Source organism: Streptomyces sp. NPDC054765, assembly GCF_053612065.1.
This window is the reverse complement of sequence record NZ_JBSHBP010000064.1, coordinates 1-44,770: the sequence shown is the minus strand read 5'-3', so window position 1 is coordinate 44,770 and position 44,770 is coordinate 1. Positions and strand designations below refer to the sequence as shown.

Here is a 44,770-nt window from a genome sequence, read left to right as displayed (position 1 = left end):
AGCTACCTCGCCGGCCTCCACCTCCGCGCCTCGATGATCTGGGTCAATGACCTCCTGCAGGCAACTGATTGATCACAACCACACACAGGCCCTAGTAGGGCTTGGTCAGGTTGGTAACAACAGGTGAGTTTGAGGCGACCTGGGCTTTCCTCGACGTCGGTCGTCGCTGGCTTGTTCTTGCTGGCCCTGGCCTCGGGGCGGCTCGTCGGCGCTGGTGTCGAGTCGCATCCCGCGTTTGAGCCGGGTGACCGAGGCCGGAAATAGCGGTTACGCAGCTCAGTGCCGCGTCGGCCGATGCCACAAGTGAAGGATCATCCCCGTCTGCCGCTGTAGTCGGACAGTCGGTCCAGGAGTTGCGGCAGGGCGCTGAGCTGGGTCTGTTCATCTGGGCTCAGGAGTGTGTCGATGGCCTGGGCGACCCAGTCGCGTCTGGCCCTGCGGTCTTTGTCCAGTGCGGTGCGGCCCTGCTGGGTGAGGGTGACCAGGAATCCGCGGCGGTCTTGCGGGTCCTCTCGTCGGGCGATGAAGCCCAGGTTCTCCAAGTCCTTCACGGTGCGGCTCTGGCTCTGGTGGCGCACGCCGCGCCGCTGGGCCAGGGAGGCGGTCGAGGCGTCGCCTTCGCGGTCGAGGAGGCCCATGGTTGTGGCCAGGGGTGGCGGGAGGGTGTCGGCGTGCGCGCGTGTCGTACGCACGAACCTGCCGGTGGAGGTCCGCAACCGCTCCGCCAGATGATCTTGGTCAACCATGGGTTGACTATACAGTCCGGCTGTAGTTGCACCGCTGCGCCAAGGAGCGGCGGCAGCGCTGCCGAGACCGCTGCCGAGACCGCTGCCGTACCGGGAGCTCGGGCTCCGCTTCTGGGGCGGCTCGATGCCGGGACCCTCGGACGTCCCTGTGGTGGCAGCGCATCGCGTCATCGCCGCAGCGCGAGAAATACATCAAGGCTGTACACTTTTGCTGTGTAATCGAGCCCCGACCGCGAACGGAACCACCATGAAGCTGACGAAGTACGCCCACGCCTGCGTCGCACTGGAGAAGGACGGATCCAGAATCGTGCTGGACCCCGGCACATTCACCCCCGACGCGAAGGACGCCGTCACCGGCGCCGCAGCCGTGCTGATCACGCACGAGCATTTCGACCACTTCGACGACGTCCTGCTGGCAGCCGCCTTGGACGCCGACCCCGAAATGCGCGTCTTCGGACCGCGAGCGGTGCTCGACAAGCTCGGCGGCCACGACGGGCGGGTACGGACCCTCGCGGCCGGGGACACCCTCAACGTCGACGGATTCAGCGTCACCGTCCACGGCGAACGCCACGCCACGATCCACGCCGACATCCCCTGCGTCGACAACCTCGGCTACTTGATCGAGGAGACGCTGTTCCACCCCGGCGACGCCTACTTCGTGCCCGAGGTGCCCGTCGAGACCCTGCTGCTGCCTACCAGCGGACCCTGGACCAAGCTGGGCGAGGCCGCCGAGTACCTGCGCGCGGTCAAGGCCCACCGGGTGATCCAGATTCACGAACTCATGCTCAGCGACCTGGGCCAGGCCTCCACCCGAACCATCCTGGCCGGCCTCACCGGCATTGAGGTCACCCTGCCGGCCCCCGGCCAGAGCATCGACCTGTGAGCACCGGCGACCGGCACCAGGAGGTGAGTTGAGCATGCGTTTCGCCACGATCAGGCACGGTGACACCCTCACCGGGGCACGCGTCGAGGACGACCGGGTCGTCCTGGTCGACGCCGACAACGCGGTCGACGCGTTTCTGCGGCAGGACCGCCTGCGCGACATCGGCGAAGCCGACGCGGCCACCGCCCACTACGCCCGTGTCTCCCCCGACCCCGCGCACATCCTGTGCATCGGGCTGAACTACCGCAGCCACATCGAGCAACTGGGCCGGCCCACACCGCGGTACCCGACGTTCTTCGCCAAGTTCCCCTCGACCCTGACCGGCCCCCGCGACTGCATCGTGCTGCCCGCCGTCAGCGACCGCGTCGAAGGCGAGGTGGAACTCGCCGTGATCATCGGCCGGCCGCTGCACCGCGCCACACCCGCCGAGGCCGTGGCCGCCATCGCCGGCTACACCCTGGCCAACGATCTGTCCCTGCGCGACTGGCAGCACCGTACGACCGAAGCCCTGCAAAGCAAGGTCTTCGACCGCTCCACCCCCCTGGGACCGGTGCTGGTGACCCCCGACGAAGTCGACGACGCGCACGACCTGACGCTCTCGTTCACCGTCGACGGGGTCCCCTGGCAGCAGGGCTCGACCAGCGACCTGCTGTTCTCCCCGGCCGAACTGGTCGCCTACTGCAGCACCTTCCTGACCCTGCAGCCCGGCGACGTCATCCTCACCGGCACCCCCGGAACCACCCCCGACGCCGCAAGCCTGGTCCCAGGACAGACCATGACCACCTCCATCGAGGGCATCGGCAGCGCGATCAACCCCACCATCTGCGACCCGTCCCCCGACACCCGCCCCGCCTGGGAACAGGACAGGCCCCGATGAGCCTGGACACCACCGCCCCGACCTCGCCACCCGGCCACCCGGCCGCCCACCACCCTCGGCACGGCGGGTAGCCAGCCCCGACGCCCTGGGTCTGTGAGCCTTCGCACTGGGCACGTTCCTGGGCACCCTCTTCGCGCGCCCCGAGGCACCGTCAGGCGCCGCTACTCGGGCCCTCCGTTTTTCCGGACCCCCGTGCGGCCAAACCGAAGACGAGACCACCGACCAGGAACCAGGGATTCCACAACAGCAGTGTCCACAGCCGCTGTTCCGGGCTTACGTCTATTTCCTGGCCCGCAGTGTCGGTCAGCAGCAGCACCTCGACGGAGATGCCGCGCACCAGCAGCACAGCGCAGGCACACCAGCCCAGGGCCTTGACCATCCGTCCTGCCAGGCCACGTGGCCGCGGCCAGGCGAGAAACCATCCCAGCACACCGCCGACAAGGCATAGCAACCCCACACCCCACAGGCCCACCGTCACGAACCACCTGGGGCGTTCCTCGGCCAGGGGCCCCGCCGAGACACTGAGCCCCCAGCTGCCGCCCAGCGCCCAGAAAAAATGAAGCGCGGCGAAAGCGACCGCCCAGGCGCACGCCATACGCCCCCACAACCCGGGCGTTGTCTTGTCCTGCGGATCCTCATTCATGGCAAGGAGCATGCCACTGCCGTGACACGCCGCCGCCGGCATGCTGAGAAACCAGCACACCCACCCTCCGGTGAGCCACCACATGGGACCGGTCGCATCGGACTCATTCGTCCAGGGGCTGACGGTGGGGTGACGGCAGGCGAGGCGAGGCGAGGCCGAGGGGCGGGCCGGGGAGCGGGCGTGCGCCTGCCCCCTGGAGCGCTCAGCGCGGGACCGATACGGCCGGGCCTGCCCCGGCCTCCTCCGCGTCCGGGTGATCGGGCCCCGGCGCGGCGGCCGGACCCTTTCTGCGGCGCAGTTCGTAAGCGGCCAGCACCACGGCCACCGTCAGCACACTCAGCCAGAACTGCGACCGGCTGTCCGGCAAGAACGCCATCGCCCCGGTCACCACCGCCATCAGCGCAATGGTCACCCGGCTCAGCCAGGGGAACAGCCACATCTTCAGCGTCAGTCGCTCCGGCTCCGTGCGCTCCAGCGTGCGCCGCATCCGTACCTGCGCGACCGCGATCGCCAGATAGACGAACAGGGCAATGGCACCATAGGAGTTGATCAGGAACGGAAAGACCACATCGGGCGAGATCCAGGCCGCGAGCACCGACAGATAGCCCACCGAGGTCCCGGCCAGCAGCGCCCGGCGCGGTACCCCGCTGTCGCTCAGCACGGTGAATCCGCGGGGGGCGTCCCCGTTACGGGTGAGCGCGAACAGCATCCGCGAGGAGGTGTAGAGCGCGGAGTTCAGGCAGGACAGTACGGCGATCAGGACCAGGGCGTTCATGACCGTGCCGGCCGCGGGCACCGCAAGCCGGTCCAGCACCGCCGCGTACGGGCTCACCTCGATCGCCTTCGACGTCCAGGGCACCACCGTGACGACGAGGAACACCGACAGCACATAGAACGCCACCACCCGCAGCACGATCGAACGGATCGCGTCCGCCACCGCCCGCTCCGGTTCGACCGACTCGGCGGCCGCGATCGTCACGATCTCCGCGCCCGTGAAGAACCCGATGCAGGGCACGACGGCAGCGAGCACCGCTCCGACGCCCTCGGGCGCGAACCCGCCGTGCGCGGTCAGATTGCCCAGCCCGCCGGGTGCATGCGGCCACAGGCCCAGCACGAACAGCGCGCCGAGAAAGAGAAACACCACGATCGCCAGGACCTTCACCGACGAGAACCAGTACTCGAACTCGCCGTAGGAGCGCGCCGAGACCATATTGGTCGCGGTCAGGAGCGCCATCAGCGCCAGGCTGACCCCCCACAACGGGACGCCGGGAAACCACAGTTGCACGATCCGGCCGCCGGCCACCGCCTCGACGGCGACCACGATCACAAAGAAGTACCAGTACAGCCAGCCGACCGTGAACCCCGCACGCAGCCCCAGGGTCTCGCGGACATGGGCGTAGAAGGACCCCAGCGCGGGGCGGGCGACGGTCATCTCGGCGAGCATCCGCATGATCAGTACGGTGAGCACGCCGGCCGCCAGGAACGACAGCACCGCGGCCGGACCGGTGGACCGTATGACCACCCCGCTGCCGACGAACAGCCCGGCCCCGATGACCCCGCCCAGCGCGATCAGCTGCATATGGCGGCGTTTGAGTCCCTGCTGCAGTCCGCCCGGCGCCGTCGGCGCCCCGGCCGTAGCCGTGCTGTCGTCCTGTGCCGTTCCCGTGCTCATGGGAGACGACGCTAATCGGCCAACCATGCGGCGCTGTTGCCGCAGTGTTTCAGCAGCCGGGATGCCGCGGCGGTCTGCCCTGCGCCGCGCTCACCGCGGCAGGACGCATACCGGCACCGGAGCCGCGAACGGCTTGCCCGCACTGTGGAGCACCCCGGTCCGGGCGTCCACCGAGAACACCGTCACCGACCCCGACTTCTGGTTCGCCGCGAACAGCAGGCGCTGATCCGGCGAGAAGGCGATCTGCCGGGGGAAGTCCCCGCCCACCGGCACGGTGTCCAGCAGCCGCAGCCGTGCCCCCGCCGCCTCCACCACATAGCGGGTGAGGCTGTTGTGACCGCGATTGGCGAGATAGGCGAACCGGCCGTTCCTGGTGACCAGGATCTGCGCCGGATAGCTGGTCCCCGGACCGGTGCCGGTGGACTGCGGCGCACCGGGCGTCAGCCGCCCGCTGTCACGGTCGTAGCGGCAGACCACGACCGTGTTGTCGACCTCGTTCGCCAGATACGCGAAGGCACCCGAGGGGTGGAACGTCAGATGCCGGGGTCCGGCGCCGGGCCGCAGCGCCGCATACGACACCTGGGTGAGTGTCCCGGCCGTCTCGTCCAGACGGTAGGTGTAGACGGTGTCGGTGCCCAGGTCGACCGCCAGCACATGCCGGCCGTCCGGGCCGGTGAGGATCTGGTGGGCATGCGGCCCGTCCTGGCCGGGGCCGGGCGGCGGGCAGGAGTGGGTGACCAGGTCCGTGCGCGCGCCCAGGGCGCCGGTGGCGCGGTCGACCGGATGCACCACCACGCTGCCGGAGAGGTAGTTGGCGCTGAACAGCCAGTGCCCGCCGGGGTGTACCGACAGATGGCAGGGGCCGGCGCCGCCGGTGGAACGGGTGCCCAGCACCCTGGGCGGGCCGTCCGGTGTCAGCGCCATCGCGGTCACCCCGCCCTGCCGCTGCTCGTCGACCGTGTAGAGGGTGTGGCCGGACGGGGCCAGTGCCAGGTAGGAGGGGTCGGCGACGCCTTCGACGACTCCGGTGGCGGTGATCCGGCCGGTCGCGGTGTCGTACGTACCGAGTCCGACGCCCCTTCCGCCGCCCGCGGCGGAGGTGTACGTCCCGAGAAAGAGCGGCCGGGTGCCGCGCGGGCGGTGCCCGGGGCGCCGGGTGGCGTGCGCGGGCGGCGGATCCTCCGTCGTCAGCAGCCCCGCCGCCCCGCCCGTCGTGGTCAGCGCCGCCGCGACGGTGCCGAGGAACCGCCTGCGGCCGGTCCCGGTCCCGGTCCCGGCCTGCGTACCCGTACCTGCTGCCCTCATGCCACACCTCGGTGCTCGGCGATCGGTGCTCGGCGATCGGTGCTCGGCGATCGGTGGTCCGTGATCGGGTGGTCGTGGCAGCAGGGTGGCCCGTCCCGCCCGCTCGGGCAAGAGACGCCACACGAATTGCGCGGTGTGCAACGCACCGGCGGTCCCGGAAGCGGCGGGGTGACCCTGACGTCCCCCTAATTCCTCATGATGACCACCACCCCTTTCCGTAGCACTCGAGTCGTACAACACAACCCATACGCGGACTGATTCGCCGTACCCCCCCTCGCTCGTAGTTTGTTGATCAAAGAACTGAGATGACCGAGAGGCCACGGATATATGTACGGCAAGGCATTCGCCCCGGAATATCAGGGCGAGTTGGGCACGGCCCTGGGCGTGAACTCCTCCTACGAGGAGGTGCTGGCCACGGCGAGCCGGGCGCACGCCGCCGCGGGCACGGCACTGGAGCGGTCCCGGGCCGCGCTCGCGGTCGCCGAGGCCAACCGGCGGCTCGGCCGGGTGGCGCAGGCGGGCGACGCCTGGCGGGAGAGCTATCGCAGCGCCCGCACCGCCGGTGACCCGGGTGCCATGGCCTGGGCGTTGTGGAGTGGCGGCACCCTGGCCCGCCAGTGCGGGACCCTGCCGCTCGCCCGCCGGCTGCTCACCCACGCCGTCGCCTTGGCCGCCGGCAGCGGCAACCGCCTCGCCCATGGTTACTCCCTCGCCGGCCTCGCCGAGACCGGCCGCATCCAGGGCGACTACGCCGCGGTCGCCGAGCTCCATGAGCAACTGCTCGCACAGGGCCGGGAGCACGGTGAGGCCCGGCACATGGTCTGGGCGATGTCCGGCATAGCCCAGATGCACCGCAACACCGGCGGCTATGACAAGGCCCTGGAACTGTTCGAGGAATCCGCCCGGATCGCCGCCGAGGCCGACGACGCCCGCGGGCGCGCCTGGTCGCTGCGCGGGGTCGCCGATGTCCTGTCCGTACAGGGCGAGACGGACCGGGCGCTGACGCTGCTGTCCGAGGCGGAGGCCATCTGCCGCACCATGGATCTGGCGAGCGCACTCGCCTACAACCACAAGATGCGCGCCAACGTCCTCTACCGGGCGGGCCGTTACGAGTCGGCACAGGAGACCTACAGCCTCTCGCTGCGGGAGTTCCGTGAGATGCAGGAGCCCCGCGGGGCGGCGCTCTCCCGGCTCGGGCTCGTCAAGTCCCGCGCCCGCCTCGGCTGCGACCGGGACGAGGCCCTGGCCGAACTCGACTCCCTGGAAGGGGACTTCACGCGCATCGGACTGCGGCACGCCCGCGACACGGTCATCGCCTTCCGTGCAGAGCTGACCGGCCGACCGGCGCCAGAAACTCCCGCTCCTCGGTGCGATGCCACCACGCTCGGGTCTCCCGCAGTTCCTGCCAGGTCGTGAAGCGGTAGCGGAAGACCCGGGCCCTGATCCGGGCCGGCGGCAGATCGGGGAACGGATTTCGGCGCAGCAGCCGCAGCGTGTCCCGGTCGTTCTCCAGCAGCCGCGCCACGAACGGCACGAACCACGCCTGCGCATAGGCCGGTGACAGTGCGGCGAACCACATCAGCCAGTCCAGCCGCAGATGATAGGGCGCGTACTGGCGCGGCAGCCGCCGCACGTCCCCCGGCTTGCCACGGAACTCGTACGCAAGCCAGACCGTGTCCGGACCGGTCACCGCATCGGCCGTCCCCTCCACGACGATCTCCCGGCGCACTCGCGTGATACTGCCGAAGGCGCCGTAGGAATTGACCAGATGCAGCGACTCATAGGACGTGTTCATCAACTGCTGCCGGGCCAGGAGATTGCGCGCCGGGCGGTAGCTGAGCACGATGACCCCGGCCGTGGCGAGGAGGACCAGAACCTCGAACCACACCGGAGGGGCGGGCAGCGGTGCGGGCGGTCTTCCCCATAGCGGGGCGGCGGCGGACAGACCGAGTGCGATGGTCACCCAGTTCAGCCAGGCGAAGTTGCCGGACAGCACCAGCCACAGCTGAGTGACGACCATCGCGGCCGCGGCCCACCCGGCGATCGGCTGCGGGGTGAACAGCAGTACGGGGACGGCGAGTTGGGCGACATGGTTCGCGGCGACCTCGACCCGGTGGAGGGGCTTGGGCAGATGGTGGAAGAACCAGCTCAACGGGCCGGGCATCGGCTGGGTCTCATGGTGGTAGTACAGACAGGTCAGATCCCGCCAGCAGCGATCGCCGCGCATCTTGATCATTCCGGCCCCGAACTCCACCCGGAACAGCAGCCAGCGCAGCAGCCACAGGACCGGCACCGGGGGAGCCGTCGCGGCGTTGCCGAGGAAGACCGCGAGGGAGCCCGCCTCCAGCAGCAGCGACTCCCAGCCGAAGCTGTACCAGGTCTGCCCGACGTTCACGATGGACAGATACATCGCCCACAGCACGGCCCACAGCGCCATCGCCGCCCACAGCGGCACCACGTCCGCGGCCCCCGCCGCCACCGCCGCGGCCAGCAGTGCCCCGCACCACGACCAGACCGCGAAGAAGCGGTCCGAGTAGTGCCGGTGAAAGACCGAGGGCGCCGCGCGGAAGGGCACCCGCGCCAGGAATTCGGGCACCGGCAGCATGCCGCGCGCCCCGATGAGCGCCCGGAACTGCCGGGCCGCCGCGAGGAATGCGACCCCATAGAGAACGGCCAGCAGGCGCTGGAAAACCAGCCGCCCGAGCCAGTAACCGGAATCCGAGAACCATGCCACCCGCCCATGGGTAGCACTGCCGCCGCGTGCCCTGCAGCATGGCGCGCGGCGACGGAGACCCGATCCCTCGCTCACTCTCCAGCGTAGGGATCGGGGCGAATGCAGCAACCGCAGGGCCATTGGAGTGAGTGATATGCATCACATATCCCGCCCCGTTTCCCTGCCGCTTATGGGGACCGTATCCGCATCTTCCGATGACGTGCCGTTGTCGACGGAAAACGTCGAGCGCGCGGAGTGCGGCGTCGCTACTCTGAGGGGCGACGGACGACCTTTCTGGGAGACGCCAACACCATTGGCCCGTCGCGGGAACGCCACAAACCTTGGCCGACCTCCCGGTTTGTGAACAAGGCGCCACCGCGTCGGACCAATACCTCAGAAGAAGGAGTGCGTGGTGGCATTGCACAAGACTCAACACAAGCAGCCCCGTTTGAAGCAGGGCGAGCGGCCCGGTCGGATCAAGGAAGTCCGCAACCTGGAAGCCTGGGACCGCTGCGCCCCCGTGCGCCTCGCCGGCTGCGATGACGATCCCGCCGAACCGAATATCTTCCGCGGGATCGACTGAATCACTGATCGCTCGGGCGCCGGCCCTGACCCGTGGGCCTCATCCTTTTGGGGTCAGGCCCGGCGCCCGAGCAGACCCAGCAGCCGGGTGAGGTCGTCGGCGTCCGCTGCCGTCGGCCCCTGGCTCGGCGCGGCCCGGAGGGCCCAACCGGTGGGCGGGACTTTCCCGCCCGTCGGCCGGCGCCGTGCACAGGCCGCGGACGGCCCGTACGTCCCGGGTCAGTCGGCGTAGAGCTGACGTTGCGGCACGATCTGCTGGGGCCGGCTCGGGCTGGACCACAGGAGCTTCATATAGGCCTCACCGGTCTGTTCCGTGTAGTCGATCCGGATGCTGTGCCGGTGACTGGCCTTCAGGGTGACGGTCCCCTTGTCGGTCTTCGGGCCGTGCGGAGTGCTGTTGTCGATCACCGGTCTGCCGTCGATCCACAGCCGCACGGTGTCGTCGGAGACGGTGGTGAAGGTGTATGTCTCGTCGAAGCGCGGCTGGATGCTGCCGGTCCAGCGGGTGCTGAAGTGACCGGCGGGGATCGAGGGGTCGGGCGATCCGTCGAAGCGGTAGGACTTGTTCACCGTCGGATCGACAGTGGTCACCGCGGGCGGGCCGGAGAAGGAGCTGTTCGTCCAGCTCTGCGCGGTCAGGCCGGTGCCGGTGCCGGCGGGGGCCGCGGCCGGCGGCCTGATGGTGAGCCGGATAACGCTCGCGAGCGGACCGGTGGCCGCACCGGACGGGGTGAGGTCGAAGCCGTCAACGGCCGGGGTGACCTTCACCCGCTGGGAACTGCCCAGCACCCGGGCCGTGGTGATCTCGAACCGGCCCCTGGCCGTGAGATGGAGGGACGCGCCGGCGGCCGGCCAGGAGGTGACGGAGGCGTACAGCGCGTCGCCCCGGCGGGAGACCGCGCCCCAGGACGGGTCGGCCACCAGCCCGGTGTACCCGGCTCCGTGGACCGCGTCGCCCTGGCCGTGCGCATCCAGCCACCGGCCGGTCTCGCGCAGCCGGTCGACGGAGGGCTGCGGGATGCGCCCGAGCTTGTCCGGGCCCACGTTGAGCAGATAGTTGCCACCGCGGCTCGCCACGTCCAGCAGATTGCGCACCACGGTCGCCGCCGGCTTCCAGTTGGTGTCGTACGCGGCGAAGCCCCAGTGGTCGTTGAGCGTCATACAGCTCTCCCACAGCTGCCCGTCGACCGGCTCCGTGGGGATCTCCTGCTCGGGTGTGCCGAAGTCGCCGTCGACCACGTCGCGTTTGCCGACCCGGTTGTTGACGATCAGCCGGGGGTCGAGACCGTGCAGATACGCCTGGAGATCGGCGCCGTCCCGACGTGACCAGTGGTTGGCGGGGTTGTCGGCGTCCCACTCGCCGTCGAACCACAACAGCGCCGGGTCGTAGTGCTCGACCAGCTCCTTGAGCTGGCCGTACATCCGCTTCTTGTAGCGCGGGAAGGTCGCCGGGTCGGCGAAGTCCGGATCGTGCCAGTCCCAGATCGAGTAGTAGAAGCCGAGTCTGATGCCGGCGGCATCGGCGGCCCGCTTCAGCTCGGCGAGGATGTCGCGGTGCGGGTCGAAGGAGGAGTGGTCGCGCAGATTCCAGGTGTTCTGCTTCGTCGGCCACATCGCATAGCCGTCGTGGTGCTTGGACGTGATGACGATATAGCGCTGGCCGGCGTCCTTGGCGGCCTGCACGATCGCCTTGGCGTCGAAGGCGGACGGGTTGAAGGTGGCGGCCTGTTTCTCGTACTCCGCCCTGGGGATCCGGCACTCCCGCTCGATCCACTCCGCGTTACGGCACACCGTGCCGTCGGGCCGGGTGTACTCGCCCTCCAGATTTGAGTACGCGCCGAAGTGGATGAACATCCCGAACCGGTCCTGACGCCACCACGAGGTGCGCGACGAGGTGAAGGGATCGTCGGTCGCGTGGTTGGTGCCGGGGCCGGTGGCGGGCCGCGGCGGGGGCTTTGCGGCGGCCGCGGGGCTGCCGACGGCCAGCAACAGGGCGCCCAGCACCCCCATGAGTCCCAGCAGCCGGAACGGTCTTGTGCGGCTGTGCATCGCTCGCTCCTCGGGTCAGTTGGTCACGTACGTGCCTCCTGTGCCAACCCGCATGGTGCAGCCCCGGCACCCGGACCGGAAGACCCCCGGCGCGACAGACATCGGATCATCTCGCCGAAAAATGACCGAAGTGGGAGGTGAAGGCGAGTGAAGAGCCGTAAGACCTCGGACCTCAGCGGGATGGTGCGGGTGAGTGGCCGAGATACGCACGGCCGAGAGCCACCCGCGCGCCGTCCTGAAGGCGGCACCCTGGAAAACCACCGGACTTGCCGGTTCAATGAGCGCCCCGGTCGCACTCACTGGAGGCACCATGGAAGCCGTCGCCCCGCCCGTCGCCGGTGCCCCGGCCATCCGCTGCGCGGGCCATGAACGCGACTATCCGTCCTTCCTCGACCGTGCGGCGCGGATCGCCACCGGACTGCGGGAGACGGGAGTCGAGCCCGGCGACCGGATCGCCGTGGTGATGCGCAACGAGCCCGCCCATCTGGAAATCACCGCCGGTGCCGCCCTGCTGGGAGCCTCGGCGGTACCCGTCAACTGGCACTTCCGGCATGACGACCTGCGCCATGTGCTCACCGACAGCGCCAGCAAGGTCGTCTTTGCGCACACCGACATGCTGGACGCGGTGACCGCCGTGCTCCCCGAAGGCGTACGGATCATCGAGGCCGCCGTTCCCGCCGGGGTCGCGGCCGCCTGCGGGCTCGGCGCACCGCCACCCACCGGGCGGCACCCGCTGCTCGACCGCTGGCTGGAACGTCACGAACCGCTCGGGGATGCCGCCGGGGAGCGTCCGCCCACCGTCATCTACAGCTCCGGAACCACCGGTCGCCCCAAAGGAGTTCTGCGCGAACCCGTCACCCCCGACCAGCTCGACGAAGGGGTGCGGCTGTTCCTGGAGCACTTCGCCGTTGCCCCCGGAGGCCGTACGCTCATTCCCGCCCCGCTCTACCACGCCTCTCCCGGCCAGCACGCCGTCCTCGCCCTCGCGGCCGGGCTGGACATCACCCTCATGCCGCGCTTCGACCCCGAGGAATTCCTGCGGCTGATCGCCCACCACCGCATCGAGCAGGTGCAGGTCGTGCCCACGATGTTCGTCCGGCTGCTGCGACTGCCCAAGGACATCCGCGAGCGCTACGACCTGTCCTCGCTCACCTCCGTCGTGCATGCCGCGGCGCCCTGCCCGCCGCACATCAAACACGCCATGATCGACTGGCTGGGACCGGTACTGCGGGAGTACTACGGCGGCAGCGAGACCGGCGCCGTGACATGGTGTGACAGTGCGGAGTGGCTGGCCCACCCCGGCACCGTCGGACGGGCCACCGGAACCTGCGGGGTCGCGGTCACCGGCCCCGACGGGAAGCCACTGCCGGCCGGCGCCACCGGAGACATCTATCTGAAACCCGGCGACGGCTGGCCCCGGTTCACCTACCTGGGAGACCCGGACCGGCGCGCCGCCATGGAGGCGCCGGGCCTGCCCGGGTACGTCACCATCGGAGACATCGGGCATCTCGACGCGGACGGCTACCTCTACCTCAGCGACCGCCGGAACGACATGGTCATCTCCGGCGGCGTCAACATCTACCCCGCGGAGATCGAGGGCTGTCTGCTCGCCCTCGACGGCATCCGCGATGCCGCGGTCTTCGGCATCCCCGACGAGGAGTTCGGCGAGGTCCTCGCCGCGCATCTGGAGACCGAACCCGGCGTGCTGCTCAGCGCCGAGACGGTACGTGCCCATGTCGGTGAGCGGCTCGCCGGGTACAAGGTCCCCCGCGCCGTGGTCTTCGAGGAGCTGCTGCCGCGCGATGACTCCGGAAAGCTCTTCAAGCGGCGGCTGCGGGACCCCTACTGGGCGGGGCACGACGGTGCGATCTGACCGTCGCGCCCCGCCCGTGGCCGCCTCCGGTCAGCAGGCCGCACCGTCGAGTACCGGGATCAACTGCTCCTCCTCGTAGGTCAGATGCTTTTCCACCTCCGCCGTGAGGCGCTCGACTTCGCCGAGCACCGCCCGGGGATCCGCGCCCTCGGCGGAGATGGCCTTCTGCAGCTCGTCCAGGAGGACCGCGAGTTTCTTGTGTTCCTCCTGCATCCGCGCCAGCGCCGGGACGAGTCCGGGGTGATGTCGGCCGAGCATCGGAAACATCCCGGCGTCCTCTCCGGTGTGGTGGAGGCGCAAGCCCTGGCAGAGGGTCAGGCAATTCACCCGGAGCTGAGCGCCGAGACCGGGGCCCGATTCGGCTATTTCCTTGCGGATGAGGGCGAGTTCCCGTCGGAATCCCTCGTGCACGGCCTTGAGTGCGGCGCCCATCGAGCCGGCGGTGATATGCGGTGGACCGGCGGGGATTTCCTCCAGTGCCACTACAGGAAGCACGCGCTCCGTTTTGGCCTGGTACTCCGACCATCCGCGATCGGCCTCGGCCGCGCGGGCAAAGGCGCGGTCGCGTTCGTCGCCCTCCAGCACAATTGCCTGCGCCTCGTAAGTGAAGACACCGGCCTCGACCGTGACCCGGGGATGGGCGACCAGATTGTGGAACCAGGCCGGGTGCCTCGGTGCGCCCGCGGCCGAGGCAATGACCAGGACGCGTCCGCCACCGTCGGGAAGATAGCCGAGCGGGGTGGTGTGCCGGGCGCCGGACCGTGCGCCGACGGTGGTCAGCAGAAGCAGCCGGCCGCCCTCGAAGGGGCCGCCGACGCGTCCGCCGTTGGCGCGGAACTCCTCGATGATCTGTTGGTTGAAGTCGATCGGCATATTCGGTGATTTCTCCAGGGTGGGGGAGTTGGGAAGAGCCCGCGGTGTCTCGCGGGCAGGTCGAATGGCCCGGTCGGCGAGCGAAGAACCGTTCGCCGGGCAGGGTGAACTGACCGCGGACGACGGGAACTCGACAGCGGTGCGGAAGGCGGAAGGGAAACCCAGAAGCGGAAACGCAGAAGCGGATGCCCGGGAGACGAAACCCCGGGAGACGGCCGACGTGTGCAAGCGCCGGCGCGCAGGCAGGCGAAATCCGTCAGCAGGCGAAAGGCGCGGAACGCGCAATCAACGGAGGGGAGGAGGGGCGGGCCTCTGATTGCCCGCCTGGCGGTCACGTGGTGACCGGGAAACTCACTCGCTCATGGCACATGGCCGACCCGGTAGTCACGGCATCAAAGGTAATGCCACAAAGGCGTCAAGGCAACGCCGGAAAGGTAGTTCGTACGTCGCGCACGCCGGCCGGCCATGGAGCACAGGGCCCGGCGGAACCGCGCGGGGTGTGCGGGGACCGCTCCGGACCGTCCCTGTGCGAGGACGGCCCCGCTCCCCGGTGCGGCGCCCGACGGCGCGGCCCGTACCTGGCTCAGCGCTCCCCCTCACCGCCGTACGGCCTCCAGCAGCACCAGCCGCTCCGGGAACAGTGTCGGCGCCTGGACACCCACCTCGGCCAGCACCCGGCCCGGCAGCGTCACGCCCTTTTCCCACCAGGGCAGCGCCGAGGTGAACGGACCCTCCGGGCGGTCGCCCGGCGCCAGCGGCGACAGACGGTACTCGGCGTCCGGATCCAGCCCCGGCAGCCGCACCCGCCCGGCCGGCGCCTGCACACTCGTCGCCATCTGCACCAGCGCGAACACCGCCCGCCCGCCATCCCCGGCCACCACACCGTGCACCCACAGCGCCGGATCGGGATGATCGCCGTGCACCACCGTTCCGCTGTGCAGCAGTGGCCGCAGCGCCCGGTACAGCGCCACCCACTCGGCCAGCCGCGCCCGCTCCGCCGCGCTCGCCGCCGTCAGATCCCACTCGATCCCGAAGTGGCAGAACAGTGCGGTCCCCGCCCGGAAATCCAGGGTGTGCGTGCGCCCTGTCGTATGGGCGACCGGCGCCCCCACATGCGCGCCGAGCAGCTCCGGCGGCAGCAGCAGACCGGTCCAGCGCTGGATCCGCTGCCGCTCCAGCGCGTCGATGCAGTCACTGGTCCACACCCGGTCGGTGCGCTCCAGTACCCCCAGGTCGACCCGGGCGCCGCCGGACGAACAGGACTCGATCTCCAACCGGGGGTGCCGCAAGCGCAGTTCGTCCATCAGCCGGTAGGCGGCCGTGGTCTGGTGGTGTGCCGCCGCGTCCACGAGATCGCGGTTGTGGTCCCACTTGAGGTAGTCGATGCGGTGCTCGCGCAGCAGGGTGTCCAGCCGCTGGAGGATGTACGCATACGCCTCGGGGCGCGCCAGATCGAGGACTTGCTGATGGCGCGAGGGCGGCGGCAGCCGGGACGGAGACGCGGCCAGGATCCAGTCCGGGTGTGCACGGGCCAGATCGGAGTCCGGGTTGATCATCTCCGGCTCGACCCACAGCCCGAACTGCAGCCCCAGCCCGTGCACGGCGTCGATCAGCGGCTGCAGCCCGTCCGGCCAGACCTCGGCGTCCACATACCAGTCGCCCAGCCCCGCCCGGTCGTCCCGCCGCCCCCGGAACCACCCGTCGTCCAGCACGAACCGCTCCGCTCCGGCCTCCGCCGCCGCCCGCGCCAGCCGCGTCAGCGTGGCCAGGTCCTGGTCGAAGTAGACCGCCTCCCAGGTGTTGAGGGTGACCGGCCGGGGGGAGGAGGGGTGTTGGCCGCGGGCGCGCAGCTCGCGGTGGAAGCGGCCGGCCAGTTCGTCCAAGCCGTGCCGCCCGTAGGAGCCGTAGACCCAGGGGGAGCGGTAGGTGCCGCCCGGAGCCAGCCGGATCTCGCCGGGCAGCAGCAGTTCGCCGCCGGCGAGCACGGCCTGCCCGGCCGGGGTGCGCTCGGCGAACGAGCGGTGGTTGCCGCTCCACGCCACATGCAGGCCCCACACCTCACCGGACCGGAAGCCGAAGCCCGTCTCCCCGGCGGTCTGCAGCAGCGTCGCATCGCTGCCGGTGCGCCCGCGGCGGCTCTCCCGCAGATGGGTGCCGAGGGTGAATGCATGCCGCTGCGGGTCGCGTTCGCGCAGATGCCGGCCGGTGAGATCGAGGAGCTCGGTGGCCTGCGCGGGCACCGGCAGGGCGGGGGTCAGTTCGGTGAGGTGGTACGGCTCGTCGCCGGTGTTGGTGACGGCGGCGCGCAGCCGTACCAGCCCCGCATCGGTCAGCCCGGTCTCCAGCGTGAGCGCCAGACCGCCGTCCGCGTCCGCCGCCTCGACGGTCAGCCGGCGGCTTTCCTCCCGTACGGACCTGGTGTGCACCGTGAAGGCGGGCGCGGCGGCGGAGCGTGCGCGATGCCCGCTCAAGCCCGGGGTGCCGAGCCAGCCGGCGGACTGCTGCGGCAGCACACTCAGCGGTACCGGATCGTCCAGCGCGTTGGCGACGGTCTGCGCGACATCGGCGAGGAGCAGCTCGCCCGGCCGGCCGGGCGCAAGCGCGCCGAGGTCGGCGCCCCAGTGCACGATGCGCGGCAGACCGGATCCGGACAGATCCAGCACCAGGCTGGTGCCGGCGGCCCGGAAGTGCAGGAGGTCGTCCATGGCGGGATCCCTTCGAGACGGAGGTGAGGGACAGGGCGGCGGGTTCCGCCGGGGGAGGGGGGTTCGCCGGGGGAAGTGGGGTTCTTGCTGTGTGAGGGAACTGACGGGTCGGTGTGGCAGTGAGCCATGAGCGTCAAGAGTGTCGGATGAGGCAGGCGGGGTGGACGGGTTTCCTCGTGCTGCCCCTCCGCCTGCCGTCGACCGGCGCCCCCGCTCGGTGCCGTGTTTACCCCGGAGGTAATCGCCCCGTAGCGGGATGGCTGGAAACGTGGACACCGACGCAACCCGCAAACCCACACCCCGCCACCCGCCGGAAAGGAAGTCCCATGACGGCATACGCGATCGCCCACCTCCGCCCCGTCGCCCCGCACCCGGAGATCCTCGACTACATCGAGAAGATCCAGTCGACCCTGGACCCGTTCGGCGGTCACTTCATCGTCCACGGTTCCCAAGTGGAGGTCAGAGAAGGTGACTGGCCCGGATCCGTGGTCGTCATCGCCTTCCCCGACCTGGCACGGGCCCGGGGCTGGTACGACTCGCCCGCCTATGCCGAGATCCTGCCGCTGCGCACCCGGCACGTCGAGGGCGATGCGGTGCTGGTGCCGGGCGTGCCCGACGGCTATGACCCGGCCATGACGGCGGCGCGGCTGCGGGCGGCGGAGCTGCCGGCGGCGGGATGATGCCGGCGAGCGCTCCACAACCTGCCGGGATGACGCCGGCGAGCGCTCCGCGACCTGCCGGGACGACTCCGGCCACCCTTCCGCAACGTGGCCGGATGACGTCCGGGCCGGTTCCCACCAGCGGCCGGGTGATGCCCGGAGCGGTTGCGGACACCGCGTCGGCGCGCACCGTACGAAGGGGGCGAAATCTGCCTACCCGACCGTGACCGGCCGCTTGCTCCCCCGCTAAGGTCTCACCAACAACGCAGGTGAAACCGCTTTCACAGGGTTCGGGGGGCAGCCGCCCCGGGGGAGGACACAGAGCGATATGAGCCGCCGTTCCCATGGATTAATGGCCGTCTGGGCCGAGGCGCAGCGTCAGCAGCAGCGCCAGCAGGAAGCCCAGCGCCGCGCGCGAGCACAGCAGCAGCGCGACCAGGAACGGCAAGCCCGGGACGCGGAACGTGCCATGGCGCGGATGCACCGCGAGCGGCAGACGGCCTACCGGCAACAACGCGAGACCGACGCCCGCCGCCGCACCGAGGAACTGGACGCCCGCGTCGCCGCACTGACCGCTCTGCTCGCCGACGGCTGCCGCGCCCCCGCGTTCTCCGCCGCCGCGCTGCTGCGCCCCGAGCAGATCGAGGAGTTCGCGCCCGGCGCCCTCGCCACCCCCGTACCGATGCCCGACCCGGCCCGTTACCAGGCACCGACGGGCGGCTGGCAGATCGGCGTACGCCGCGACCGTGCCCAGGAAGAGGCCCGCGCCCGCTACGAGCAGGACTGGTATGCCGCGCAGGCCGCGGAGAGCCGTCGGCAGGCCCAACTCGCCGCCTACCGGCAGCAGTACGACCAGTGGGCCACGGGGGCCCTGGCCGAGATCCGCCGGCACAACTCCGGTATCGAGGAGCTGCTCGCCGGCCTGCGCGCCGGCGAAGCGGACGCCGCCGTCGAGTACTTCTCCGCCGCGCTGTACTCCTCCAAGGCCTGGCCGGAGGGCTTCCCCCGGCAGATCGCGGCCGCCTACGACCCCACGGCCCGCCAGCTCGTCCTGGACTGGGAACTCCCGGGCTACGACATCGTTCCGGAGACCAAGTCCGTCCGGTACATGCCCACCGCCGACCAGGAGAAGGAGACCGCCCGGCCGGCCGCGCAGCGCCGGTCGCTCTACCGCGAAGTGCTGGCCCAGAGCGTGCTGCTGGTGTTGCGCGACCTCTTCGCCGCCGACAGCTACGGCACCCTGGACTCGGTGGCGCTGAACGGATTCGTGGACGATGTGGACCCGGTGACCGGCCGCCCGGCCCAGGTGTATCTCGCGACCGTCATGGCACCCCGCAGCGACTTCGACACCTTCCGTCTCGAACAGGTCGGCGCGGTGGAGTGCCTGACCGACGGGCTGCGCGGGCAGCTCGCCGCCCGCCCCGACCAGCGGACCGCCGTGCGTCCCGTGCGTCTTCCGGGCGATGCCGGCGGCGGGGTCGTCTCACACGGCACGGACAGCGAGCCGGATCTGTACGAGATGGACCCGATCGCCTTCGAGAATCTGATCGCCGAACTGTTCCGTGCCATGGGCATGCAGGCCGTGACCACCCAGCGGTCCGGCGACGGCGGGGTCGATGTGGATGCGCTGGACCCCGACCCGATCCGCGGCGGCAAGATCGTGGTGCAGGTCAAGCGCTACCGCAACACCGTCCCGCCGACCGCCGTCCGCGATCTGTACGGCACGGTCCAGTCCGAAGGTGCCAACAAGGGGGTGCTGGTGACGACCTCCCGGTTCGGCCCCGGCGCGCACACCTTCGCCAACGGCAAGCCGCTCAGCCTGATCGCGGGCCCCGAACTCGTCGATCTGCTCGGCCGGTACGGGCTGCGCGGCCGGCTCGGCCCGCACGCCGCGGCCGGCTCCCCCGCCGCCGACGAAGCCCCGGACCACAACATCCTCGGGATGAACTGGTCCGGCGAGGTCGCCCTCGATGTCTGCGCCCTGGTGTGCAAGGGGACCAGCGTGCTCAGCGACGATCACTTCGTCTTCTACAACAATCCGCGCAACCCCGACGGTTCGGTCCGGATGCTGCCCGGTTTCGCGCCCGACCGGGCCGCGATGCAGGTCCGGTTCGAGGCGCTGCCGCCGGCCGCCGACCGGCTGGTCCTGGTCGCGGCGATCGACCCCCAGGTCAACCCCGACGCCGATCTCTCCGGCTTCACCGATGCCCGGATCCGGCTGCTGGACGCGTCGGGGGAGGAGCTGGGGCAACTGGAGGTCTCGGACGGGCGGTGTGGCGAGACCGCGCTGGTGCTCGGCTCGTTCCGCCAACGGGCGGGCGGTGACTGGGACTTCGTGATCGGCGGCAAGGGCTTCCCCGGCGGCCTGGAAGCGCTGGTGCAGGAGTACGGTATCGAGGTCGCCTGAAGGCCTTCCCGGCTCCGGTCCCGGGCGGCGACCCTGCCGTACCTGCAGAACCGGAATCGGCGGTGGCCCGGCTGGAGGCAAGGGTGAAACGTCAAGGCAGATCCCGCGCCGCACGGCCGGCCGCCCACAGTGCCGTCTCCACCTCCCTGGCCCTGCACAGCGATCGCGGACTGCGCGAACTCGTGGACTGCCCCCTCACAGCATCGGAGCCCACTGACGTGAAGATCACCCATGATGCCGACATGTGCTGCGCCGCCGGCCGGTGCGTGTTGATCGCCCCCGAAGTCCCGGCCACCGTGACCGAGGCGGGCGCATGACCGGCCTGCCGATCGCCGTCGTCGGTGCCTCGGCGGCCGGCCTCGCCGCGGCCGAGGCGCTGCGCCGCTCCGGCTGGCGCGGCCCGCTCACCCTCATCGGTGACGAACCCCATCTCCCGTACGACCGGCCGCCGTTGTCCAAGCAGCTGCTGCACGGCTCCTGGGCGCCGGAGAAGCTGCTGCTGCGCACCGCTGACCAGCTCGCCCCGCTCGACCTCGACCTGCGCCTCGGCACCCGGGCCACCGGGCTCGACGTGGCCGGCCGCACCCTCACCCTCGACGACGGCGTGGGCGTCCCCCCGCTCGGGCAAGGCCGAGAGCGGGGGAGGCTCCGCTGTGCCGGCGTGATCATCGCGACCGGTGTCACGGCCCGTACGCTCCCCGGTGCCGACGACACCGCCGGAGTGCACACCCTGCGCACCCTCGACGACGCGCTGGCCCTGCGGGGCCGGCTGGCCGACGGCGGCCGGCGCGTGGTGATCGTCGGAAACGGCGTGCTGGGCTGTGAAGCCGCCGCGGTGGCACGGGAGCTGGGGCACGAGGTGACCCTCGTCGGTGTCGCGGCGACCCCGATGGCCGCTGCCGTCGGCGCCGAGGTCGGCGAGCTGCTTGCCGAGGAGCACCGCGCCCGCGGGGTGCGACTGCTCACCGGGGCGGTGGACGGCTTCGAGACGGCGCCCGCCGACCCGGCCGGTGCCGACGACCCGCAGGTCACCGCCGTGCGTCTGGCCGACGGCAGCCGGCTGCCCGCCGACCTCGTGCTGCTGGCGATCGGCTCCCGCCCCGCCGTCGGGTGGCTGGACGACCCGGCTCTGGACACCACCGACGGGCTGCGCTGCGATGCCTACTGCGCCGCCGCCCCCGGCATCTACGCCGCGGGCGATGTGGCCCGCTGGGACCACCCGGTCCACGGCCGCCCGTTGCGCTTCGAGCACCGGATGAACGCCACCGAGCAGGGCATGGCCGCCGCCCGCAACCTCGTGGCCGAACTGGCGGCCCAGGCGCCCGCCCGTGCCGGGACCGACCGCACCGCCCCCGCCCCGGAGCGCCGCCCGTTCGCCCCGGTGCCGTACTTCTGGTCCGACCAGTACGCCGTCAAGATCCAGGCGTACGGGCTGACCGCGGGCGCCGACCGGGTCGAGACCACCGTCCTGGACCGGGCCGAGCGCCGTGTCCTCGCGCTCTACGGCCGGGACGGCAGCGCGGTCGGCGTGCTCGCGGCCGGGCTCCCGCCCCGCCAGGTCCGGGCCCTGCGCGCGGTCATCGCCACCCCGCTGCCCTGGGAGGAGGCGCGCGAGCGGATCCACGCCGCCACGGCCGCCGGCTGACGGTGCCCGATCACGGCGGTCCGTGCCTGAATACGGCGGTCCGTGTCTGATCACGGCGGCCCGTGCCTGAATACGGCGGTCCGTGCCTGATCACGGCGGTCCGTGCCTGAATACGGCGGTCCGTGGCCGATCACGGCGGCCCGTGCCCGAATACGGCGGACCGTGCCTGATCATGGAGGGATGGCTGACTCGTACGTACGGGTGCGCGGCGCCCGTGAGCACAATCTCCGCAGCGTCGATGTGGACATCCCGAGGGACGCGCTGGTCGCGTTCACCGGGGTGTCCGGGTCGGGCAAGTCCTCCCTCGCCTTCGGCACCCTCTACGCCGAGGCGCAGCGGCGCTACTTCGAGTCGGTGGCCCCTTATGCCCGACGGCTGATCCACCAGGTCGGCGCGCCCAAGGTCGAGGACATCACCGGGCTGCCACCCGCCGTCGCCCTGGAACAGCGGCGCTCCGCACCCACGTCCCGCTCCTCCGTCGGCACCGTCACCACCCTCTCCAACACCCTGCGCATGCTCTTCTCCCGTGCCGGCGACTACCCGCAGGGCGGCACGGAACGGCTGGAGTCCGACGCGTTCTCGCCCAACACCGCGGCCGGGGCCTGCCCGGAGTGCCACGGTCTGGGCACCGTCCACCGCGTCAGCGAACAGTCCCTGGTCCCCGACCCCGCACTGTCGATCCGCGAGGGCGCCGTCGCCGCCTGGCCCGGCGCCTGGCAGGGCAAGAACCTCCGCGACATCCTCGCCGCCCTCGGGTACGACACCGACCGGCCCTGGCGCGAGCTGCCGCGGGCCGACCGGGACTGGATCCTGTTCACCGACGAACAGCCCGTCGTCACCGTGCACCCGGTCCGCGACGCGTGCCGGATCCAACGCCCCTACAAGGGCCAGTACATGAGCGCCCGACGCTATGTGCTGCACACCTTCGCGGACTCCAAGAGCGACACCCTGCGCAAGCGCGTGCAGGGGTTCATGACCGCCGAGCCCTGCCCGGTGTGCCACGGGCGGCGGCTGCGCCCCGAGGCGCTCGCCGTCACCTTCGAGGGCCATGACATCGCCACCCTTGCCGGACGGCCGCTGAGCGCACTGGCCAGGCTGCTGCGGCCCACCGCCGAACGGACGGACGACGAGGTCGCGCCGGTGCTGGCCCGCGACCTGGTGGCCCGTATCGACGTCCTCACCGAACTGGGCCTGGGCTATCTGAGCATGGACCGGCCCTCGCCCACCCTGTCCGCCGGCGAACTCCAGCGGCTGCGGCTCGCCACCCAGCTGCGCTCCGGCCTCTTCGGCGTCGTCTACGTCCTGGACGAACCGTCCGCCGGCCTCCACCCCGCCGACACGGAGTCCCTGCTCACGGTGCTGGGCCGGCTCAAGGAAGCGGGCAACTCGCTGTTCGTCGTCGAGCACGACATGGATGTGGTGCGCCACGCCGACTGGATCGTGGACGTCGGCCCGCACGCCGGGGAACACGGCGGACAGGTGCTGCACAGCGGCCCCGTCGCCGGGCTGGCGGACGCCGCCGGCTCCGCCACCCGCCGGTTCCTCTTCGACACCGCTGCGCCCGCCGCACGCACGGTGCGCCGCCCCTCGGGCGCCCTGACACTGCGCGGCGTCACCCTGCACAATCTGCGCGGCCTGGACGCGACGTTCCCGCTCGGTGTCTTCACCGCAGTCACCGGCGTCTCCGGATCGGGTAAATCGACGCTGGTCACCCGCGTTCTCGCGGATGCCGTACGGGACCATCTCGGGACGGGCGACGAGCCGCAGGACACCGCCGACGGGGACGGCAGCGACACCGGACCGATGGCACGGGCACAGCTCACCGGCGCCGAGGGCCTGGCGGCGGTCGACCGGCTGGTACGCGTCGACCAGAAGCCGATCGGCCGGACGCCGCGCTCCAACCTCGCCACCTACACCGGGCTGTTCGACGCGGTTCGCAAGGTCTTCGCCGCCACCGACGAGGCCCGCGCCCGCGGCTACACGGCCGGACGGTTCTCCTTCAACGTCGCCGCCGGCCGGTGCGAAACCTGCCAGGGCGAGGGCTTCGTCGCCGTGGAACTCCTCTTCCTGCCCGGTACGTACGCGCCCTGCACCACCTGCCACGGCGCCCGGTACCACCCCGAAACCCTCCAGGTCACCTACCGGGACCGGACCATCGCCGATGTCCTGGCGATGACCGTCGACGACGCCGCCGGATTCCTGGCCGATGTCCCCGCGGCGGCCCGCAGCCTGCGCACCCTGAAGGGCGTGGGCCTCGGCTATCTGCGGCTCGGCCAGCCGGCGACCGAGCTGTCCGGCGGCGAGGCCCAGCGCATCAAGCTCGCCACCGAACTCCAGCGGACCCGCCGCGGCCACACCCTCTACCTTCTCGACGAGCCCACCACCGGACTGCACCCCGCCGACACCGAGGTACTGCTCCGCCAGCTGCACGGCCTGGTCGACGCCGGCCACACCGTCGTGGTCGTCGAGCACGACATGGGGGTGGTCGCCGGCGCCGACCATGTCATCGACCTCGGTCCCGGCGGCGGTGCGGACGGCGGCCGGATCGTGGCCGAGGGAACCCCGGCCGAGGTCGCGGCGGCACCGGGCAGCCGTACCGCGCCCTATCTGGCCCGGCGGAGGCCGCGACCGGACGTCTCTTGACGGTCCGCTAATGTACGCAGGTCAGATCACCAGGCAACAGCACCGCGCAGCACTGCGCAGCACCACGAAGGGGGCACCTCTCATGGCAGACATGGAGAAGGCCAGGGCGGCGTTCGACCGGTTCGACGCGGACGGCGACGGCCAGGTCACGCCGGACGAGTTCAAGCGGGCGATGGCCGAGATGGGCGACCCGTACGTCACCGGTCCGGTCGCCGAGGCCGTCATCAAGGCCAAGGACACCGACAGCGACGGCCGGATGTCCTTCGACGAGTTCTGGCAGGGCCTCCAGGACTGACGTCCGCACCCCGCCGCTTCTCACCCCCCTTCGCCTCCGGAACGCCCGCGGCCGCCACGAACCGCCGTACCGGGAGGGGCTCCCCGCACAGCGGCACCCGGACGACCGGACAGCACTCCGGCGCCGCCGGCCGTGCCGCCCACGGGGGCGGGTCGCCGTCGCGCTGCTCTCCGCCGTGGTGGTCTCAGCGTTGGCGCTCGGCCTGCTGCTGCGCGGATGAGGTCCCCACCGGCGGCGGCGCGGCATGGTCGCCGGTGCCCCAGCCGGACGGCTTTGCGCCCACGGTGAAGGCCAGTTCGCGGCCCGCGCGCAGGTCATCGGTGGTCAGGTACGTCCGGTCACGGCCGGCGCCGTCCAGCTGCACCGACTGCACATAGCGGTTGCCGGTGGACGTACCGGGTGCCGTGATGGTGAAGTGCCCGGCCGGGTAGTAGCGACGGTCCAGCGTCAGCTCCACCCGGTCGAAGACCGGTGTGCTCAGACCCCAGCTGTCGGTGCCCGGCTGCACCGGGAACACCCCGATCGAGGAGAGCACCATCCACGCCGACATCGTCCCCAGGTCGTCATTCCCCGTCATGCCCGTGGGGGCATCGGTGAACAGCGTCAGCGCGGCATGCACCACGTCCGTCGTCTTCCAGGGGCGCCCGGTGGAGAGATAGGTGTACGGCGCGATGAGATCGGGTTCGTTCTGCGGGTTGTACTTGTCCGCGTTGTAGTAGTCGTACGGGCCGTTGACCCACACCTTCCGGGCCGTCTTCTCCGGGTCCTTGAGCAGTTCCGGGTACGCGAAGAAGGAATCAAGACGCTCATCGGCCTTGTCCCTGCCGCCGATCAGCTTCAGCATTCCCGGCAGGTCCTGCGGTACCAGCCACTGGTACTGCCAGGCCGTGCCCTCGTGGAAGCCCTCGCTCTTGGCCGGGTCGGCGGGTCCGGCAAAGGTGCCCTTCTCGTCACGGGCCCGGAAGAAACCGGTCGAACCGTCGAAGATCTTGCGGTAGTTCTGGGCGCGGGCCACATACCGGTCGGCGTCCTCGCCGTGCCCCAGATCCCGCGCCATCTGCGCCAGCATCGCGTCCGACAGGGCGTACTCCAGGGTGGCCGAGGCCCCGTGATCGAAGTCGGAATCGCCGGGCTTGGCGTGCGGACGGCCCTTGACGTAGGGGGCGAAACCGTCCTTCAGGTACTGCGCGTTGGCCTCCCGCCCGACGGCCGGTGAATCAGCCGGCGGCACGCCGTCGGCGTTCTTCTTCAGCGCCGCGTACGCCTCCTCCTCATGGCCCCGCAACAGCCCCTGCTGATAGGCGTTGGTGAGGAACGGAGTGACCGGATCGCCGGTCATGATGTTCGTTTCGACCGTCCCGTAGCCCCATTTGGGCAGCCAGCCGCTCTCCTTGTCGATCCGCAGCACCGACAGCGCCATATCACGGGACTCCTGTGGCGCCAGCAGTGCCAGAAGCTGCGCCTGCGTGCGGTAGGTGTCCCACAAGGACCAGTTCTGGTAATACGTGAAGCCCCTGGCGCGATGGGTCTTCCGGTCCCATCCGGTGTAGCGCCCGTCCACGTCACTGCCGATGTTCGGGGCAAGGAAGGACCGGTAGAGGGAGGAGTAGAAGGTGCGGCGCAGCGTCCTGTCGCCGCCGCCGGCCTTCACCAGACCCAGCCGACGCTCCCACGCGGCGTCGGCCGCGGCCTTCGTACGGCCGAAGGAACTGCCGCCCTCCGCCCGCAGATTGCGGGCCGCGCCCGCCGCGTCCACATAGCTGAGGGCGGTGGTCGCCTCGACGGTACGGTCCTTGCGGGTGTCGAAACGGGCATAGGCGCCGTGCCGGCCGGTGGCCGTGGAGCCCTTGGAGCCGGCCGTCACCCTGTTGCCGTCCCAGGTGCCGTACGACATGAACGGCCGGTCGAAGCGGGTGATCGTGTAGACGGTGTACGGCTTGGTGTCCTGGCAGAAGCCGCGGCCCGTGATGGCGGTCCGGATGGTGCGGGAGTCGAGCACCTCGACCCGCGTGGAGACCGTCTTGTGCAGCGACTGGCCCGCGTTGAGCAGCACATTGGCCTTGTCGGTGGCCGGAAAGGTGTAGCGCTGTCTGCCGGTACGGGCGGTGGCGGTCAGCTCGGCGGTGATCCCGCCGTAGGACGTCAGGCCGACGCGGTAGTAGCCCGGCCGGGCCGACTCGTCGTCATGGCGGTAGCCGGCCGCGTACTTCGCATAGTCGGTCTCGGTGATGTCGCCCGTGGTGGGCAGCACCGGCAGATCACCCCCGAGTCCGCACCCGACGCCGGAGATGTGCACCGAACTGAAGCCGCGGATGTGGTCGTCGTCGTAGCCGTAGCCGGTGGTGTGGCCGGTGTCGGGGGAGAGTTGCACCATGCCGAACGGTACGGCGGCCCCCGGGTAGGTGTTGCCGTCGTTTTGGCTGCCGATGAACGGATTGACCAGGTCGGTGAGTGGGCCGCTGGGCGGCTCGGCCTGCGCGGCGGGGGCCGCGAGCGCGCCCCCGATGAGCACGGTCGCCAGCACCGCGCCCGCGGCGCGCCACCGGGTGTGACTGAGCCTTGGCATGGATCCGGACCTCCGGGGTCGGGTCGCCGCGGCCCCAGGGCATGCGGAAGCCGCATCCGACCCCACGGGCGACAACGTTGTCAGGGCGCGCCCATTCTTGGTGTTGGTCAGATGTGCGTCAAGAGGGTGCGGCGGTGCTCGGGTGCCTCTGGCCCCCGGCCCCGGGGACCAATCGAACCGTGGTGGGCGCTGAGATTGATCTTGGCCGCCCAGCACAGTTCCGGGATGCGGCGTCCGGTTGGACCGCATCGACCATCCCCACCTGCTCGACGCCGTCGGACAGTTCCCGGCCAGGGAATTGATCCGGCAGTGGCTGACAGAGCATCACAGTCGTACTGCGCCGACTTTCCCCCATCGTCAGGGGCTGGTCCGCGTACTACCGGACGGTGGTGCGCCCCGCAGGCGGCAGATGCTGTCGCTGACGGTTCAGGCCAGCAAGCAGATCAGCCCGCACTTCATGTCCATCACGCTGGGCGGAGAGGACATCCAGTACCTGGAGCAGGCCGTGCCGACCACCATTCCCGCCCCGACCGCGCCGGCTGCGAGGAGCGCAGAGCCCCCGGCGGGTCAAGCTCGCGGGAGATGTACGACTCCGGCGACTACACCGTCCAGCAGATCGCCGACGAGTGCGGCGTCACCCGCTCCACCGTCTACCGCCACCTGGGCAAGAACGTAGCTCCGTCGAAGCAGTAGAAACGCTGTCACCAGCAGCTTCTCGCCCATTTGGGGCTGATGACACATCTTTTAACGGCAACCCAAATGGCCTCGCACCCCGGGGATCGGGGTGCGAGGCCATTGTGGGCGCTCAGGAGCGTTTAGCTCCGGTTGCTGCCCGGCGCCGGTTCACATGGCGATCGGGTTGGGCTGGGTGACGCAGCCGGATCCGAAGACAACCAGTCCTCTGGTGTTCTCCCGGGCTTCCGTGAGTGTGGTGTGACGCTGCACTGACTGTGTGACCTGGGGTTTTCTCTAGCATCTCTGGGGCTGTCGTGGATGTTGCGACACGTTGCACATGAGATCGGAGGAGACCCTTGCGGGCCTTTCCTGTACAACTTCCATCCGGTGTCCGGTACTGGACGGTGGTGGATGACGACCTGGCCGTGGTTCCGGAGGCGGATGCGTTTCTTCGGCACGTTCGTTTCGGCCGGGACCAGGCCGAGTTGACGACCCGTACGTACGTGGGGCACATAGCGCTGTATCTGCGGTGGTGCATACGGACGGGCCGGGACTGGCGGGTGGCGGCCGAGGAGTTGGGGCTGTTCGTCGTCTGGCTGAAGTTCGGATCGAAGCAGATCACGGGCGTCGAGCGTCCGTCGGGGAACGGTCTGGTGTATCCGGGGCCGGGGGCTGAGGCGGCGCGCGAGCCGGCCCGGATCGGGAACGTTCTCACGGGTGTGCGGCAGTTTCTGCTGCACGGCATCACAACGAAGGCGGTGCCCTCGCCGGTGATGGCCCAGCTCTATGAGGTGGCGGAGAACTGGGACCTGCCGGAACAGGCCCGCGGGGAGGAGCTGACCGGCTACCGGATGCGCCCGCGGCACTGGGTACAGGTCCCGCGTAAGAAGGGCGAGCGGGCTACCGACCGCGAGATCGTGGAGCTGTTCCTGGCTTGCCGCAACGCCCGCGACCGGTTCATCGTGCTGCTGCTCGGCCGGGCCGGGCTGCGCCCGGGAGGCGCCGCCGGCCTGCGCCGCGAGGACATGCACTTCATGCCGGACTCCACCGCGCTGGGCTGCCCGAAGAAGGGCTCTCACCTGCACACGCTCCGGAGGGACAATCCGAACGGGGCCTGGGCCAAACGGCAGTCGGCTGCGGCGCCGGGTCGGTGGAAGCCCGTCGACCACCTGGTCGTGCTCGCCTACGACCAGTACGTGATGGAACGGATGGCGCTGCCGCACGGACCGGACAGTGACTTCGTGCTGGTGAACCTGTTCGCCGAGCCGCTGGGTGCCCCGATGACCGCCGACTCGATCACCGAGTTGTTCGGACGGCTGTCGAAGCGGGCCGGGCTGAGCCGGAACGTCACACCGCGGATGCGGGAGGCGGTCAGGACGAGATCGCCGCGCTGCTGGATCACTCACGGCTGTCCAGCTCGGAGCCTTACCTGACGCCGGCCCCGGACCGGCTGAGGGACGCGGTGGAGGCGGTGCCCTCGCCCCGCGAGCTCGCCGGCGGTGCCCGATGACCGGCCTGCTCGCGCCCGTGTTCACCGCTCCGGCTCCAGGGCCGAGCGCTTCCGATGCCGAGTTGGCCGCCTTCCTCTGGTCGCTCATCAGCGAGGACTTCCTGACCGAGGCATGCTGGAACGCCGAGCGCCGGGTCCTGACCCCACCGGCCGGACATCCCTCCATGGGCGGACGACGTTGTCCGGTGCCCAACTGCCAGTCGCCGGTAAAGGGGCTGAAGCTGTGCAGCACCTGCTCTTGGCGTCACCGCAATTCCGAGCTGTCCCTGGAGGAGTTCGTCAGGATTCCGCGCATCTCACGTCATCTGCACCTCGGTACCGGGACCTGCCGGGTCTCCGGATGCGAGCGTCCGTGGAACAACTCGGGAACGGAGCCGGTCTGCCGCGCTCACCGGTGGCAGAAGATCAAGCACGGCGGAACGTTGGAGGAGTTCCTCGCCGACCCGACCGTCAAGGGACTGCCGGGCCTGGGCGACTGCTCCGTGCTGGCCTGCAACCGCCAGGCTGTCAACGAGAGCGGCACGCGCCTGTGTCACCCCCACGGCAAGCAGTTGCCCGCGCTGCGTCGGCAGGCCGAATTTGATGAGGCACGGTGGCTGCGGACCACGCCGTCGGGCAGTTTCGGTGTCGAGGTCAGCTTCAGAGGCCTGCCCGATCTCGTCGTCGCCCAGTTGCTGTTCGGACTTCAGCACCGCTGCCACCGTGGTGCCCGCACCGAGGCCGGCAACTTCCGCGCGCTGATCGACAAGACGATCCGTCCCTCGCTCGCCCAGCGCCTGGAAGACGTCCCCGACCCGGCGGCGAACAGCGAGGCACTGATCCTGCTCAACCGGACCCGCATCTACGCGATCCGGGCCGTGAAGACGCCCGAGGGCGAGTACGCCAAGGACGAGTGGGACCTGGTGGCCTTCGGGCACCGCGGCACGCTGGTCTTCACCGTGGTGCACCAGCCCTGGCTTCGCGAGAGCGCCAAATGCTGGGCCCGCGACTACCTCTCCAAGGTCCGCTCCAAGAGCGCCGCTTCGCATGCCCAGCAGCACCTCCACGGTCTGGCCAAGCTCTCGGACACGCTGCGCGCCCGGCCGGACCGCGGCCTGGACAAGGCCGCGTTGTCCCGCGCCGACATCGAGAACTTCCTGAACAGAATGTCGTTCTTGGATGCCAACGGCCGGATGACCACCAACACGCGCATCAGCTACGTCCGCATGGCCCGCAACGTCCTCAGGCAGTGCCGGGCCATGGGACTGACCCGTCCCGAAGGGCTGATGGCAGGCCTTCCGGACGACTTCGTCATCACCCGCCTCGACGTCCCCAGGCCGCCAGAGCCTTCGGAGGAGGGTCAGGATCTCCCCGGCGAAGTGATGCGCCAACTCTGCGCTCACCTGGACGCCTTCGAGGCGATGACCTGCTACGAGGTGCGGCTGAGTGTCGAGCTGCTGATGGACACAGGCCGCAGGCCCGAGGAGGTTTGCCGCTTGGACCTCAACTGCCTCACTCGCGACAGCCAAGGCAAGCCCGTCCTGCTCTACAACAGCTGGAAAGAGCAGCGGATCGGACGTCAACTCCCCATCCACGAACCGACCGCAGAGCTGATCATCGCGCAGCAGAAACGCGTACGCGAACGCTTCCCCGACCGCTCGCCGTCGGCGCTGGTTCTGCTGCCCTCTCAGAATCTGAACTTGCGCGGGGACCGCTCGATCGACTCGAACCACCTCAGTGCCATGCACCGCGAGTGGGTCGAGAGCCTTCCCGACTTCCACCTCGACGACGGCACCGTCTTCGACAAGGAGAAGATCTTCCCGTACACCTACCGTCACTCTTTCGCCCAGCGCCACGCGGACGCCGGAGTCCCCATCGATGTCCTGGCCGAACTCATGGACCACGACAGCTACCAGACCACCAGGATCTACTACCGCGTCAAGGAAGTACGCCTGCGCGAGGCCGTCGAGCGCGTCACCCACATGCAGTTCGACCGCCACGGCACCCGCATCTGGGGCGCGGTCACCAGTGTCCTTGATGCCGAACGCACCCGCCGGGCCATCGGCGCGGTCGTCGTCCCCTTCGGCACCTGCTCCGAACCCTCCAACGTCGCCGCCGGCGGCGGAGCCTGCTCGCTCCGCTTCCGCTGCGTGGGCTGCGACCACTTCTCCACCGACGTCTCCTATCTCCCCGACCTGCGCACCTATCTCGACGGACTGCTGCGGCAGCGGGAGAAGCTGAGGTCGATGTCCGAGGCGGACGACTGGGCCCGCGCCGAGGCCACGCCGTCCGACGCGGAGATCACCCGCATCCGCCGCCTGATCCAGCGCGTCAGCGAGGACATCGAGACGCTCACCGAGGCCGAACGCTCCGAGATCCAGAAAGCCTCCGCCACCGTCCGACAGATGCGGCAGAACTTCCTCGGCATGCCCCGCATCCGCCAGCCCTTGCCCGACCTCCGACCGGAGCGCCCCGCATGACCGCACCCCACCCCACCATCCAGGCCATGATCGAAGGCCGCCGCGCCGACACCGGCCGACGACGTCAACGCGTCCTGGCGGCTCTCGCTGACGCCGCGAAGAAGGGTACGGACATCAGCGTCACCGCCATCGCCCGGCAAGCGGGCGTCGATCGCACCTTCCTCTATCGCCATCGCGACCTCCTGGCCCAAATCCACGCTCAGGCCGCGGAACCGACCGCCATTCCTGGCGGCCATGGCCCTGCGGTCAGCCGCGCATCGCTCAAGGCCGATCTCGCAGCCGCCGACGCGCGCGCAGCTCGCTTCGCCAGCCAGGTCCGCCGCCTTGAGCAGCGCCTCAGTGAAGTACTCGGTGACCAGGTCTGGCACGAGTCCGGCGTCGGAGGGCCCGAGGACAGCGAGCAGCTCAAGGCTCGGATCACCACCCTCGAACAGCAGGCGATCGGCCTGGAGTTGAAGCTCCAGGAGCGCGACGACGACCTCGCCGCCGCCCGCGCGGCCAACCGGGAACTGATGGCCCAGCTAAACCGCGGACGCGACGCGCCCTCGAATTCGTAAACGTGATTCGGCTGGCCAGTTTCCCGGTATGTGAAGGGCCGAATTCCACCTTTCCCGGCTTCTTTTTTTCCTCGTACGGTGTTGATCTGGAAAGGAGCCAGATATGGCCACAACCACTCCTTCTTCTTCACGGAAAATTCCCGCACTCAAGGCGGTCTTCACGGTCCTTGCGGCCCTCGTCGCTACCGTCAGCGTTCAGGCGGCACCCGCAACTGCCGACGACGGCGAGTCGATCTGCGGACACCAGGTCGGCGGCGACATCCTGGCCAAATACATCAGCCTCGGCCGGTCCGATGGTGTCTTCGGCTGCCCGCTCACCGACGAGCTAACCAATCCGGACGGTGTCGGCAGACGGCAGCAGTTCAAGGGCGGGTCCATCTACTGGAAGGCCACGACGGGTGCGCACCCTGTATGGGGGACCATCGGCGACAAGTGGGGCACTCTCAAATGGGAGGCCGGGGCCCTGGGCTATCCGGTCGGCGACGAGCTGACCAACGGTGACGGCGTGGGCAAGCGCCAACAGTTCGAGGGCGGCACGATCTACTGGCACCCCACCCTCTCTCACGGCGCCCACCCCGTATGGGGAAAGATTGGCGAACTGTGGGGGAAGTACGGCGGGGAGAGCGGACCGTTCGGCTACCCGACATCCGACGAAGGCTCGGACGAGGCAAACAAGGCGGTCACCCAGAAGTTCTCGTCCAACAACCTGTCAATCTTCTGGAGTGCCGGAAACGGCGTGGAGGGATGTCACGGCGAGTGCGTGGGCTACTCGGGTACCACAGGCACCGACTGGTTCAAGCAGGTCCGGGTTGAAATCCCGTACGGGACCAGCAATGTTGTGGTCCGGCCATTTCCCACGGAGGCCGGGTTCCGTGACGCGCGCACGGACTTCCAAGGGGCCTGGGCGCAGCTGTGGCGCGTGGTTCCCTACCCGAACGACGTAAGCGAAACGGAGCACAGGGCCCTCTACGAGCAGTTCGCCTGCCATTCGAAGTTCGTCGTCGAGGATCCCCTCGACGACAGCGGCTGGAGTACGGGACCGACCTGGGACCTGGAATCCTGGCATGCCGACGTGGGCATGGAGAAGGCCACGAGCCTCGTCTACTTCCTGCAACACCAGTGCAACTGGGACTAGCCGCACCTTGAACCGCCCCCCTCCTGCTGGCTGCAGGAGGGGGGCTTCGTGCTCTCTGACGGCGGCCGTGGTCTTCGTCGCCTCAACCTGGGACCGGGGGAAGATCCGAAACTCGTGCACCACATCTGTTGCATCGACTAAAGTGCTCCCGACCGCTCCTGAGCTGCGGGAACTCCAACCGCACGCTCGTGGTACCCCGGAGAAACATCGGTGATGTTGGTGCCGGGGAGCGGGGCGGTCCCACCGGCCTCGCTGACTGAGTTGGTGCAGTACTCCTGCAACAGGGCTGATCCGGTGTTGCGCAGGATGACCGGGCCATCGCCAGGGTAGTTGACTACGCCGTGCTCGGCGTCGGTCTGCTCGGGCGTTTGGCACACGGCCCCGAGGCGGTTCGGAACTCCGGGCAGGCGCCCAGTGCCGCGGCAACGCGGTTGATTGCGTCGATGTTGGTGCCCAACGGCGGCTTGTCAAGGTTGAGCACCTGGGCGCAGCCCAGGGCTGGTGTGGGCGTATCCGCGGGGGCGGCGCTGGCGGTCTGGGCGAAGGCGAGGCTTGCGGCGAGGGCGAGCGGAGCGGCTATTAAGGCAGACTTCTTCATACGCCCCAGGATCCCCTTCATGTCAGGCGGAGACGCGATCGTTGGCGCTGTTATCAGCCCATCGGGTGAATGCGACCAGGCGCCGATGAGTTCGGCGTCACTCGCCCCACCCTCTACCGCCACCTGCGCCAGAGCACCGACCCGGCCAAGCCGTAGCCGCCCTCACCTGCGGCACTTCGCTCATTTGTGGCTGGTGACACGTTCGTTAACGGCACCCCGACTACCGTCGCGCACGGCCCGTCGGCAGAGACGAGCAGAGGCTGGGGAGCCGCCTGATCTGCTATCCGGTTGTGCTGGTATTGGGGACTCCTGTGGCGGTCGTGAGTCGCCGGGTGATGAGTTGGTCGAGCCGTTCCCACGCGGGGCTGTCGATGCCGAGGTGTCCGGCGAGAAGGCCAATGGTCTCCGGTGGCACGCGGTCGAATCCGGGGAGGTCGGAGACCATCGTCATGCGCAGGGCGAGCCGCGTCGCCGCGTCGGCGAGCTCATTGAGTCGGGGATCGTCCGGGCTCCAGTCGATGACGTCGTCGTAGCCGCGGAGGACGGCAACGTACTCGTCGTCGCCTAGCAGGGTGGTGCGTGAGGGCAGGATGGTTCGGGTGAGGTCGGGTGCGAGGGCGTAGCTGAGGATGAAGCCGTCGCGGATCGCATGCTCGTGGCGTTCGGACAGGCCGATGGCACGTAGGCGGTCCATGAACTCGATGGCCTCGGGCGGTAGGCAGAGGCGGTCGGGCCGGCCGAGGTGGCGAAGTCGGGCTCGGCGTTGCTGGAGCTGGCGGATGCGGGTGCGCAGTTCGGCGTCGATCCGGCCGATCTGTTCCGTGGCCTGGTCGGCATCGGCGTCCAGCACGTCCCGGATGCGGGCCAGCGGGACGCCGGCTTGGGCGAGGGTGACGATCCGGGTCAGGTCGATGATCGCCTGCGCGTCGTAGCGCCGGTATCCGGAGGCGTCCCGGTCCGGTTCGGGTAGTAGGCCCTTGGCGTGGTAGACGCGGATCGCCTTGGTTGACACGCCGGCATGTTTGGCGAGCTGCCCGATCGTAAGCATCCCCCATCATCGTCCTTGACCTTGCCCTTGGGGCAAGGTCGCAGGCTGGTTTCATGACCGATCAAGACTTCGATGAAGACACCCTCCGCACGCTCTTGGATGAAGGCGGCGAGACCGCACCGGACCCTCTCGCCGACCTCGCCGACGCCTGCGGCGACCTGGACGCGCTGTCCGAGCTGCTCGATGAGGGCAGCGAGCGTGCCGGGCGACTGCTGACCCGCCGTGCCGTCGAACGGCGCGATCTGCGCGAGCTGCAACGGCTCTCCGACGCCGGCAGCAAGGACGCCGAGACGGAGCTGGAACGGCTCCTCAGCGACGGGCGCGAGTCGTGACCAGTGACGTGTCCGGACCTGCGCTGATATCGCCGCGGGCCGGTGCGGCCGCACCCGCGATCGTCGCGACAGGCCTGAGCAAGGCGTTCGGGAAGAACGTCGCCCTGGATGGCGTCTCGCTCACGGTGCCGCGCGGATCGGTGTTGGCCCTGCTTGGCCCGAACGGGTCCGGGAAGACGACTCTGGTGCAGGTGCTGTCCACCCTCCGCCTCCCGGACGCCGGAAGCGCTGAGGTGCTCAGCCACGATCTGCGCACGGCACCCGCCAAGGTGCGGGCCGGGATCGGGGTGACGGGCCAGTTCTCCGCCGTGGACAGCATGCTCACCGGGCTGGAGAACCTGCTGCTGATGGCGAAGCTCTACCACCTCGCCCGTGACGAGGGCGAAGCCCGGGCGCGCAGCTTGCTGGAACGCTTTGACCTCAGCGAGGCCGGGTCCCGGCCCCCGTCGACCTACTCCGGTGGGATGCGGCGGCGGCTCGACATCGCCATGACCCTGATGGGCGACCCGGCGCTGATCTTCCTGGACGAGCCGACCACCGGGCTCGACCCGCGCAGCAGGCAGACGATGTGGCAGATCGTCCGCGAGCTCGTCGTCGAGGGCGTGACGGTGTTCCTCACCACACAATATCTCCAGGAAGCCGACGAGCTCGCCGACCAGATCGCCCTGCTCGACCACGGCCGCGTCGTCGCCCATGGCACTCCCGCCGAACTCAAACAACTCGCACCCGGCGCGCACATCACCCTGCGCTTTGCGACATCCGCCGACCTCCACGCCGCGGCCCGGTCGGTCCCAGGCAGCACCCCCGACAGGGACGCGTTCACTTTGCGTTGCCCGATGACAGTCGACGGCGGGGCGATCAAACGAGTCCTCGACCGGGTTCCCGACGGACTGCCCATCGAGGACATCACTGTGCACACGCCAGACCTGGACGACGTGTTCTTCGCCCTCACCGGAACCACCGCGCAGACCGAGGACCACCGATGACGATCGCCACCGCTACCCAAGACTCCTCCGCCATGGTCGGCCGGGAACTGCGACATCTACGCCGTTACCCGCTGTTCCTAGCCGCCTCCGTCGCCCTCCCGGTGCTCATGTTCGTGCTGTTCGTCTACGTCTTCGGCGACTACGTGGGAGCCGGCCTTTCCGGGTCCGGCAGCACGCTCAGCTACGTGGACTTCCTCACCCCCGGCATCCTCGTCATGACCGTCGCCGCCGGAGCCCTGCCCTCCGCGGTCAGCGTGTCCACCGACATGTCCGAAGGCATCATCGACCGGTTCCGCACCATGCCCATCGCCCGCAGCGCTGTCCTGGTCGGACACGTCGTCGGCGGCATCATCCGCACCGTCCTCGCGGCCATTCTGCTCACTCTGGTCGCCTTGCTCGTCGGGTTCCGGCCCGCCGGCAACCCCCTCGCCTGGCTCGCCGCCGCTGGGATCATCCTCGCCTTCGCCTTCGCGCTCACCTGGCTCGCCGTTGCCATCGGCCTCGCAGCCAAGACCCCCACCGGCGCCAACAGCATGACCCAGATAATCTCAACCGTCCTGCCGTTCCTGTCCAGCGCGTTCGTGCCCACCGAGTCCATGGCCGTCGGCATCCGCTGGTTCGCCGAATTCCAACCCTTCACCCCCGTCGTGGGCAGCGTCCGCGCGCTGTTGACCGGCTCCCCGGTCGGCAACAATGGGATCTTCGCTCTCGCCTGGTGTGCCGTCATCGCCGTCGTCGGCTACGCGTGGGGCCTCCGCTCCTTCCGCACCAAGACCGCATGACAAGGCCCACGGGTTCCTGGACAACACGAGCAGTGCGCGGGCATGCGCGCCCGAGCGTTTCATGGGTGTTCGCTCGTGAAACACCCGCACGCCTGCTCGATGCCGGCAAGCGCCCGTCGCCCTGAGGCGGTGGGGACAGGCGCCAGCGCCTTCGGTGGTCGGGCGGTGGGAGGCCGAGACTGCTGTAGCTTCGACGGAGGCGCCGTACAAGCCGTTCTGGGCCAAGCGGCCGCCAGCAGCCGTTACGTGTCGGGCTACGGACAAGGCGACGACGCCCTGTTGAGCCAGTGTGGCTGGTGTGTTGCGACGTGGCCACTGGGAGTTGCCTGAAGCGACGGCAGGGTGCCGAATTCCATCTTTACTTGATGGCTTGTAACTTCATGTCCGTGGATTTGCCTAAATCTCCGATCCCGGTTGCGCATGGATCTTTCGCTCCGACGGTGCGGCGCGGAGCCATGGGGTTCGGTTCCGCGCCGCACCGTCCATGGCAGATGCCTCAGGTGATCAGACCGGCGCTGGTCAGCCAGATGTGTGCGCAGGTCGCGGACGCCTCCTGCAGCTTCTCGCGGGAATCCTGCGAGGCGTGGTAGAAGGTCCGTTCGATCATCCAGCACAGGGCGCGTGCCATCGCTGAAGCTTGTTCTGGTTCGCTGCCGGCCTGGATGCCGGCACGTTCCAGGACGGCGGTGATGGCCGTGATGAACAAGTCAGCTGTATGGCTCCACAGCTCGCCGATCTCCGGCACGGTCAACGACAGGTCAATCGCCGTGCGCATGACCAGGCCGTGCGCATTCCACAACTCGACCGTGCGCTGCATGGCTGCTGCGATGGCCTGGCGCGGCTCGTCCGTCTGCGCAGTGGCCCGCGAGCGCTCCCACAGGTGCTCGACGGTCCGGGCCACGAGTGCCGTAACCACTTCTTGCTTGGAGCCGAAGTAGAAGTACAGAGCGCCGCGTGTGATGCCGGCACCCTGGGCGATGTCGCCGACGGTCATGGCGTCGTAGCCCTTCTGCGCCAGCAGAGCTTCGCAAGTGTCCAGAATGGCCCGCTCCCGGACATCGCCCTTGCGTTCGGCGGGGCGCCGGCTTCGCGCGGGGTGGTGGCCTGGCATCAGAGCTGAGCACCCTCGGGGAAGTCGGTGGTACGGGAGAGCGTCTCCCACGCGCGGATGTTCTCGTCCACGGCCGTGCGCGCGGTGGTGACCAGTCGCAGCGCGTCCGAGCCCAGGACGAGGTGGGCCGGCGGCTGGTCGACCGACGTGATGTGCACGACGGCGTCCCCGGCCTTGGCCGGATCACCCAGCTGGTTTCCGCTGGCCTTCTGGCGCGCTTCACGGATGGGGGTGAACAGCTCGTCGTAGTCGTCGATGGTCCGCGCGGCGCGCGACATGGACCGTCCGGCCCAGTCGGTGCGGAAGGAGCCGGGCTCGATCGCCGTCACATGGATCCCGAACTGTGCGACCTCCTTGCCCAGCGCCTCGAGGATGCCTTCCAGAGCGAACTTGCTGCCGCAGTAGGCGGACATACCGGGCACGGCCATGAGCCCACCCATGGAGGTGACGGCCATCAGGTGTCCGCGGCGGCGCCGACGCATGTGGGGCAGCGCCGCCTGCAGAGTGGCCACCGCCCCGAATACGTTGACCTCGAACTGCCGCCGCACCTCGGCCAGAGGGGTTTCCTCGAAGGTGCCCTCCAGGCCGTAGCCGGCGTTGGCGACGACGACGTCCAAGGGGCCGACGCCTCGCTCCACCTCCGCGATCACATGGGAGACGGCGTGGTCGTCCGTCACGTCCAGGATGCGGCCGTGAGCGTCACCGGGCTTGAGCCCTTCGAAGGCCCGCAGGTCGTCCTCGGAGCGGACCGTGCCGACGACGGTGTGACCGGCGGCCAGGGCGGCTTGGGCGAAGGCACGTCCAAGGCCCGTGCTGACGCCGGTGATGAGCCAGTTCTGCTTCTGCATTGCTCCTCCTGAGGAGACTTGCGAGGAGCTGAGCTGCTCCCCCGTCTCAAAGTCTACACAGTGTCGATTTTCATCCTCGCCATGTAGATTCTGGCAATGCTCGCGGGACTGCATCCCCAAGGTCATCCGCGTGCTGCGCACCGCCCGGATCGGTCATCGCCGCCTTCGGAGCGGGAGGTTCAGCCGATCTGGGCGGTCGCGCCTGAGGCCGGACGGTGGTGGCGCGCTGCGGTGCCGGGGCCATGGTCGCCCAGGAAACCGCCGACCATCGCGGTGCCGATGTCGTTGAGGGCGCCGTCGTGGTCCCGTGGTGTGCGAATCCCCGGGATGTCCTCCGCCGGACTGGGGCTGGGCTTTTCGCAAGCCTTGCGGAGCACGGCTGCCGCGTCCACCACCGCCATGAACTCCCCTGGCGTGTATGGACGTTTGCCGGGATCCGGGGTCCGGGGTCCGGGGGTCGGGATCATGCGATCGGTCGTGTGGGTCGTGTGGGCCGTACAGGCAGTGCCGGGCGGTAGGGGTGTGACGGGCAGGCTGCCGGCCTTGGCTCTTTTTGGTGCAGACACGTCAAAAATCATGAGGTGGCTGCCTTGCTCTCTTCAGGGGCGCGTGTCTCAATGGTCAGCAATTCAGGTCGCTGACCATCCGTCAGATCTGGACGGTGGTCGGCACGGGGTCCGATCGCGGCCCCCGCGTGGCCGCCTGCCGTTCCCTCGCATACCCCTCGACGGCCGTGCCATGGGCCTGCACCCCCCTCAAGAAGGCGGTACCCCCATGAGACACCTCAGATCAGGCACGCTCGGATTCGGTACGGCGCTCGGCGTTGCCGTCGCCGCCGCGGGCACGCTCGCGATGGCGCCGGCCGCCATGGCAGTCACCCCCGGCACCGCCACCGTCTCGTTCAACTGCGGTGCCTTCGGCTCGGGCACGGCGACACTCACCGCGGCCCAGAACGGCACAGCCGCGACCATCAGCCTCTCCACGTCGGCGATCACCTCTCCGATAGACGTCGGCGCGAACTCGGTCAGCTCCACGCTGACCCTGACCAAGAACGGCTCCGGGACCACGACGTTCACCGGCAGTTCCAACCCGGCGATCCCGGCCGGCAGCCAGGTCTCGACCGGTCCGCTCACCGGCACGGTCGCCGCGGGGGACAGGCTGCAGGCCACGTCCCTGAAGGTCGTGGTGTTCGGCATCACGGCCACCTGCACCGCCACTTCTCCGCAGTCCCCGGGGCCGTTCGTCTTCTAGTCCGGAATACGGCCTCCGGAATACGGCCTCCGGAATACGGCTTCCGGAGGACAGTTTTCGGAGGACGACCTCCGAAGAAGGCGGGGACCGGCGGGAGTTCGTCCGCCGGTCCCCGCCTTCCACCGCCGTCGCCGGTCAGTGATCGCGGCTCACTGCTGTGTCCCGCCGCTCCGGCCGCCGGAGCCTTCCGCCTCCGCCCGTGCCAGGTTGGAGCGCCGGTAGGAGTACGTGAAGTAGATGACCATGCCGACCAGGAACCACACCACGAACCGCACCCAGGTCTGCCAGGCCAGGAACGTGATCAGCCAGATCGAGAAGCACACACCGATCGCCGGGACCACCGGCATCCCCGGCGTACGGAACGTCCGCGGCAGCTCGGGGCGCTTGTAGCGGAGCACGATCACCGCGATGCAGACCACCACGAACGCGAGCAGGATGCCGATATTGGTCAGTTCGGCGGCTTCGCCGATCGGCAGAAGGCCCGCGATGGCCGCGGAGGCGAAGCCGACGATCCAGGTCACCCGGGTCGGCACCTGGTGCTTGGCGCTGGTCTTGGCGAACCACTTGGGCAGCAGGCCGTCCCGGCTCATCGAGAACCACACCCGGGTCACACCGAGCATGAAGGTGAACATGACGGTCAGAATGCCGATGATCGCGCCGACCGCGATGACATCCGCCAGGCCGCTCAGTCCCACCGACTTGAACGCCGACGAGAAGCCGCTCTCCGGGTCGATGTCCTTGTAGTTCTGCATACCCGTCAGCACCAGGCAGGCCAGGACGTACAGCACCATGGAGACGGCCAGCGAATACATGATCGCTTTCGGCATGTGGCGCTGGGCATCCTTGGACTCCTCGGCCGCGGTGCTCATCGCGTCATAGCCGAAGACGGCGAAGAAGACGGTGGCCGCGCCGGTGAAGGCGCCGGTCACCCCGAACGGGAAGAACGGGTGGTAGTTCGAGGTCTTGATGTGGAAGAAGCCGACCACGATCACGGTGACGACCACCAGGACCTTCAGGCCCACCACGATCGTCTCAAAACGTGCGGCGTTCTTGATGCCCAGCGTCAGCAGATAGGCGATCAGCAGACAGAGCACCGCAGCGAAGAGGTCCACCCGGTGCCCCGGGCCGGTGCCCGGCGCACCGAGCATCCAGGGGGGCAGGCTGACGCCCATCTCGCCGAGCAGGAAGCCGAAGTAGCCGGAGATGCCGATCGCGACCACCGCCACGATGGCGGTGTACTCCAGCAGCAGATCCCAGCCGATGAACCAGCCCGCCACCTCACCGAGGACCGCATAACCGTAGGTGTAGGCCGAGCCCGCCTTCGGGATCAGCCCGGCGAATTCGGCGTACGAGAACGCGGCCGCGGCGCTCGCGATGCCCGCGATGAGGAAGGAGACCAGGACCGCGGGCCCGGCCTTCTCGTTCGCGACGGTGCCGGCCAGCGTGAAGATTCCCGCGCCGATGATGCCGCCGACGCCGATGGCCGTCAGCTGCCACAGACCGAGCGCCCGGGTGAGCTGCTCGTTCGAGGTGCCTTCCGCCTCTTCAATGTGTTCGATCGGTTTACGGCGCAATACGCCCTGTCCCGCGCGCAGCCCCATGCGTCATCCCTCCGTACGCTCCGTCGTGGTCCGACGGCGGATCATCATGGACCCTCGGGGGCTACTAAGGAAGGCGACTCCCTAGTACTGCCGGGACTCGCCGGGAGACGTACACGGGAGAGGGGTCAATCGGCGTCCTCAAGCCGGAACCCGACCTTCAGACCGACCTGGTAGTGGTCGATTTCGCCGTCGACGATATGCCCGCGGACCTGGCTGATCTCGAACCAGTCGAGGTTGCGCAGGGTCTGCGAGGCGCGCTTGATGCCATTGCTGATCGCGGCGTCCACGCTCTCCTGGGACGTACCGACGATCTCGGTCACGCGATACGTGCGGTCGGTCACGGTGGTCTCCCTCGCCGGGGCGGCGCTCCGCCCGTCCACTGTCCACCGTGCCTCAGGGCGGCCCACCCCACCAGCGGAGCGTCCGGGCGCGCGGCACGGGAGGCGGGTGACCGGCCGGCGAGCCGTCTTGGCCAGGCGTTACGGGACGACGGTGACCGGCCGGCGACCCGTTTCGACCGGGCGCTACGGTACGACGGTGACCGGCCAGCGGCCCGCCTTGACCAGGCGCACCGCGACCGAGCCCATGATGCGGTGCCCGGCCGACTCCGAGGCGCCGACCACCACCGCGTCGGCCTTCAGCTCGTCGGCCATCTGCACCATGCCGTTGTACGGGTCACCACGCAGGGTGTGGAACTCCCAGCGCAGGCTGTATATCCCCTGGAGCCGCTCGGTCGCCTGACGGATTTCGGCCATCAGCTCCTCGGCAACCTCGTTGGTCGTGTCCGCGACCGGGGCGCCCATCGCCGCCCCGGCCGGCAGCACCGGCTGGACATAGAGCAGTACGAGCTTCGAGGACTGACGCCTGGCCAGTCCGGCCGCATACGAGGCGGCACGCCACGACGAGTCGGAGCCGTCGATGCCGACGACGATGACCTTCGGGCCGTCCGTTCCGCGCTCGAACTGCGCGGTGGTGTTCTCCTCCACACCAGGGAGGTTAACCGCACATGCGTGCGGCCGGACCCCCGGGCCATGCCACCGCGCCGCGCGGCCGGTCGCCCGGTCCGTCAGGCGGGGGCCGGCGGCCAGCTGTCCGGGGACAGCACGCCCAGCACATACGCCCTGGCCACCAGCGCGGTACGGCCCTGCACCCGCCAGCGGCGGGCCAGCCGGGTGAGGTGGTAGTTCACCCCGTCGACCGTCAGCCCCAGCGCCGTACCGATCGAGGCCGTGGTCGCGCCGCCCGCGGCCAGTGCCAGGATCCGGGCCTCCACAGGGCTCGCCGAACCGCGTGACGCCGGCCGCGGGGCACTCTCGCGGACCCGCAGCAGCGCCAGCAGGGCGGGCGGATGCACCGAAGGGTCACCCACCGGATCGATCGTCAGCTCCCCTTCCCGCTCCGTGCCGTCCGACCCGTCGCGCCAGCCCACCTCCACCGGATAGCGCGAACGGCGCCCCAGGCGCAGGGCCTCGGTGAGCCGGTCGAGCTGCGCCTTCGCGCGGGGCTCGAACAGGTCCAGCAGATTGCGCCCGCGCAGCTGTCCGGGGGCCGCGCCCCATTGTGCGGCCATCGCCGGATTGGCGACCAGCACCTCACCGTGGGCCCGGCACACCGCGATCGGCGTGGGGATACGGTCCAGCAGGATCAGGAAGTAGTTGCGCCAGGGACCGCCCGCGTACGGCTCGGCCGGGTCGATAGGTCCGCTCTCATCGGACGGCTTGTCCGCGCCGTCGGCGGCGGCGCACCCGTACGGCGCTCCGTTGGCAGTCCCGTTGTCCATTGCTCCTTCTTCGGTCCGCGCGCAAGTACGAGCAGCGAAAAACCACTGCACAATCATGCAGTTGTCCGGCCGTGACCCGCGTAGGAGGGCCCTCACGCTGGAGACATGACCGACACCATCGCGCTCCACGGCGGCGAATGCGCCGCCGATGACGGCATTCCGGTGGCCGACCTCACCCAGGCCGGGCTCACCCACACGCCCATCCAGCAGTCCATGGACCTCGCCCGGATCCACGGCCCGGTCTTCAAGCGCAAGTTCGGCGACCGCGAGACGCTGTTCCTCTCCTCGCTGGACCTGGTCACCGAGGCCGCCGACGAGTCCCGCTTCACCAAGGGCGTGTCGGTCGTCCTGGAGAACGTCAGAGAGTTCGCCGGTGACGGTCTGTTCACCGCCTACAACGAGGAGCCCAACTGGGCCAAGGCCCACGAGGTCCTGATGCCGGCCTTCGCGCTCGGCTCGATGCGTACCTACCACCCGGCGATGCTCAAGGTCGCCCGCCGGGTGATGGCCGCCTGGGACCGGCGGGTGGCCGACGGCACGCCCGTGCAGGTCGCCGAGGACATGACCCGGATGACGCTGGACACCATCGGCCTCGCCGGGTTCGGCTTCGACTTCGAGTCGTTCTCCCGCGGCGACACCGAGCATCCGTTCGTCGAGGCGATGGTGCGCTGCCTCGAATGGAGCATGACGAAGTTCTCCCGCGACCCCGACGCCGACCACTCGGCGACGGACGCGGCCTTCCGGCACGACGCCGACTATCTCGCGTCGGTCGTCGACGAGGTCATCGCCGCCCGGACGGAGAGCGGTGAGAGCGGCGACGACGATCTGCTGGGCCTGATGCTCAGCGCCGGAGGCCAGGGGGACGGCGGACCCGCCCTGGACCTCGCCAATATCCGCAACCAGGTCATCACGTTCCTGATCGCCGGTCACGAGACCACCTCGGGCGCGCTCTCCTTCGCCC

40 protein-coding genes are annotated in these 44,770 nt (G+C 69.7%); 22 read left to right on the top strand and 18 right to left on the bottom strand.

Annotated features, from left to right (window positions below):
* Window positions 1-311: 311 nt before the first annotated feature.
* On the bottom strand, window positions 312-746 hold the full coding sequence (locus tag ACWGJY_RS30270; protein ID WP_453264054.1) for a MarR family winged helix-turn-helix transcriptional regulator: 435 nt from the start codon (window positions 744-746) through the stop codon (window positions 312-314).
* Window positions 747-993: 247 nt separating this feature from the next.
* Between ACWGJY_RS30270 and ACWGJY_RS30265 the strand changes: the two genes are divergently transcribed.
* Both ACWGJY_RS30265 and ACWGJY_RS30260 read left to right on the top strand, forming a co-directional pair.
* On the top strand, window positions 994-1,629 hold the full coding sequence (locus ACWGJY_RS30265) for an MBL fold metallo-hydrolase (protein WP_453264053.1): 636 nt from the start codon (window positions 994-996) through the stop codon (window positions 1,627-1,629).
* A gap of 34 nt (window positions 1,630-1,663) precedes the next feature.
* On the top strand, window positions 1,664-2,506 hold the full coding sequence (locus tag ACWGJY_RS30260) for a fumarylacetoacetate hydrolase family protein (RefSeq protein ID WP_453264052.1): 843 nt from the start codon (window positions 1,664-1,666) through the stop codon (window positions 2,504-2,506).
* 151 nt (window positions 2,507-2,657) lie between these two features.
* Here the strand turns inward: ACWGJY_RS30260 and ACWGJY_RS30255 are convergent, their stop codons facing one another.
* The 3 genes from ACWGJY_RS30255 to ACWGJY_RS30245 form a co-directional block, all read right to left on the bottom strand.
* Entirely contained in the window at window positions 2,658-3,149 is a 492-nt protein-coding gene (locus tag ACWGJY_RS30255) for a DUF3995 domain-containing protein (RefSeq protein ID WP_453264051.1), read from the bottom strand.
* A gap of 202 nt (window positions 3,150-3,351) precedes the next feature.
* Window positions 3,352-4,821 (bottom strand): amino acid permease, encoded by a 1,470-nt coding sequence (locus ACWGJY_RS30250; RefSeq protein WP_453264050.1) that lies wholly within the window; start codon window positions 4,819-4,821, stop codon window positions 3,352-3,354.
* Between the two features lie 90 nt (window positions 4,822-4,911).
* Window positions 4,912-6,126, bottom strand: coding sequence for a lactonase family protein (locus tag ACWGJY_RS30245; protein ID WP_453264049.1), 1,215 nt, complete (start codon window positions 6,124-6,126; stop codon window positions 4,912-4,914).
* A gap of 327 nt (window positions 6,127-6,453) precedes the next feature.
* On the opposite strand from ACWGJY_RS30245, the gene ACWGJY_RS30240 reads away from it, so the two are divergent.
* Complete coding sequence (locus tag ACWGJY_RS30240; protein ID WP_453264048.1) at window positions 6,454-7,542, top strand: tetratricopeptide repeat protein; 1,089 nt, start codon at window positions 6,454-6,456, stop codon at window positions 7,540-7,542.
* On the opposite strand, the gene ACWGJY_RS30235 is transcribed toward ACWGJY_RS30240, so the two are convergent.
* Entirely contained in the window at window positions 7,436-8,860 is a 1,425-nt protein-coding gene (locus ACWGJY_RS30235; RefSeq protein ID WP_453264047.1) for a lipase maturation factor family protein, read from the bottom strand. The two genes, ACWGJY_RS30240 and ACWGJY_RS30235, sit on opposite strands and share 107 nt — an antisense overlap.
* Window positions 8,861-9,251: 391 nt before the next feature.
* Between ACWGJY_RS30235 and ACWGJY_RS30230 the strand changes: the two genes are divergently transcribed.
* Entirely contained in the window at window positions 9,252-9,422 is a 171-nt protein-coding gene (locus tag ACWGJY_RS30230; RefSeq protein ID WP_453264046.1) for a hypothetical protein, read from the top strand.
* A gap of 218 nt (window positions 9,423-9,640) precedes the next feature.
* On the opposite strand, the gene ACWGJY_RS30225 is transcribed toward ACWGJY_RS30230, so the two are convergent.
* Complete coding sequence (locus ACWGJY_RS30225) at window positions 9,641-11,470, bottom strand: alpha-L-fucosidase (RefSeq protein WP_453264045.1); 1,830 nt, start codon at window positions 11,468-11,470, stop codon at window positions 9,641-9,643.
* A gap of 310 nt (window positions 11,471-11,780) precedes the next feature.
* Between ACWGJY_RS30225 and ACWGJY_RS30220 the strand changes: the two genes are divergently transcribed.
* Window positions 11,781-13,343: an AMP-binding protein gene (locus tag ACWGJY_RS30220; RefSeq protein WP_453264044.1), complete on the top strand. Its 1,563-nt coding sequence runs from the start codon at window positions 11,781-11,783 to the stop codon at window positions 13,341-13,343.
* A 30-nt stretch (window positions 13,344-13,373) separates the two neighbouring features.
* Here the strand turns inward: ACWGJY_RS30220 and ACWGJY_RS30215 are convergent, their stop codons facing one another.
* Window positions 13,374-14,216 (bottom strand): nitroreductase/quinone reductase family protein, encoded by an 843-nt coding sequence (locus tag ACWGJY_RS30215; protein WP_453264043.1) that lies wholly within the window; start codon window positions 14,214-14,216, stop codon window positions 13,374-13,376.
* 596 nt (window positions 14,217-14,812) lie between these two features.
* Window positions 14,813-16,921, bottom strand: a complete 2,109-nt coding sequence (locus ACWGJY_RS30210) for an alpha-galactosidase (RefSeq protein WP_453264042.1) — start codon at window positions 16,919-16,921, stop codon at window positions 14,813-14,815.
* Between the two features lie 326 nt (window positions 16,922-17,247).
* Between ACWGJY_RS30210 and ACWGJY_RS30205 the strand changes: the two genes are divergently transcribed.
* The 6 genes from ACWGJY_RS30205 (at window position 17,248) to ACWGJY_RS30180 (ending at window position 24,570) form a co-directional block, all read left to right on the top strand.
* Complete coding sequence (locus ACWGJY_RS30205; RefSeq protein WP_453264041.1) at window positions 17,248-17,601, top strand: DUF1330 domain-containing protein; 354 nt, start codon at window positions 17,248-17,250, stop codon at window positions 17,599-17,601.
* A 307-nt stretch (window positions 17,602-17,908) separates the two neighbouring features.
* Window positions 17,909-19,987, top strand: coding sequence for a restriction endonuclease (locus tag ACWGJY_RS30200; protein WP_453264040.1), 2,079 nt, complete (start codon window positions 17,909-17,911; stop codon window positions 19,985-19,987).
* 83 nt (window positions 19,988-20,070) lie between these two features.
* Window positions 20,071-20,304, top strand: a complete 234-nt coding sequence (locus ACWGJY_RS30195; protein WP_453264039.1) for a hypothetical protein — start codon at window positions 20,071-20,073, stop codon at window positions 20,302-20,304.
* Window positions 20,301-21,632: an NAD(P)/FAD-dependent oxidoreductase gene (locus ACWGJY_RS30190; protein ID WP_453264038.1), complete on the top strand. Its 1,332-nt coding sequence runs from the start codon at window positions 20,301-20,303 to the stop codon at window positions 21,630-21,632. Before ACWGJY_RS30195 ends, ACWGJY_RS30190 begins: the two co-directional genes overlap by 4 nt.
* A gap of 180 nt (window positions 21,633-21,812) precedes the next feature.
* Complete coding sequence (uvrA, locus tag ACWGJY_RS30185; RefSeq protein WP_453264037.1) at window positions 21,813-24,275, top strand: excinuclease ABC subunit UvrA; 2,463 nt, start codon at window positions 21,813-21,815, stop codon at window positions 24,273-24,275.
* Between the two features lie 82 nt (window positions 24,276-24,357).
* Window positions 24,358-24,570: an EF-hand domain-containing protein gene (locus ACWGJY_RS30180; protein WP_453264036.1), complete on the top strand. Its 213-nt coding sequence runs from the start codon at window positions 24,358-24,360 to the stop codon at window positions 24,568-24,570.
* A 184-nt stretch (window positions 24,571-24,754) separates the two neighbouring features.
* On the opposite strand, the gene ACWGJY_RS30175 is transcribed toward ACWGJY_RS30180, so the two are convergent.
* Window positions 24,755-27,136: a GH92 family glycosyl hydrolase gene (locus ACWGJY_RS30175; RefSeq protein ID WP_453264035.1), complete on the bottom strand. Its 2,382-nt coding sequence runs from the start codon at window positions 27,134-27,136 to the stop codon at window positions 24,755-24,757.
* Between the two features lie 323 nt (window positions 27,137-27,459).
* Here ACWGJY_RS30175 and ACWGJY_RS30170 point away from each other — a divergent pair, with 323 nt between their 5' ends.
* The 6 genes from ACWGJY_RS30170 to ACWGJY_RS30145 all read left to right on the top strand — a co-directional run bounded on the left by ACWGJY_RS30170 (window position 27,460) and on the right by ACWGJY_RS30145 (window position 33,472).
* Window positions 27,460-27,558: a group II intron maturase-specific domain-containing protein gene (locus ACWGJY_RS30170; protein WP_453264055.1), complete on the top strand. Its 99-nt coding sequence runs from the start codon at window positions 27,460-27,462 to the stop codon at window positions 27,556-27,558.
* Window positions 27,559-27,718: 160 nt separating this feature from the next.
* Window positions 27,719-27,829: a helix-turn-helix domain-containing protein gene (locus tag ACWGJY_RS30165; protein ID WP_453264034.1), complete on the top strand. Its 111-nt coding sequence runs from the start codon at window positions 27,719-27,721 to the stop codon at window positions 27,827-27,829.
* A gap of 386 nt (window positions 27,830-28,215) precedes the next feature.
* Window positions 28,216-29,244: a tyrosine-type recombinase/integrase gene (locus ACWGJY_RS30160; protein ID WP_453264033.1), complete on the top strand. Its 1,029-nt coding sequence runs from the start codon at window positions 28,216-28,218 to the stop codon at window positions 29,242-29,244.
* A gap of 73 nt (window positions 29,245-29,317) precedes the next feature.
* Window positions 29,318-31,780, top strand: coding sequence for a tyrosine-type recombinase/integrase (locus tag ACWGJY_RS30155; RefSeq protein ID WP_453264032.1), 2,463 nt, complete (start codon window positions 29,318-29,320; stop codon window positions 31,778-31,780).
* On the top strand, window positions 31,777-32,337 hold the full coding sequence (locus ACWGJY_RS30150) for a hypothetical protein (protein ID WP_453264031.1): 561 nt from the start codon (window positions 31,777-31,779) through the stop codon (window positions 32,335-32,337). Before ACWGJY_RS30155 ends, ACWGJY_RS30150 begins: the two co-directional genes overlap by 4 nt.
* A 103-nt stretch (window positions 32,338-32,440) precedes the next feature.
* Window positions 32,441-33,472 (top strand): hypothetical protein, encoded by a 1,032-nt coding sequence (locus tag ACWGJY_RS30145; RefSeq protein WP_453264030.1) that lies wholly within the window; start codon window positions 32,441-32,443, stop codon window positions 33,470-33,472.
* 334 nt (window positions 33,473-33,806) lie between these two features.
* Here ACWGJY_RS30145 and ACWGJY_RS30140 read toward each other — a convergent pair whose 3' ends face one another.
* Both ACWGJY_RS30140 and ACWGJY_RS30135 read right to left on the bottom strand, forming a co-directional pair.
* Window positions 33,807-34,070: a hypothetical protein gene (locus ACWGJY_RS30140; protein WP_453264029.1), complete on the bottom strand. Its 264-nt coding sequence runs from the start codon at window positions 34,068-34,070 to the stop codon at window positions 33,807-33,809.
* Between the two features lie 280 nt (window positions 34,071-34,350).
* Window positions 34,351-35,118: a MerR family transcriptional regulator gene (locus ACWGJY_RS30135; RefSeq protein ID WP_453264028.1), complete on the bottom strand. Its 768-nt coding sequence runs from the start codon at window positions 35,116-35,118 to the stop codon at window positions 34,351-34,353.
* A 53-nt stretch (window positions 35,119-35,171) separates the two neighbouring features.
* On the opposite strand from ACWGJY_RS30135, the gene ACWGJY_RS30130 reads away from it, so the two are divergent.
* Genes ACWGJY_RS30130 through ACWGJY_RS30120 form a run of 3 tightly spaced genes read left to right on the top strand, consistent with a single transcriptional unit; the run spans window position 35,172 to window position 37,218 of the window.
* Window positions 35,172-35,450, top strand: a complete 279-nt coding sequence (locus ACWGJY_RS30130) for a hypothetical protein (RefSeq protein WP_453264027.1) — start codon at window positions 35,172-35,174, stop codon at window positions 35,448-35,450.
* Window positions 35,447-36,436, top strand: coding sequence for an ATP-binding cassette domain-containing protein (locus ACWGJY_RS30125; protein WP_453264026.1), 990 nt, complete (start codon window positions 35,447-35,449; stop codon window positions 36,434-36,436). The genes ACWGJY_RS30130 and ACWGJY_RS30125 overlap by 4 nt, the downstream gene beginning before the upstream one ends.
* On the top strand, window positions 36,433-37,218 hold the full coding sequence (locus tag ACWGJY_RS30120) for an ABC transporter permease (protein ID WP_453264025.1): 786 nt from the start codon (window positions 36,433-36,435) through the stop codon (window positions 37,216-37,218). The genes ACWGJY_RS30125 and ACWGJY_RS30120 overlap by 4 nt, the downstream gene beginning before the upstream one ends.
* 496 nt (window positions 37,219-37,714) lie before the next feature.
* Here ACWGJY_RS30120 and ACWGJY_RS30115 read toward each other — a convergent pair whose 3' ends face one another.
* The 3 genes from ACWGJY_RS30115 to ACWGJY_RS30105 all read right to left on the bottom strand — a co-directional run bounded on the left by ACWGJY_RS30115 (window position 37,715) and on the right by ACWGJY_RS30105 (window position 39,578).
* Complete coding sequence (locus ACWGJY_RS30115; protein WP_453264024.1) at window positions 37,715-38,329, bottom strand: TetR/AcrR family transcriptional regulator; 615 nt, start codon at window positions 38,327-38,329, stop codon at window positions 37,715-37,717.
* Window positions 38,329-39,177: an oxidoreductase gene (locus ACWGJY_RS30110; RefSeq protein WP_453264023.1), complete on the bottom strand. Its 849-nt coding sequence runs from the start codon at window positions 39,175-39,177 to the stop codon at window positions 38,329-38,331. Before ACWGJY_RS30110 ends, ACWGJY_RS30115 begins: the two co-directional genes overlap by 1 nt.
* Window positions 39,178-39,356: 179 nt before the next feature.
* Window positions 39,357-39,578 carry a hypothetical protein gene (locus ACWGJY_RS30105; protein WP_453264022.1) on the bottom strand — a complete coding sequence of 74 codons (222 nt, stop codon included), beginning with the start codon at window positions 39,576-39,578 and terminating at the stop codon, window positions 39,357-39,359.
* 373 nt (window positions 39,579-39,951) lie between these two features.
* Here ACWGJY_RS30105 and ACWGJY_RS30100 point away from each other — a divergent pair, with 373 nt between their 5' ends.
* Window positions 39,952-40,428, top strand: coding sequence for a hypothetical protein (locus ACWGJY_RS30100; protein WP_453264021.1), 477 nt, complete (start codon window positions 39,952-39,954; stop codon window positions 40,426-40,428).
* Between the two features lie 149 nt (window positions 40,429-40,577).
* Here the strand turns inward: ACWGJY_RS30100 and ACWGJY_RS30095 are convergent, their stop codons facing one another.
* From ACWGJY_RS30095 to ACWGJY_RS30080, 4 genes are all read right to left on the bottom strand, one after another.
* Window positions 40,578-42,029: an amino acid permease gene (locus ACWGJY_RS30095; protein WP_453264020.1), complete on the bottom strand. Its 1,452-nt coding sequence runs from the start codon at window positions 42,027-42,029 to the stop codon at window positions 40,578-40,580.
* A gap of 125 nt (window positions 42,030-42,154) precedes the next feature.
* Window positions 42,155-42,370, bottom strand: a complete 216-nt coding sequence (locus ACWGJY_RS30090; RefSeq protein WP_453264019.1) for a dodecin — start codon at window positions 42,368-42,370, stop codon at window positions 42,155-42,157.
* Between the two features lie 183 nt (window positions 42,371-42,553).
* On the bottom strand, window positions 42,554-43,015 hold the full coding sequence (locus ACWGJY_RS30085; protein ID WP_453264018.1) for a universal stress protein: 462 nt from the start codon (window positions 43,013-43,015) through the stop codon (window positions 42,554-42,556).
* A gap of 80 nt (window positions 43,016-43,095) precedes the next feature.
* The gene (locus ACWGJY_RS30080) at window positions 43,096-43,809 is read right to left on the bottom strand and encodes a PAS domain-containing protein (RefSeq protein ID WP_453264017.1); all 714 of its coding nucleotides are present in this window, start codon (window positions 43,807-43,809) and stop codon (window positions 43,096-43,098) included.
* A gap of 105 nt (window positions 43,810-43,914) precedes the next feature.
* On the opposite strand from ACWGJY_RS30080, the gene ACWGJY_RS30075 reads away from it, so the two are divergent.
* Window positions 43,915-44,770: cytochrome P450 (locus ACWGJY_RS30075; RefSeq protein WP_453264016.1), on the top strand; the 856-nt coding region annotated here is incomplete at its 3' end.

Bases quoted from the DNA above. Each gene is read 5' to 3' on its own strand.
- ACWGJY_RS30270 (WP_453264054.1), bottom strand. From the start codon at position 746: ATGGTTGACCAAGATCATCTGGCGGAGCGGTTGCGGACCTCCACCGGC.
- ACWGJY_RS30265 (WP_453264053.1), top strand. From the start codon at position 994: ATGAAGCTGACGAAGTACGCCCACGCCTGCGTCGCACTGGAGAAGGAC.
- ACWGJY_RS30260 (WP_453264052.1), top strand. From the start codon at position 1,664: ATGCGTTTCGCCACGATCAGGCACGGTGACACCCTCACCGGGGCACGC.
- ACWGJY_RS30255 (WP_453264051.1), bottom strand. From the start codon at position 3,149: ATGAATGAGGATCCGCAGGACAAGACAACGCCCGGGTTGTGGGGGCGT.
- ACWGJY_RS30250 (WP_453264050.1), bottom strand. From the start codon at position 4,821: ATGAGCACGGGAACGGCACAGGACGACAGCACGGCTACGGCCGGGGCG.
- ACWGJY_RS30245 (WP_453264049.1), bottom strand. From the start codon at position 6,126: ATGAGGGCAGCAGGTACGGGTACGCAGGCCGGGACCGGGACCGGGACC.
- ACWGJY_RS30240 (WP_453264048.1), top strand. From the start codon at position 6,454: ATGTACGGCAAGGCATTCGCCCCGGAATATCAGGGCGAGTTGGGCACG.
- ACWGJY_RS30225 (WP_453264045.1), bottom strand. From the start codon at position 11,470: ATGCACAGCCGCACAAGACCGTTCCGGCTGCTGGGACTCATGGGGGTG.
- ACWGJY_RS30220 (WP_453264044.1), top strand. From the start codon at position 11,781: ATGGAAGCCGTCGCCCCGCCCGTCGCCGGTGCCCCGGCCATCCGCTGC.
- ACWGJY_RS30215 (WP_453264043.1), bottom strand. From the start codon at position 14,216: ATGCCGATCGACTTCAACCAACAGATCATCGAGGAGTTCCGCGCCAAC.
- ACWGJY_RS30210 (WP_453264042.1), bottom strand. From the start codon at position 16,921: ATGGACGACCTCCTGCACTTCCGGGCCGCCGGCACCAGCCTGGTGCTG.
- ACWGJY_RS30205 (WP_453264041.1), top strand. From the start codon at position 17,248: ATGACGGCATACGCGATCGCCCACCTCCGCCCCGTCGCCCCGCACCCG.
- ACWGJY_RS30200 (WP_453264040.1), top strand. From the start codon at position 17,909: ATGAGCCGCCGTTCCCATGGATTAATGGCCGTCTGGGCCGAGGCGCAG.
- ACWGJY_RS30190 (WP_453264038.1), top strand. From the start codon at position 20,301: ATGACCGGCCTGCCGATCGCCGTCGTCGGTGCCTCGGCGGCCGGCCTC.
- uvrA (WP_453264037.1), top strand. From the start codon at position 21,813: ATGGCTGACTCGTACGTACGGGTGCGCGGCGCCCGTGAGCACAATCTC.
- ACWGJY_RS30180 (WP_453264036.1), top strand. From the start codon at position 24,358: ATGGCAGACATGGAGAAGGCCAGGGCGGCGTTCGACCGGTTCGACGCG.
- ACWGJY_RS30175 (WP_453264035.1), bottom strand. From the start codon at position 27,136: ATGCCAAGGCTCAGTCACACCCGGTGGCGCGCCGCGGGCGCGGTGCTG.
- ACWGJY_RS30165 (WP_453264034.1), top strand. From the start codon at position 27,719: ATGTACGACTCCGGCGACTACACCGTCCAGCAGATCGCCGACGAGTGC.
- ACWGJY_RS30155 (WP_453264032.1), top strand. From the start codon at position 29,318: ATGACCGGCCTGCTCGCGCCCGTGTTCACCGCTCCGGCTCCAGGGCCG.
- ACWGJY_RS30150 (WP_453264031.1), top strand. From the start codon at position 31,777: ATGACCGCACCCCACCCCACCATCCAGGCCATGATCGAAGGCCGCCGC.
- ACWGJY_RS30145 (WP_453264030.1), top strand. From the start codon at position 32,441: ATGGCCACAACCACTCCTTCTTCTTCACGGAAAATTCCCGCACTCAAG.
- ACWGJY_RS30140 (WP_453264029.1), bottom strand. From the start codon at position 34,070: ATGAAGAAGTCTGCCTTAATAGCCGCTCCGCTCGCCCTCGCCGCAAGC.
- ACWGJY_RS30135 (WP_453264028.1), bottom strand. From the start codon at position 35,118: ATGCTTACGATCGGGCAGCTCGCCAAACATGCCGGCGTGTCAACCAAG.
- ACWGJY_RS30130 (WP_453264027.1), top strand. From the start codon at position 35,172: ATGACCGATCAAGACTTCGATGAAGACACCCTCCGCACGCTCTTGGAT.
- ACWGJY_RS30120 (WP_453264025.1), top strand. From the start codon at position 36,433: ATGACGATCGCCACCGCTACCCAAGACTCCTCCGCCATGGTCGGCCGG.
- ACWGJY_RS30115 (WP_453264024.1), bottom strand. From the start codon at position 38,329: ATGCCAGGCCACCACCCCGCGCGAAGCCGGCGCCCCGCCGAACGCAAG.
- ACWGJY_RS30110 (WP_453264023.1), bottom strand. From the start codon at position 39,177: ATGCAGAAGCAGAACTGGCTCATCACCGGCGTCAGCACGGGCCTTGGA.
- ACWGJY_RS30105 (WP_453264022.1), bottom strand. From the start codon at position 39,578: ATGGCGGTGGTGGACGCGGCAGCCGTGCTCCGCAAGGCTTGCGAAAAG.
- ACWGJY_RS30100 (WP_453264021.1), top strand. From the start codon at position 39,952: ATGAGACACCTCAGATCAGGCACGCTCGGATTCGGTACGGCGCTCGGC.
- ACWGJY_RS30095 (WP_453264020.1), bottom strand. From the start codon at position 42,029: ATGGGGCTGCGCGCGGGACAGGGCGTATTGCGCCGTAAACCGATCGAA.
- ACWGJY_RS30080 (WP_453264017.1), bottom strand. From the start codon at position 43,809: ATGGACAACGGGACTGCCAACGGAGCGCCGTACGGGTGCGCCGCCGCC.